A 57,671-nucleotide genomic window follows, 5' to 3' on the forward strand; every position below is an offset into this window, starting at 1 on the left:
TCGCATTAATTTGTGGGGAACCCTCTCCCACCGGGAGAGGGGATAAGGACAACATCACATCTCGATCTCTATATCGCCTTTTGCCCGGCAGCAGCAGGGCAAAATTTCCCCTTCACTGATAAAGGCCAGCGGTTCGGTCAGCCAGTCTACCTGGCCTGCGACCAGACGGCAGCGGCAGGAGCCGCAGTAGCCTTCACGACACTGGTACTCGACTTCTACCTGATGCGCTTCAAGCGCCACCAGCAGAGAAGGGTGCTCTTCCTGGCACAACACCTCTGTACCCGAAAGGCTCAGCGTTACGCGGCTCATCAGAGCTGGAAATCGCTCAGGTCGTCGGTGTTGACTTCAGAATCAATCTGACCGACCAGGTAAGAACTCACTTCCACTTCCTGCGGCGCGACCTGCACGTTATCGGACACCAGCCAGGTGTTGATCCACGGGATTGGGTTAGAGCGCGTCTGGAACGGCAGGTCGAGACCGACGGCCTGCATGCGGATGTTGGTGATGTACTCAACGTACTGGCACAGAATGTCTTTGTTCAGGCCAATCATGGAGCCGTCGCGGAACAGGTAGTCTGCCCACTCTTTCTCCTGCTGGGCCGCCAGCACGAACAGGTCGTAGCATTCCTGTTTGCACTCTTCCGCAATTTCCGCCATCTCCGGATCGTCTGCACCGCTGCGCAGCAGGTTCAGCATATGCTGAGTCCCGGTCAGGTGCAGGGCTTCGTCACGGGCAATCAGACGGATAATTTTGGCGTTGCCTTCCATCAGTTTGCGCTCGGCAAACGCGAAGGAGCAGGCGAAGCTCACGTAGAAGCGGATCGCTTCCAGGGCGTTGACGCTCATCAGGCACAGATAGAGCTGTTTTTTCAGGGTCCGCAGGTTTACGGTGACGGTTTTACCGTTCACGTTGTGCGTACCTTCGCCCAGCAGATGCCAGTAGCTGGTCATCTCGATCAGTTCGTCATAGTAGTGCGCAATGCCTTCGGCGCGCTTCTGGATCTGTTCGTTAGTGACGATATCATCAAACACCACCGCCGGATCGTTCACGATGTTGCGGATGATGTGGGTGTAAGAGCGGGAGTGGATCGTCTCGGAGAACGCCCAGGTCTCAACCCAGGTTTCCAGCTCAGGAATCGAGATCAGCGGCAGCAGCGCCACGTTCGGACTACGACCCTGAATGGAGTCCAGCAGCGTCTGGTATTTCAGGTTGCTGAGGAAGATGTGCTTTTCGTGTTCCGGCAGCGCCTGGAAATCGATACGGTCGCGGGAAACGTCAACTTCTTCCGGACGCCAGAAGAAGGAGAGTTGCTTTTCAATCAGCTTTTCGAAGATGTCATATTTTTGCTGATCGTAGCGTGCCACGTTGACCGGCTGGCCGAAGAACATCGGCTCTTTGAGCTGGTCGTTTTTCGTCTGTGAAAAGGTGGTATATGCCATTGCGGTGAGTCCTGTGGTGTTATTTCCCCTCACCCCGGCCCTCTCCCACAGGGAGAGGGGGAAAGAGTTCCCTCTCCCTGTGGGAGAGGGTTAGGGTGAGGGAATTTATTAGATCTTACATGCGCCGCTTTCGCAGCCATCGTCCTGAATTGACGGCGCCAGGTCGTCCTGGGCGTCTTCCGCACCATCACGGGTGTTGTGATAGTACAGCGTTTTCACGCCAAATTTGTAAGCGGTGAGCAGGTCTTTCAGCAGTTGCTGCATCGGAACCTTGCCTGACGGGAAGCGCGTCGGGTCGTAGTTGGTATTGGCAGAGATCGACTGGTCGATAAACTTCTGCATGATACCCACCAGTTGCAGGTAGCCATCGTTGTTTGGCATTTCCCACAGCAGCTCGTAGTTGTTGCCCAGCGTTTCGTAATCCGGTACCACCTGACGCAGCACGCCGTCTTTCGACGCTTTGATGCTGACGTGGCCGCGCGGTGGCTCAATACCGTTGGTGGCGTTGGAGATCTGCGAAGAGGTCTCGGACGGCATCAGGGCAGAGAGCGTGGAGTTACGCAGGCCGTGAGTTTTAATGGACTCGCGCAGGCCTTCCCAGTCGAGGTGCAGCGGCTCGCTGACGATCGCATCCAGGTCTTTTTTGTAGGTGTCGATCGGCAGAATGCCTTTCGCGTAGGTGGTTTCATTGAACCACGGGCACGCGCCTTGTTCTTTCGCCAGCTCGTTGGAGGCTTTCATCAGGTAGTACTGAATGGCTTCGAACGTCTGGTGCGTCAGATTGTTGGCGCTGCCGTCGGAGTAACGCTTGCCGTTTTTCGCCAGCCAGTAGGCGAAGTTGATCACGCCGATACCTAAAGTGCGACGGCCCATTGCGCCGCGTTTTGCCGCCGGGATTGGGTAATCCTGGTAGTCCAGCAGGGCGTCGAGCGCACGAACCGCCAGCACGGCCAGCTCTTCCAGCTCGTCCAGGCTCTTAATCGCACCCAGGTTGAACGCAGAGAGCGTACACAGGGCGATTTCACCGTTTTCATCGTTCACATCGTCCAGCGGTTTGGTCGGCAGGGCGATCTCCAGGCACAGGTTGGACTGGCGCACTGGCGCAACCACCGGATCGAACGGGCTGTGGGTGTTGCAGTGGTCAACGTTCTGGATGTAGATACGGCCGGTAGAGGCACGTTCCTGCATCATCAGGGAGAACAGATCGACCGCCTTCACGCGCTGCTTGCGGATGCTGTCGTCTTTTTCGTATTTGGTGTACAGACGCTCGAATTCGTCCTGATCGGCGAAGAACGCGTCGTACAGACCCGGGACGTCGGATGGGCTGAACAGGGTGATATCTTCACCTTTCAGCAGGCGGGTGTACATCAGCTTGTTGATCTGCACGCCGTAGTCCATGTGACGCACGCGGTTGCCTTCCACGCCGCGGTTGTTCTTCAGAACCAGCAGGCTTTCCACTTCCAGGTGCCACATTGGGTAGAACAGGGTGGCAGCGCCACCGCGCACGCCGCCCTGAGAGCAGGATTTTACTGCCGTCTGGAAGTGCTTGTAGAACGGGATACAGCCGGTGTGGAACGCTTCACCGCCGCGGATCGGGCTGCCCAGCGCACGGATACGACCAGCGTTGATGCCGATACCAGCACGCTGGGAGACGTATTTTACGATGGCGCTGGAGGTCGCGTTGATGGAATCCAGGCTGTCACCACACTCGATCAGTACGCAGGAGCTGAACTGACGGGTAGGGGTACGCACGCCAGACATGATTGGCGTAGGCAGAGAAATCTTGAACGTAGAGACCGCATCGTAGAAACGCTTCACGTAGTCCAGACGGGTTTCACGTGGATAATTAGAGAACAGGCAGGCGGCCACCAGAATATAGAGGAACTGGGCGCTCTCGTAGATTTCGCCCGTCACACGGTTCTGAACCAGGTATTTGCCTTCGAGCTGCTTCACCGCCGCGTAGGAGAAGTTCATGTCGCGCCAGTGATCGATAAACCCGTTCATCTGCTCGAACTCTTCTTCCGTATAGTCTTCCAGCAGATGCGTGTCGTATTTGCCCAGCTCAACCATTTTCACTACGTGATCGTAAAGCTTCGGCGGCTCGAACTGGCCGTAGGCTTTCTTACGCAGGTGGAAAATCGCCAGACGCGCAGCGAGGTACTGATAATCCGGTGCGTCGCGGGAGATCAGATCTGCCGCTGCTTTGATAATGGTTTCGTGGATATCAGACGTTTTGATGCCGTCGTAGAACTGAATGTGAGAACGCAGTTCGACCTGGGATATAGATACGTTGTTCAGTCCTTCTGCTGCCCAGTCGAGAACTCGATGGATTTTGTCCAGATTGATACGCTCGGTAGTACCGTCGCGCTTTGTCACCAGCAGACTCTGATTCATGTGGGTTTTTACCTGTCCGTGAAATAAAAAAATATCCCCCGCTTATCCACAGAACCGCCTTGTGACTAACTCTGTGGATAAATACTACATATAGGGGTTTTGCGATAAGAAGAACGCTATATGGTGAGTATTCTAGTATCGAATCTTTTCAGCACAAGGGTTGATTTTGACGTTAAATTGAGGTTGTGAAAGGGTAAAAAAGGCTAAGTCCTCGTACCGTAAGGCCTGGAAGAGATGTCAATATTCCAGAAAAAAAATTCAAAATTTGATCGAGTGCTGATTTCTTCAACGGGAGGTCAGAATTGCGCAACATGATGTCGCGCAATCTTTATAAGAATAACGAATGACGTTAGTCGTTTTTGGCGGTTGTGTGCAACATATAGTTAACATCCACGCCCGGGGCAAGTTTGAATTTATCCGTCAGAGGATTGTAGTGCAGACCCGTCATGTGCTGTTCCTTAAGCCATGTCTGGTCAACCCAGCCCAGCAGTTCGGCAGGCTTGATGAACTTCTTAACGTCGTGTGTCCCTTTCGGCACCATGCGCAGCACATATTCCGCGCCTACCACGGCCATCAGCCAGGCTTTGCCGTTGCGGTTGATGGTCGAGAAGAAGACCTGTCCACCCGGTTTCACCAGTTTTGCACAGGCGCTGACGACCGACTGCGGATCGGGAACGTGCTCCAGCATCTCCATACAGGTCACCACGTCATACTGGTGCGCATGTTTAGCCGCGTGCTCTTCCACGGTTTCCTGGACATATTCTACCTGTACGCCGGACTCCAGCGCATGAAGACGCGCAACCTGTAGAGGTTCGAAGCCCATGTCCAGACCGGTGACGGTGGCCCCTTCGCGCGCCATGCTTTCCGCCAGGATGCCGCCGCCACAGCCGACGTCGAGCACTTTCTTACCGAACAGACCGCCGGAACGCTCCGCGATATAGCCCAGACGTAGCGGGTTAATACGATGCAGAGGTTTGAACTCACCTTCGAGATCCCACCAGCGGGACGCCACCGCTTCAAATTTGGCAATCTCTTCGTGGTCAACGTTGTGAGCCACCGGGGATTTTTCGGCATTCATGGGCGCTTTTACTCCTTATTTAGCAAGACAAATGAGTATATCAGGCAATCCCTGTGAATAAAGCGTATAGGTTTACCTGTATCACCGCGGCTGTGTTATAATTTGCGACCTTTGAATCCGGGATACAGTAGAGGGATAGCGGTTAGATGAGCGACCTTGCGAGAGAAATTACACCGGTTAACATCGAGGAAGAGCTGAAAAGCTCCTATCTGGACTATGCGATGTCGGTCATTGTTGGCCGTGCGCTGCCGGACGTCCGCGATGGCCTTAAGCCGGTACACCGTCGCGTACTATACGCCATGAACGTATTGGGCAATGACTGGAATAAAGCCTACAAAAAATCTGCCCGTGTCGTTGGTGACGTAATCGGTAAATACCATCCCCATGGTGATTCCGCGGTGTACGACACCATTGTCCGTATGGCGCAGCCTTTCTCGCTGCGTTACATGCTGGTAGATGGTCAGGGTAACTTTGGTTCTATCGACGGCGACTCCGCCGCGGCAATGCGTTATACGGAAATCCGTCTGGCGAAGATTGCCCATGAGCTGATGGCTGACCTGGAAAAAGAGACGGTTGATTTCGTTGATAACTACGACGGCACGGAAAAAATTCCTGACGTTATGCCAACGAAGATCCCAAACCTGCTGGTGAACGGTTCGTCCGGTATCGCAGTGGGTATGGCGACCAATATTCCGCCGCACAACATCACGGAAGTGATTAACGGCTGCCTGGCCTACATCGACGATGAAGACATCAGCATTGAAGGGCTGATGGAACACATCCCGGGCCCGGACTTCCCGACGGCGGCAATCATCAACGGCCGTCGCGGTATTGAAGAAGCGTACCGTACCGGTCGCGGCAAGATTTACATCCGTGCTCGCGCCGAAGTGGAAGCGGACGCCAAAACCGGCCGTGAAACCATTATTGTTCACGAGATCCCGTATCAGGTGAACAAAGCGCGTCTGATTGAAAAAATCGCCGAGCTGGTAAAAGAAAAACGCGTTGAAGGCATCAGCGCGCTGCGCGACGAGTCTGACAAAGACGGTATGCGCATCGTGATTGAAATCAAGCGCGACGCGGTGGGTGAAGTTGTGCTGAACAACCTTTACTCTCAGACTCAGCTTCAGGTCTCCTTCGGTATCAACATGGTTGCGCTGCACCATGGCCAGCCGAAGATCATGAACCTGAAAGAGATCCTGAGCGCGTTTGTGCGTCACCGCCGTGAAGTGGTGACTCGCCGTACCATCTTTGAACTGCGCAAAGCGCGCGATCGTGCCCATATCCTTGAAGCACTGGCCGTTGCGCTGGCGAACATCGACCCGATCATCGAGCTGATTCGCCGTGCGCCGACGCCGGCAGAAGCGAAGGCGTCGCTGGTTGCGCGTCCATGGGATCTGGGCAACGTGGCGGCGATGCTGGAACGTGCCGGCGATGATGCTGCGCGTCCTGAGTGGCTGGAGCCGGAATTCGGCGTGCGTGACGGTCAGTACTATCTGACTGAACAGCAGGCCCAGGCGATTCTGGATCTGCGTTTGCAGAAACTGACCGGCCTTGAGCATGAAAAACTGCTCGACGAGTACAAAGAGCTGCTGGAGCAGATTGCCGAGCTGCTGCATATCCTGGGTAGCGCAGAGCGCCTGATGGAAGTGATCCGTGAAGAGCTGGAGCTGGTTCGCGATCAGTTCGGCGACGAGCGTCGCACCGAAATCACGGCCAACAGCTCTGATATCAACATTGAAGATCTGATCAACCGCGAAGACGTGGTCGTGACGCTGTCTCACCAGGGTTACGTGAAGTATCAGCCGTTGACCGACTACGAAGCACAGCGTCGTGGTGGTAAAGGCAAATCTGCGGCGCGTATTAAAGAAGAAGACTTCATTGACCGTCTGCTGGTGGCCAATACCCACGACACGATCCTCTGCTTCTCCAGCCGGGGCCGTCTGTACTGGATGAAAGTCTATCAGCTGCCGGAAGCGAGCCGTGGCGCGCGGGGTCGACCTATCGTTAACCTGCTGCCGCTGGAAGCGAACGAACGTATCACCGCCATTCTGCCGGTACGCGAGTACGAAGAGGGCGTGAACGTCTTTATGGCAACCGCGAGCGGTACCGTGAAGAAAACCGCGCTGACCGAATTCAGCCGTCCACGTTCCGCCGGGATCATCGCGGTGAACCTGAACGAAGGCGACGAGCTGATCGGCGTGGATCTGACCTCCGGTTCTGATGAAGTGATGCTGTTCTCTGCGGCCGGTAAAGTGGTGCGCTTTAAAGAGAACGCCGTGCGCGCAATGGGTCGTACGGCGACCGGCGTGCGTGGTATCAAGCTGGCGGGTGAAGACAGCGTGGTTTCCCTGATCGTTCCGCGTGGCGAAGGCGCAATCCTGACCGTCACCCAGAACGGCTACGGTAAACGTACGGCGGAAAGCGAATACCCGACCAAGTCTCGCGGCACGCAGGGCGTTATATCCATCAAAGTGACCGAGCGCAATGGTTCCGTTGTTGGCGCGGTACAGGTGGACGACGCGGACCAGATCATGATGATCACCGATGCCGGTACGCTGGTGCGTACCCGCGTGTCAGAGATCAGCGTGGTGGGTCGTAACACCCAGGGCGTTATCCTCATCCGTACTGCGGAAGATGAAAACGTCGTCGGTCTGCAACGCGTTGCTGAGCCGGTGGATGACGAAGAGCTCGACTCTATCGACGGCAGCGTCGCGGAAGGGGATGATGAAATCGTCCCGGAAGCGGACACCGATGATGAAGCAGCGGATGACGCTGACGAGTAACGTCTCCTGACGCATAAAGGGCCGGTTTCCGGCCCTTTTGTTTTGCGCAAGCAGACAAGTGAACGTTGCGACAAGCCGCGTTTACCGCTACCTTAACCACATTCTTTTTTCCCCGATGGCGGAGCCTCGCCCCTTTGAAATACCTCGTCTCCTTTCGTACCACGTTAAAAGTCTCTCGCTATCTGTTTCGGGCGCTTGCGCTACTGCTATGGTTGCTGGTGGCACTGCTCTCGGTGTTTTACATCGTTAACGCGTTACACCAGAAAGAAGCGGAGATCCGCCAGGAGTTTAACTTAAGCTCGGATCAGGCCCAGCGCTATATCCAGCGCACGTCTGACGTGATGAAAGAGCTTAAGTATATCGCTGAGAATCGACTGACGGCGGAGAACGGCATTCTTGCCCTCCGCGGTCGGGATGAAAAAACCGAAGTACCTGATTTCGAACCGCTCTTCCCGGACTCCGATTGTTCCGCGATGGGTAAAGCCTGGCGTGGCTCACTGGAGTCCCTGTCATGGTTTATGCGCTACTGGCGCGATAATTTTTCGGCCGCTTACGATCTAAACCGCGTCTACCTGATTGGCAACGAAAATCTTTGCATGGCGGACTTCGGTCTGCGGGATATGCCCGTCGAACGCGAAGACGCGTTGAAAAGCCTGCATGAGCGGATAGTGAAATACCGCAATGCGCCTCAGGAAGAGCGCGGGAACAACATCTTCTGGATAAGCCAGGGGCCGCGCATGGGCGTCGGCTATTTCTATGCCCTGACTCCGGTTTACCTCGGAAACCGCCTGCAAGCGCTGCTGGGGATTGAACAAACCATCCGCATGGAAAACTTCTTCACGCCGGGCAGTCTGCCGATGGGCGTGACCATTCTGGATGAGAACGGCCACCCACTCATCTCCCTTACCGGGCCTGAAAACCGCCTGAAAGTGGAGCCCAGCTGGATGCAGGAGCGGTCATGGTTTGGCTATACCTCCGGGTTCCGTGAGCTGGTGCTGAAGAAAAGTTTGCCGCCATCATCGCTGAGCATTGTCTATTCGCTGCCGGTGGACAAGGTGCTGGAGCGCATTCGCATCCTGATCCTTAACGCCATTTTGTTGAACATCGCGGTAGGCGTCGCGCTGTTTATGCTGGCGAGAATGTATGAGCGGCGGATCTTTATTCCGGCGGAAGCGGATGCTCAGCGTCTGGAGGAGCACGAGCAGTTTAACCGTAAGATTGTCGCCTCGGCGCCGGTAGGGATCTGTATCCTGCGTACTCAGGACGGGACAAATATCCTCAGTAACGAGCTTGCCCATAACTACCTGAACATGCTCACGCATGAAGACCGCCAGCGGTTAACGCAGATCATCTGTGGTCAACAGGTTAACTTTGTGGATGTGCTGACCAGCACGCACACCAATCTGCAAATCAGCTTCGTCCATTCGCGCTACCGCAATGAAAACGTGGCGATTTGCGTGCTGGTGGACGTCTCCGCGCGCGTTAAGATGGAAGAGTCATTGCAGGATATGGCGCAGGCTGCGGAGCAGGCCAGCCAGTCGAAATCGATGTTCCTCGCGACCGTCAGCCATGAGCTGCGTACGCCGCTGTACGGCATTATCGGTAACCTCGATCTTCTCCAGACCAAAGAGCTGCCGAAAGGGGTCGACCGCCTGGTGACGGCCATGAACAACTCGTCCAGCCTGCTGCTGAAAATTATCAGCGATATTCTCGACTTCTCTAAAATTGAATCCGAGCAGTTGAAAATAGAACCGCGTGAGTTCTCCCCGCGCGAGGTGATGAACCATATCAGCGCCAACTATCTGCCGCTGGTGGTGCGCAAACAGCTGGGGCTGTACTGCTTTATCGAGCCGGATGTGCCGCTGACGCTGCATGGCGATCCGATGCGTCTGCAACAGGTCATCTCGAACCTGCTAAGCAACGCCATCAAATTCACCGATATCGGCTGTATTGTGCTGCATGTCTGCCGGGCAGGGGAGTACCTGACTATTCGCGTACGCGACACGGGTGTTGGCATTCCGGCGAAAGAGGTCGTTCGCCTGTTCGATCCGTTCTTCCAGGTGGGGACGGGCGTCCAGCGTAATTTCCAGGGGACCGGGCTGGGTCTGGCGATTTGCGAGAAGCTTATCAGCATGATGGACGGGGATATCTCCGTCGATACCGAGCCGGGTATGGGCAGCCAGTTCACCATCCGTATCCCGCTCTACTCGGCACACTATCCAGTGAAAACCACGGTCGACGGGCTGAGCGATAAGCACTGTTGGCTGGCGGTGCACAACGCCTCCTTACATGATTTCCTGACCTCGATGCTGACCAGCAGCGGCGTGCGGGTCTCACGCTATGAAGGCCAGACGCCGGACGCAGATGACATGCTGATTACTGACGTTGAGCCAGACAAGGCGTGGGCGGGGCGGGGCGTGGTGATGTTCTGCCGCCGTCATATCGGTATTCCGATTGAGCGTTCGCCCGGGGTATGGGTGCACAGTGTGGCGACACCGCACGAAATGTTGGGCTTGCTGGCGCGTATTTACAGCGTACAGCTTGAGGACAGCGATGGCGCTACCGTGCTGGCTTCCCCTGATGAGCTGGCATCGGTGAATGACGATATGATGATTCTGGTCGTCGACGATCATCCGATTAACCGTCGTCTGCTCGCAGACCAGCTTGGCTCTCTGGGCTATCAGTGTAAAACGGCCAATGATGGCGTGGATGCCCTGAATGTCTTAAGTAAGAATCATATTGATATTGTGCTCAGCGATGTGAACATGCCTAACATGGACGGCTATCGTCTGACGCAGCGTATCCGACAGCTGGGGCTGACGCTGCCGGTGGTGGGGGTGACAGCCAACGCACTGGCGGAGGAGAAGCAGCGCTGTCTGGAGTCGGGAATGGACAGCTGCCTGTCGAAGCCGGTCACGCTGGATGTACTGAAGCAGACGCTATCCGTGTATGCGGAGCGGGTGCGAAAAGCGAGACAATAAAAAAGGCCCGAAAGGGCCTTTTTTATGTGTCCGACGGCACTGCGCTTGCGCGGGCCTACGGGGTCTTTAGACCGGGTAACCGCGAGGGTCACCCGGCGTAGACAGCGACGATCAATCTTTGTCCGTTGCGCTCAGCGTCACGGAAGAGAGATAGTTCAGCAGGGCGATATCGTTATCCACACCCAGCTTCATCATCGCGGATTTTTTCTGGCTACTGATGGTTTTGATACTGCGGTTCAGTTTCTTGGCGATTTCAGTAACCAGGAAACCTTCAGCGAACAGACGCAGAACTTCACTCTCTTTAGGCGAGAGACGCTTGTCGCCATAGCCACCTGCGCTGATTTTTTCAAGCAGGCGTGAGACGCTCTCAGGCGTGAATTTCTTCCCTTTCTGTAGCGCCGCCAGCGCTTTAGGCAGATCGGTAGGTGCGCCTTGTTTCAGCACAATCCCCTCAATATCAAGATCCAGAACGGCGCTCAGGATCGCCGGGTTATTGTTCATGGTCAGAACAATGATCGAAATGTCCGGGAAGTGGCGTTTAATGTATTTGATGAGCGTAATCCCATCACCGTATTTATCCCCAGGCATGGAGAGATCGGTAATGAGCACGTGCGCATCAAGTTTAGGCAGGTTGTTAATAAGGGCTGTGGAATCTTCAAATTCACCGACTACATTCACCCACTCGATCTGTTCAAGTGATTTGCGAATACCGAACAGTACAATCGGATGGTCATCGGCAATAATTACGTTCATATTGTTCATGTATAAGGCTACCTTGCTACAGCAAGCTCTTGACGTAAGCGTCAATGTCGCTGATGTATTTTTCAATGCCAGAGGCATCTTTCTCACGAATTAGATGTTCCAGCGTTTCACATAACTGCTTGCCGGGAACCAGATTAAGCATGGCAAACACCCCTTTAAGCCGGTGTGCTGTCTGTGCCAGCGCTGCAAAATCCTGCGCAGCGGACTCAGTATACAACCGCTTAACATCATCTGGTACTGTATCAACGAAGAGCGAATAATATCCGCTGGCATGGAGTTCGGCATTTTCATCGCCGCCTAACGGTGACTCCAGGATCTCTTCCTGCGCCAGATTTTCTTCAATCAGTTGTAATACAGCTTCCTGCATTGCATTGCTCATATTAAAGTTGACGCGCAGCTGCCCAGGGCCGATTTTCCGCACGCCTGGCTCATCATCGCTTAAAAGCAAGCCGGAGGCAGTAAGATTAGACGGATTATCAGTTAAAAATAGATCAAATTCTTGACTCGCGAGCCTTTCGTCCGGGGTAATGCAGGACGCGCCCCAGTTTTCCAGCTGACGAACGACGATATTACGGATCTCACTGGAGGTCACGTCCACCATCACCACCACATCATCCAGCAGACGCTCTTCATCCTCTTCCTGAGGATTCGCCGCCATTTTAACATGCAAGGAGTAGCGGGTGCCGAGGGATTCGCGCGCCTTAATGTTCAGATGACCGCCCAGCTTACGCGCCAGCTGATCGCAGAGCCAGAAGGTGAGGGCATTCGCCTTACCGTAGTGGTCGCGCTGGGTATCGTTCAGGAACGGGAAGTGCAGGTTATCGATTTCGCTCACGGTGACGCCTTCGCCCGTATCCAGAATACGGAACGTCAGACGATCGTCGGTGGACTCATCGGTGCTGACTTCAAGGGTGATCTTGCCGATCTGTGTCGTGGTGACGGCATACTGAATCAACATCATCAGGATGCGACGCAGGGCATCGCGATCGCCGTGACGCTCGTCGTTGGCCGGTAAATGGTTGTTGATCAGCAGCTGGAGCCCTTTGCGCTTGATCACCGGCAGGACTTCCGGAACCACCTCATCAATCAGATCCTGAATGGAGAAGAGCGTAGGGGTGCCCTTCCAGATGTCATTCTCCAGCATGTTCGCAAGCTGGATTTCGTCCACCAGACGAACCAGCGAGTCGGCCTGGCTGCTAAGCTGTCGGCTTTCCGGCGTGCTTAAATCAGCAATCTGCGTGGCGAGTGACTTCAGCGGCTGTTTAAAGGCATCGCCAATGTTTTGCATAAACGCCGCGCGGCCATGCTGGTTTTTCTCATACAGCCTTTGCGCCTGCTTGAGCTTTTTATTCACCAGCACTTCGCGATCCTGATCGCGGATGATGAAGATTTGCGTGCGCGAGGCGACCTGACTGCGGAACTGACGGATCTCATACAGTTCATTATTAATGGTGGCCTGAATGACGCCCTGATGCTGGTCCGCCATGGCCGTAATATTTTGCAGATTAAGATGCGGCAGAAGGTGATCGGCAATTTTGTTGCTCATCACCGTCCGGTTTGCCTCCTGATCGTGAACAAGCACCCCAAGCGGCAGCACGGAAATAATCTCTTCATTCAGGGCACGAAGAACACGCAACTCGTTGCTGGTCCCGGCTGATACCGATGTCGAGTCGCTCTGGCGGCCCGACTGGAAACGGAAGGTGCTGTAGCCAAACAGCGCCAGCGCCAGCAGGCCGATATTCAACAGCAGCGGCAGCATAATGTTTTGCAGGGTATCAAGCATCAGGGTGCCAAAAGGCACCTGCCACACCAGCCGCATACCGGTTGAGTTGAGCGATGAGGCAATCTCAATCTTCGAGCCATTAAAGGAGATCGCTACGCTGTCCGGGCCTTCTTTATCCGACGGCGTGCGCATATTTTGGGTGCTGTTGTCTGGCTCCAGTCGGAAACTGTCCAGCGGCATATCCGGCGGGATAAGATCGTTAATTGGCAGATCGAAGGCAACCACGGTCGCCAGATGGCCCGGCTGGTTAAAGGTGGTTCGCAGCGTAAAGTAGTGGCCATTCTGCCAGGCAAGACGGCGTAATGACGAGAAACTTTCGCGCTCGTCCAGCGCGTTGGCCTGTTGCAGCATTTCTGCCCGACGGGAATCGACAATGCTGCCAACGGTGGTCTCTTTAAAGCCCGACGAGAGATCCTTAAGCGGCAGGGTCGAGATCAGGATCATGCTGTTGTCCTGACCGTTCAGGTAATACATGGACCACGGTACGGTCTCGGCGCCCCACAGGGTGTCCAGATAGGAGGAGATCCGCTGCGTCATCTCAAGCGTTGCGCTGTCGTGCGAGCCGAAAATCAGGGCTTCCGTCTTGCGCTGCGGTTTTTCAAGGTAATACACATCCTGCTTAAGGCGCGTTTCCTGCAACCCTTCGCCTGATGAGGTGGCAGGTGCGGCGGCGATATTGTCGTAGATTTGCCAGGTCGCGTAGCGCCACGTATCAATGCGCTTATGCACCGCATGGGTGATATCGACAATTTGATAGCTTTTATCTTTAAGCCAGGTATTCACGGCGCTCTGAACCATCACTCCCATTGTGACTAACAGCACAACGATCAACAGAAGAAAGAAACGGGTGATGCTGCCCGGTAGAAGGGAGAATTTGCTCGGGGCGGTAGTTTCAGTCTGACTCATCGATGTGTTTAACCCGTAATGGCCGCGCGGTAATGGGATAGGGCAGTATAAAGGGTAATAACTGAATTTCCAGCGTCGTTATCGGTATGACCTTGACTTTTTATCTGTCGCAACCCGCTTCAACGTCATCCGTGTGAAAGATGTACAAAACCCAGTGAAATGTACAAATATGCTGTTACAACGGCAGTAAAATAGCACGAATTAACAAGAAATTAATTTTGAAAGTGAAAAGGAAAATCTGTAATCGCCGGGCGATGGATTTAGTTAATAGTCGTTATCATTACAGACGGGTAGCACATAAAATGTCTGTTGACGTAAAGAAAGGTAAAAAAAAACCGAATGCGGAGCATCCGGTTCAATTAGGGATAAACAGACATTCAGAACTGAATGACGGTAATAAATAAAGTTAATGATGATAGCGAGGGTTATTTTAGTGGTGTTGACGGGAATTTTTTTGTCATTCAGTGCTGTACTCTTTTTTAAGTTAGTCTTTTGAATTTTATAGGATATATTTTTGTTTTGATTATCCGTGCTATATTTTTAAACTTTTGATGCTTTGTGAAAGTTCCTTGAAATTTACATATTGAAACATCTTGATGGTAAAGTGAAACATCTTCAAAGTTTTCGTATCATATTCCTGTTGGATTATTCTGCATTTTTGAGGAGAATGAACTTGCCGACTGGTTAAGAGGGTTGACCAGTAAGCAGTGGTAAATAATAAGGCATATAACAGAGGGTTAATAAAATGAAAGTTAAAGTACTGTCCCTCCTGGTACCAGCTCTGCTGGTGGCAGGCGCAGCAAATGCGGCTGAAATTTATAACAAAGACGGCAACAAATTAGATCTGTACGGTAAAGTGGATGGCCTGCACTATTTCTCTGATGACGACAGTGCAGACGGCGACCAGACCTACATGCGTCTGGGCTTCAAAGGCGAAACTCAGGTTAACGACCAGCTGACCGGTTACGGCCAGTGGGAATACCAGATCCAGGGTAACTCTGGTGAGAACGAAAACAACTCATGGACGCGTGTGGCGTTCGCAGGTCTGAAATTCGCTGATGCGGGTTCATTCGACTACGGTCGTAACTACGGCGTTGTTTACGATGTGACTTCCTGGACCGACGTTCTGCCGGAGTTCGGCGGCGATACCTACGGTTCTGACAACTTCATGCAGCAGCGTGGTAACGGCTTCGCGACCTACCGTAACCAGGACTTCTTCGGTCTGGTTGATGGTCTGAACTTCGCGTTGCAGTACCAGGGTAAAAACGGCAGCCCAAGCGGCGAAGGCCAGACCAACAACGGTCGTGACGCGCTGCGTCAGAACGGTGACGGCTACGGCGGCTCTCTGACTTACGATCTGGGCGAAGGCTTCGCACTCGGTACGGCAGTCACCAGTTCTAAACGTACTGCTGACCAGAACGCTGCGGGCTACTACGGTGAAGGCGATCGCGCAGAGACCTACACCGGTGGTCTGAAATACGACGCGAACAACATCTACCTGGCTGCACAGTATACTCAGACTTACAACGCGACCCGCGTTGGCGATCAGGGCTGGGCTAACAAAGCGCAGAACTTCGAAGTGGTTGCTCAGTATCAGTTCGACTTCGGCCTGCGTCCATCCGTGGCTTACCTGCAGTCTAAAGGTAAAGACATCGAAAACTATGGCGATCAGGATATCCTGAAGTATGTTGACGTGGGTGCGACTTACTACTTCAACAAAAACATGTCCACCTATGTTGATTACAAAATCAACCTGCTGGATGAAAATGACTTCACCCGTCAGACAGGTATCGGTACTGACGATATCGTCGCGCTGGGTCTGGTTTACCAGTTCTAATTGCTCATACTGCAACAAAGGGGCCATCAGGCCCCTTTTTTCATGCTTTTTTAGGGTCTTCAAATACGCTGTTTTAGTGTACTCTTGCCGCCCTGGCATGAGGATAATAACCAATGGATATGACTTTTTTACGCGCCAGCGTTCTGGCGACTTTTTTACTCCTGACCGCGTGTGACTCTTCTACACAGCCCGCAAAAATCGACGTACCCGCCGCGACGGTGCTGGAAGGGAAAACCATGGGGACCTTCTGGCGCGTCAGCGTGATGAATATCGATAAGTCCCGCGCTGAAGAACTACGCGGTAAAATTCAGGCGCAGCTGGATGCCGACGATCAGCTACTCTCTACCTATAAAAATGACTCAGCGCTGATGCGTTTCAATCGCTCCAGCAGCACCTCGCTGTGGCCGGTGAGCGAAGCGATGGCCGACATCGTTACGGAAGCCATGCGCGTGGGCTACAAAACCAACGGCGCAATGGACGTGACCGTGGGGCCGCTGGTGAACCTGTGGGGATTTGGCCCCAACAAGCAGCCGGTGACCACACCCGATCAAGCCGCCATCGACGACGCCCGCGCGCGTACAGGGTTACAGCATCTGGCGGTGATCTCCCAGTACGGTCAGCAATACCTGCAAAAAGACATTCCCGACCTGTTTGTGGATCTCTCCACGGTAGGCGAGGGGTATGCTGCGGATCATCTCGCGGCCCTGATGGCGCAGGAAGGTATTCCCCGTTATCTGGTTTCCGTCGGGGGCGCGCTCGTCAGCCGGGGCATGAACGCCAGCGGCAGGCCGTGGCGAGTGGCCATCCAAAAACCAACCGATCAGCAGAACGCGGTGCAGGCGATTGTCGACATCAACGGGCACGGTATCAGCACCTCCGGAAGCTACCGCAACTATTACGAGCTGGATGGCAAACGTATCTCGCATGTGATTGATCCGCAAACCGGACGCCCGATTACCCACAACCTGGTGTCCGTGACTGTGATAGCGCCAACTGCGCTGGAAGCCGACGCCTGGGATACCGGATTGATGGTGCTCGGCACGGAGAAGGCCAAAGAGGTGGTGCGTCAGGAAGGGCTGGCCGTTTATATGATCACCAAAGAGGCTGACGGGTTTAAAACCTGGAGTTCACCGCAGTTCAACAGCTTCCTGGTGAGCGAAAAAAATTAAAAAGCAAGGTTGCGGGTTTTTGTTCGGTGGCGTTCAGGCAAGCTGAGCGTATGCTTGTAAGAGGAGCCGATGATGAAAAACACAACCTATCTTACCGATGAGGATCGCTGGCAGGCTGTTCTGGCCCGCGATCCGCGTGCGGATAACCAGTTTGTCTTTGCCGTGCAGACGACCGGCATTTATTGTCGTCCGTCCTGCCGTGCCCGCCACGCGCTGCGTAAAAATGTCTGCTTTTATCCTGATGCTCACCAGGCCGCGCAGGCGGGTTTCCGCCCCTGTAAGCGCTGTAGGCCGGACCAGGTCGACCCTATGGCGCAGAAAAAGGCCAACGTTGCGCTGGCCTGCCGACTGCTTGAGCAGGATGCCGCGCTGAACCTGGAGGCCCTGGCGCAGCAGGTTGGCATGAGTCCGTTCCATTTCCACCGCTTGTTTAAATCCGTTACCGGCATGACGCCGAAAGCATGGCAGCAGGCTGCGCGTGAACAACGCCTGCGTAGCCTGCTTGCACAGGGCGGTAAAATCACCGACGCCGTACTGGCCGCTGGCTTCCCGGACGGCAGCAGCTACTACCGTAAAGCCAACGGCGCGCTGGGCATGACGGCGAAACAGTACCGTAACGGAGAGGCTGCGGTCCGCTATGCCATCAGCGACTGCTCGCTGGGCCACTGTCTGGTGGCGGAAAGCGAGCGCGGGATCTGCGCAATACTGCTGGGTGATGACGACGCCGGGCTGACGGCTGAGCTGCTGTCACTGTTTCCGCTTGCCGTCCGTGAACCGATGGAAGGCGCATTTGCCGGGCGTGTTCGTCAGGTGATTGCCTCTGTCGACAGCCGCGCGACGCCGTTGACGTTACCGCTGGATATCCGGGGTACCGCCTTCCAGCAGCAGGTCTGGCAGGCGCTGCGGGCTATCCCCTGCGGTGAAACGGCGAGCTATCAGCAGGTGGCGAAGGCCATTGGTAAACCCAATGCCGTACGTGCCGTGGCGGGGGCCTGCGGAGCCAACAAACTGGCGATAGTTATCCCCTGTCACCGCGTGGTGCGTAACGACGGTGCGCTGTCGGGTTATCGCTGGGGCGCAGCGCGTAAGGTGCTATTGTTGAAACGTGAGGCGAACAACCCGGAGGGATAATGCTCGATCTTTTTGCTGATGCTGAACCCTGGCAGGAGCCGCTCGCGCCGGGGGCGACGATCCTGAGACGTTTTGCGCTTTCCCGCGCGGCGGCGCTGTTCGACGGTATTGATAACGTCACCGCCCGTTCGCCGTTTCGCCATATGGTCACGCCGGGCGGGTATACCATGTCTGTGGCGATGACCAACTGCGGCGAACTGGGATGGGCGACGAATAAGCGGGGCTATGTATATGCCGCGAACGACCCGCTGACGGATCGGCCGTGGCCGCCGATGCCGGAGGCGTTTCAGGCGCTGTGTCACGATGCCGCCGTCGCGGCCGGCTATCCTGATTTTCGTCCCGATGCCTGTCTGATCAACCGCTATGCCGTCGGGGCAAAGCTCTCCCTGCATCAGGATAAGGACGAGCCTGACCTGCGCGCGCCGATTGTCTCGGTATCCCTTGGGCTGCCCGCTGTCTTTCAGTTTGGCGGCCTGCGGCGCAACGACCCGCTCAAACGGCTGATGCTGGAGCATGGCGATGTGGTGGTCTGGGGCGGTGAATCACGGCTTTTTTATCACGGTATTCAGCCACTTAAACCAGGCGATCACCCGGTGGCGGGGGCGTTTCGCTACAACCTCACGTTCCGCCAGGCAGCGTACAGAGAATAAAAATAAGAATTATTCTTGATGTGTGTGAAAGGCAGTTTACACTGCTGGCTGATTTTTCTTGTCCGGATTGCTCTGCATGCAACTACTTCTTCTTGTCTGGCGGCAGTATCGCTGGCCTTTTATCGCGGTGATGGCGCTAAGCCTTGCCAGCGCGGCGCTGGGGATCGGCCTGATTGCCTTCATTAACGTGCGTTTGATCGAAATGGTCGACACGTCACTCTCCGTCCTGCCGGAATTTCTGGGTTTACTGCTGCTGCTGATGGCAGTCACGCTCGGGTCGCAGCTGGCGCTGACCGCGCTCGGCCACCACTTCGTTTTCCGTCTGCGCAGTGAGTTCATCAAACGGATCCTTGATACTCAAGTGGAACGCATCGAACAGCTGGGAAGTGCTTCTCTGCTGGCGGGGCTGACCAGCGATGTGCGCGCCATTACCATCGCCTTTGTACGCCTGCCGGAGCTGGTGCAGGGGATCATCCTGACCTTTGGCTCGGCAGCCTATCTCGCCTGGCTCTCCAGCAAAATGCTGGCTGTAACGGCGCTGTGGATTGTTATTACCATCTGGGGCGGGTTCCTGCTGGTATCACGCGTCTATAAGCACATGGCGGTGCTGCGCGAAACGGAAGACAAGCTCTATAACGATTATCAGACAGTGCTGGAAGGGCGCAAAGAGCTGACGCTGAACCGCGAGCGCGCCGAACATATCTTCAACCATCTCTATATCCCGGATGCGCACGAATATCGTCATCACATTATTCGCGCCGATACGTTCCACCTGAGCGCCGTGAACTGGTCCAACATCATGATGCTGGGTGCCATTGGCCTGGTGTTCTGGATGGCGAACAGCCTGGGGTGGGCGGATACCAACGTGGCGGCAACGTACTCCCTGACGCTGCTGTTTTTACGCACGCCGCTGCTGTCGGCCGTTGGCGCACTGCCGACGCTGCTGAGCGCACAGGTGGCCTTCAACAAGCTGAAGAAGTTCGACCTTGCGCCGTTTAAGTCTGAGTTCCCGCGCCCGCAGGCCTTTCCGAACTGGCAAACGCTTGAGCTGCGTAACGTGACCTTCCGCTATCAGGATAACGCCTTCTCCGTGGGGCCGATAAATCTGACCATTCACCGCGGCGAACTGCTGTTCCTGATCGGCGGCAACGGCAGCGGCAAATCCACGCTGGCGATGCTGCTGACGGGCCTCTACCAGCCGCAGTCAGGCGAAATTTTGCTGGATGGTAAAGCGCTGAGCGCGGAGAAACCGGAGGACTACCGCAAGCTCTTTTCGGCGGTATTTACCGACGTCTGGCTGTTCGACCGGCTGCTGGGCCCGGAAGGACAGCAGGCGGATCCGGCGCTGGTGGAGAAGTGGCTTGCGCATCTGCAAATGTCACACAAGCTGGAGCTACAGGATGGCAAAATCCTGAATCTCAAGCTGTCGAAAGGGCAGAAGAAGCGCGTGGCGCTGCTGCTGGCGCTGGCCGAAGAGCGCGACATCATCCTGCTGGATGAATGGGCCGCCGATCAGGACCCGCACTTCCGTCGCGAGTTTTATCAGGTCCTGCTGCCGCTGATGCAGGCGATGGGGAAAACCATTTTTGCCATCAGCCATGACGATCACTACTTCATTCACGCCGACCGTCTTTTGGAGATGCGCGACGGCAAACTGAGCGAGCTGACCGGCGATGAGCGCGATGCGGCGTCACGGGACGCGGTGGCGCGCACGGCCTGATTGCAATTGTGCCGGGTGGCCCCCGGCACACTCATTTTTCATATATGCCGTTTTTTTCTCCATCCCGACCCGCCGTTTATTCTTATTTACATATCCCCGCGCTATGCTTAACGCCAACTCATTTAATGGATTTATGATTGATGTCGGTATTAAAGAAAAACAGCGCCAGGCAGCGTGACCAGGAGCGTGCGCGGCTCATCTGGCTCCTGACGACCGATAAAGCGGTCACGTCAACGTTATTGGGTAAGCTAACCCTGGCTGAGCAATATGATGTCGGCACGCTGGCCGACGATATTGCTGAGGTAGGTGCGCTGGTTGCACATTTACCACCTCCGGATCTGGCGGACACCCTGGAGGCATTGCCTTCCGAGGAGCGCCACGCCCTGTGGCGGCTGGTGCAGGATCATGAGCGCGGTCAGGTGCTGCTTGAAGCCTCGGAAAACGTCTGGGATGACCTTATCGATGAGATGAGCGACCGGGACATCCTCGACGCCCTGCAAACGCTGGATATCGATGAGCAGATTTACCTCGTTCAGCATCTTCCGCGCAACCTGACCGGACGCCTGCTGGCTTCCCTGCCTGCCGAGGAGCGGGCGCGCGTGCGTCAGGTGATGCACTACGAGAAAAACAGCGTCGGCGCGATCATGGAGTTTGGCGTCATCACCGTGCGTCCGGACGTCACCCTGGGTACGGTGCAGCGCTATCTTCGTCGCTTGGGCAGTATGCCGGACAACACCGATAAACTGTTCGTCACCTCGCGGGATAAGACCCTGCTCGGGGAGCTGGAGCTTAAAACGATCCTGCTGAACAGCACCCAGCAGCGGGTAAGTGAGGTCATGGAAACCGAGCCGATGGTCTTCTCGCCGGAAGACGATGCCGAAAAAGCCGCGCGTACCTTCGAACGTGATGACCTGGTGAGCGCGGCGGTGGTGGATTCGGTGGGCAAGCTGATGGGGCGTCTGACCATTGATGAGATCGTTGACGTGGTCTATGAAGAGACCGATAACGACCTGCGTGCCCTTGGCGGTATCAGTGCCGAAGACGATGTTCATGCCTCCGTCGGCAAGGCCGTCAAAACCCGCTGGGCGTGGCTCGCCATCAATTTATGCACCGCGTTCGTGGCGTCCCGCGTTATTGACGGCTTCGAACATACCATTTCCCAGCTGGTGGCCCTGGCGTCGTTGATGCCGATTGTGGCGGGGATCGGCGGGAACACCGGCAACCAGACTATCACCATGATCGTTCGCGCCCTGGCGCTGGAAAACATTCAGCCGGGTAATTTTTCGTGGCTGATTTTCAGGGAGATGGGCGTCGCGCTGATTAACGGCCTGGTCTGGGGCGGCATCATGGGCGGCATTACCTGGTGGCTGTACGATGATATGGCGCTGGGCGGGGTCATGATGCTGGCGATGGTGCTGAACCTGCTGGTGGCGGCGATGATGGGCGTGATTATCCCATTGACGATGACCCGGCTGGGGCGCGACCCCGCGGTGGGGTCGAGCGTGATGATCACCGCCATTACCGATACCGGCGGTTTCTTTATTTTTCTTGGACTGGCGACGATTTTTCTTCTGTAGCCAGTGCTTTTTGCTTAAGTCGGGCAGGGAGGATGAACATCATCACAATCCCGCCCAGCACGCCAATCGCCAGGTTGCCGGTGGAAACCGTTGCCACAACCGTCACCAGCATCACGACGGTTTCAGCCACCGGCGCGTTTTTCAGCGTTCCGGGCTGAACGCTATGCCAGCTAAAGGTCTTGACGGCCACAATGGCCATAATACCCGCCAGTACCGCCATCGGGATTTTGGCCATCACCTCGCTGAGCGCCGTAACCAGCACAAGCAGTACGATACCCGCCGCAAGGGTGGAGATACGGCTTCTGCCTTTCCCCATCTCCACGTTAACGATGGTCTGCCCAATCATCGCGCAGCCCGCAATGCCGCCGTAGAACCCGGCCATAATATTCCCCACGCCCAGACCGATGCTCTCGCGGCGCTTGCTTGAAGGGGTAACGGTCAGTTCATCCACCAGCTTAGCCGTCAGTAGCGATTCCAGCAGGCCAACAAAAGCGATACTTAGCGCGCACGGCCAGATAATGCTCAGGGTTTCCAGATTGAGCGGCACCAGCAGTTGCGTAAAGCCCGGCAAACCGCCGCTCATGGAGCCTTCATCCCCTACCGTTGGCAGGATTTGCCCGCTGGTGACGGTGAACAAAGTCAGCAGCACAATGGCAATCAGCGGGGAGGGCACGCTTTTGATATAGCGTGGCACCCACAGCACAATCAGCAGCGTCAGCACGAACAGGCCCACTATCAGCGGGCTTCGGCTCCAGAAATGGGGCACCTGGGCAAAGAAAATCAAAATGCCAAGGGCGTTAACAAACCCGGTCATCACCGACTGGGGAATAAAGCGCATCAGCCGCGCCATTCCCAGCGCGCCGAACAGGATCTGAATCACGCCAGCCATCACCACCGCGGGCAGAATGTACTGTACGCCGTGTTGATGGACCATCGGGCCAATCACCAGCGCGACGGAACCGGCCGCCGCCGTCACCATGGCCGGACGCCCGCCGAGCAGGGAAAGGGCGAAACAGAGCACCACGGAGGCGATAAGGCTCACTTTCGGATCCACGCCCGCGACCACGGAAAACGAAATCACTTCCGGGATCAGCGCCAGCGCGGTAATCACGCCGGCCAGGGTTTCGCGCATCAGACGTTGAGGCGAACGTAAAACGGTGGCGACATGGCCTTCTTGGGGTACAGACGAGTGAGGTAATGACATAACAATTCGCTGGTAGGGGCAGGCTTCCGTGCGCGCGATCACAAAGTGCAGCATCATAGCCAGGAAAATCGTCGGGTGCCAGCCTGTATGCCAAAACCCTACAAACAATCCATCATTAAATTTCACAATTACAATAATTTCGTAACCTTTAAACAATATTTAAAAGTTGCTACCGTGCCACCGCAGCGTGTTTCACCTGTAATTTCTACGCATCAAGCACTATTCAACTAAGGCATAAATGATGAAAAAAATGACTGCCGTGCTCTTTTCTCTGGCCGTGGGGCTGAACGCCGTCTCGCTGGCGGCGAAGGCTGACGCACCAAAAGAGCAGGAAACGGATGTCCTTTTAATTGGTGGCGGCATCATGAGCGCCACGCTGGGCACATATCTTCAGGAATTAGAGCCGAACTGGTCCATGACCATGGTCGAGCGCCTTGATGGCGTGGCGCAGGAAAGCTCTAACGGCTGGAATAACGCCGGGACGGGGCACTCGGCACTTATGGAACTGAACTATACGCCGCAGAAAAAGGACGGTTCCATTAGTATCGAGAAGGCGGTAGAGATCAACGAAGCGTTCCAGATCTCACGTCAGTTCTGGTCTCACCAGGTGAACAGCGGTGTGTTGCACAATCCGCACTCCTTCATCAACACCGTTCCGCACATGAGCTTTGTGTGGGGCGATCAAAACGTCAACTTCCTGCGTGCGCGCTACGCTGCCCTGCAACAGAGCACGCTTTTCCGCGGGATGAAATACTCTGAAGATCACGCTCAAATCAAAGAGTGGGCGCCGCTGGTTATGGAAGGCCGCGATCCGAACCAGAAAGTGGCGGCGACCCGCACTGAAATTGGTACTGACGTTAACTACGGTGAAATCACCCGTCAGCTGGTGGCCTCTCTGAAGAAAAAAGAGAACTTTAACCTGCAACTCAGCTCCGAAGTGCGTGGTTTCAAGCGCAACGCGGATAACAGCTGGAGCGTGACCGTTGCCGATCTGAAAAACAACGAAGCCGAGCATGTGATTAAGGCGAAGTTCGTGTTTATCGGTGCTGGCGGCGCGGCGCTGAAACTGTTGCAGGAGTCCGGTATTCCGGAAGCGGACGACTACGCCGGCTTCCCGGTTGGCGGCCAGTTCCTGGTGTCGGAAAACCCTGAAGTGGTTAACCGTCATCTGGCTAAAGTGTACGGTCAGGCTTCTGTTGGTGCGCCACCGATGTCCGTTCCCCATATCGACACCCGTATGCTGGACGGTAAGCGCGTGGTGCTGTTTGGGCCGTTCGCTACATTCTCTACCAAGTTCCTGAAAAACGGTTCCCTTTGGGATCTGCTGAGCGCGACCACGACGTCGAACGTCAAGCCAATGATGGACGTGGGACTGGATAACTTCGATCTGGTGAAATACCTTATTAGCCAGGTGATGCTCTCTGATGAAGAACGCTTCGAGGCGCTGAAAGAGTACTATCCGCAGGCGAAGAAAGAAGACTGGCGTCTGTGGCAGGCGGGTCAGCGCGTGCAGATCATCAAACGCGATCCGAAAGAGGGCGGCGTGCTGCGTCTGGGTACCGAAGTAGTAAGCGATAAGGATGGCACTATTGCCGCGCTGCTGGGAGCATCCCCGGGGGCGTCTACCGCTGCGCCAATCATGCTACACCTGATGGAAAAAGTGTTTAAGGACAAAGTATCCAGCCCGGAATGGCAGGCGAAGCTGAAAACCATTATTCCATCCTACGGTACGAAGCTGAACGGTAACGTTGACGCCACGGAACAAGAGCTGGAATACACCAGCCGCGTTCTGCAACTGCAATACGTCAAACCGCAGGCTGCGGATGCTGCGCCGAAGGCAGAGCTGAAGCCGCAGGCGGAAAGCAAGCCGGTGGCGGATATCGCGCTGTAAGCTAAACGCAAAACGGTAACATCCGTTACCGTTTTTCGTGTTTTCTCCCTCTCCCACCGGGAGAGGGTTGGGGTGAGGGCACCAGAACGCACCCTTTCCAGGTCGGGTAAGCGTGAGCGCCACCCGACTTATTTTTAACGAACTACTGCTTGTCCTACCGTCTCATCCGCCTTCCATACGCGATATTTCACATCCACGTTTTCCGGCGTATAAACGACAATCGGCAGCTTGCTGTTATAGCGCAGCAGACTGTTATCACCCAGATAGGCGGTGATAAATTTCTTCTCTTTCTTGCCGTCCGGGCACGCCATCATGGTGGAGACTGGCGAGGTTACTTTGTCGAAGACATAGTAGTCATAACCCCAGCCTTCCAGTGTTTTGCTTTCCAGTTGGCCGCCCAGACGATGCTGGTTGCAGTCCACTTCCAGCGTCTGGCCGATTAACAGCTCGACTTTGAAATTCCCTTCATTCTGCTGAGCCGGGAGCTGAATAACCTGGCGCTTCATTCCTTTGTCCGCTTGCGGATACGGGGCAACTTTTTCCAGCGGCTGCTCTTTTGGGGTTTCGCTGGCGAAAGCGCTGGTGCTGGCGCACGCAGCGGCGATAAGGGCGATGGCAAATTTAGGTGCGTTTTTCACTGTCATTCCTTTTTGTTAAAACGATCCCGGAAAGACTAACATAATGTATGTGAATGGTTGGCGTAATTTACTCACATTTTCATTTTAAACGGAGTAAAGCACTGCTTTTATGCTCTTTTATTGGTGTTTAATGCTGAGGTGGAGTCGGTGCAGAGATCGTGTTATTTTACGCGTTAATTATTGTTATTCATCTGTAAAGGGAGAAGAGATGGTACGGGAAAAACTGAAGACACCTGAAGGCCGCAAGTTCCTGCTGGCGTTACTGGTTGTGTTTATGATTGCTGCTGCATGCGTGGGGCGAGCAACCATTGTCGGCGTGATCGAGCAGTACAACATCCCGCTCTCTGCGTGGACAACCAGCATGTTTGTCCTGCAATCAGCGATGATCTTTGTTTACAGTCTGGTGTTCACCGTTCTGCTGGCGATTCCGCTGGGGATTTTCTTTCTCGGTGGGCGTGAGAAGCACTAAGCATTGTGCATGCGAAGACAGGCAATAAAAAACCAGCCATAAGCGGCTGGTTTTTTTGTGTAGTTTTGGTCGGCACGAGAGGATTTGAACCTCCGACCCCCGACACCCCATGACGGTGCGCTACCAGGCTGCGCTACGTGCCGACGCATAAAAGGAATACTACTCGATTCCTTTTTGATTGCAAGGGGGAAGCAACGCTAACTGATTCATAAATAATCAGTTAGCGATAAAGCGCTTCTCGTCTGTCAGCACCTGCAACAGCAAGCTGAGCTGCGGTTTCTGGTCTTTCAGCTTCTCACCTTCGAGGCTGTACGTCTGGTAATTGCCGTTGCTGTTCAGCACAAGGGACAGCGTCGGCGTGGTCACCACCAGCGTGTTTTCGCCAGCAGCCGTGACCCAGTTATGACGCCGCGTGGCGCTAAAGAGGTCTTGTCCCTGCGAGTATTCAATTGCCGGCGTGCTAACGTGCAGCAGCCGCTGCATTAACGTGGTCATGACGTCTTTATGGTCGGTCAGCATGTTGATGCGTTGCGCGGGAGTGCCCGGCCAGTGGATCACCAGCGGGACATGCAGGTTCGGACGCGACCAGTCCATGCCCTTCGCTTCGTCGCCGAGCGGCACGCCATGCCCCGCCGTGATAATGACGACCGTATTGTCCAGCTTGCCCGCGTCGCGCAGGGCGGTCAGCACGCGAGCGATCTGCGCATCGACATCACCCGCCGCACGGCTATAGCGGCGCGCGAAGCCTTTCTGATTGCTGTCATCAAGATTTGTGCCGTTAAACGCAACCCAGGAGAACCAGCGGTTATCTTCCTGTGCATAGCGCTTCAGCCAGTCTATCCACTGGTCAGCAGTCCGATCGTCAGACTGGCTCTGCGCGGCTGGCAGTGAGAAATCAGACAGCAGCGCCTGGCGGTACAGCGAGCTGTTGAAACCATCAGAGGCGAACAGCCCCAGCTGGTAGCCCTGCTGATTAAGCCCGGTAATCAATGCAGCCGGAATACGGGCCGACAGTACGCCGTCCATATAGCTCGGTGAAATGCCGTAGAACAGACCGAAAATACCCGCGTCGGTCGAATTACCGGAACTCATATGCTGAGTGAATACGATGTTGTTCTCAGCGAATTCAGCCAGGGCAGGCATCTGCTTCTCATAGCGAGAATAGTTCAGGCCATCGACGGTAATCAGCAGCACGTTCTGACCGCGCCCCATGTCGCGATATTTCAGATCGCTCAGGGGATACTGCACGCTGACCGCTTCCGGATTACCCTGTTCGACCAGACGACGCTGATATTCCTGCGCGTCCAGCAGACCGTGTTTTTCAAGGAAACGACGCGCCGTCATCGGATAGGAGAGCGGCAGATTCGCGCGCTGCATGGTAATAGGGCGGTAGAAGTTCGCATCTGCCCAGATATACATCAGGTGCGAACCGATAAATGAGGCGAAAAAGAGCGCCGCGACGGGCTTCGCATAATGTCGGCGTCGGGTCAGGCTGCGGAGCTTTTGCCAGCTCCACGTCGCGAACAACATTTCGATCAGCAGGATAATCGGCACGCTGATAAACATCAGCTGCCAGTCGCGGGCGGTCTCGTTCTGATCCGGGTTAATCACCAGCTCCCAGACGACAGGATTCAGGTGCAGGTGGAACCGGGTAAAAACTTCGCTGTCGATAAGCAACAGCGTCATGCCCGCCGTCGCAAGAATGGCGGACAGGAAGCGCATCAGCCGCTGCGACATGACGATAAACGTCAGTGGGAACAGGATCAGCAGATAGGTGGCGAAGACCAGAAAGCTAAAGTGACCAACAAGGCTCATCCACGAGTAGATACGCCCGGTTAACGTGGTTGGCCAGTCCGCCACAAACAGATAACGGCAGCCGAGCACCATCGCCAACAGAATGTTGAACAGGGCAAACCAGTGCCCCCAGCTGACCATCTGGGAGACTTTTTCACGGTAGCGCTGACGATTCGTCACCATAAACTGTTGTTCGTTTCCCTTAGTGTGCCTGGTCGTCGCTAACGGATGACTGCAAAGCCTGGGCGAAAGATTTGGCGATCGCCTGACGCTGAGCCGGAGCAACGCTGGTATTGATCAGGTTGGTAACCATATTTCCCAAAACCATCAGGGAGAGATCGGTTGGCGTTTTATGTTTTTCCAGTACGTTGACCAGCTCACTGAGCAGTTGTTCAACGTGTTCGTCACTGTAGCGGGAATGTTGTGGCATAAATCAAAATCAGTTTGTTGAGAGAAGGGCGACATATTACCGTAGCAACAGCTTTTTTTCCCCTTTTTTATCTTCTGTTGCACACATGCGTTGGTGGTGGTTGAATACCGCCCGGTCTAAAAGGAGAGTTTATCATGAGTCTGGAAATCAACCAGATTGCCTTGCACCAGCTTATCAAGCGTGATGAGCAAACCCTTGAAGTGGTGCTACGCGATTCGTTACTGGAACCAACGCCTACCGTTGTCGAGATGATGGCGGAGTTGCATCGCGTCTACAGCGCGAAAAATAAAGCCTATGGCTTGTTCAGCGAAGAGAGCGAGCTGGCGGATAGCCTGCGCCTGCAACGTCAGGGCGAAGAGGATTTCCTGGCATTCAGCCGCGCTGCAACCGGCCGTCTTCGTGACGAACTGGCGAAATATCCCTTCGCCGATGGCGGTATCGTCCTGTTCTGCCACTACCGCTATCTGGCGGTAGAGTATCTGCTGGTCACCGTGCTGAATAATTTAAGCAGCATGCGTGTGAACGAGCAGTTGGATATCAGCTCAACGCACTATCTGGATATCAACCATGCGGATATTGTGGCGCGTATTGATTTAACCGAATGGGAAACCAATCCGGAATCGACGCGCTACCTGACCTTCCTTAAAGGCCGCGTGGGCCGCAAAGTGGCCGATTTCTTTATGGACTTCCTCGGTGCCAGTGAAGGGCTGAACGCCAAAGCGCAGAACAAAGGTCTGCTCCAGGCGGTGGATGACTTTACCGCTGAGGCGCAGCTGGATAAATCTGAGCGTCAGACCGTGCGTCAGCAGGTTTACAGCTACTGTAACGAGCAGTTACAGGCCGGGGAAGAGATTGAGCTGGAGTCGCTGTCCAAAGAGCTGGCGGGCGTCAGCGAAGTCAGCTTCCAGGAATTTACCGCGGAAAAAGGCTATGAGCTGGAAGAGAGCTTCCCGGCGGATCGCAGTACGCTGCGTCAGCTGACGAAATTTGCCGGGAGCGGCGGTGGGTTAACCATTAACTTTGATGCCATGCTGCTCGGGGAACGTATCTTCTGGGATCCGGCGACCGACACGCTGACCATTAAAGGCACGCCGCCGAATCTGCGCGATCAGCTCCAGCGTCGCACCTCAGGCGGTAAGTAGCGGCCATAAAAAAACCCCGCAGAAGCGGGGTTTTTCTCGACAGGTTTGCGATTACGCGCGAACGAAGTCGATGTGAGACAGTTTTGGCTTGAACGGGTGACGCTGAACAGCCTGAACTTTCACTTTTTCTTCTTTACCGCCAACAACGATGGTCAGAACTTCGCTGTAGAATTCAGCTTTGTTCTGCATGTTCCACACTTTGTCGTGATCCAGTTCGATTGCAACTGGAGCAGCTTCGCCACCGTAAACGATAGCCGGGAACTTGTTAGCGTTACGCAGGCGGCGGCTCGCACCCTTACCCTGCACGTTACGTACTTCTGCTTCGATAGTGAACATTGATTTCTCTCTGTATTTAAAACCCTGCTACAGGCGACCCAGCAGCAGGTGAGTGTTCTGCCTCACGGATGTGAAGCGGGCGGCATTTTATACTCAAATGGCTCGCGCATCAACGAAAAGTCCCGTTAACCGCGCAATTCGTTTGCCCGGCGAAAGCGTCCTTCATAGTCAAAGACCTTCTCACGCACCTGCCAGAACTGCCCTTTTTTACGGGCGACAACAAAATCAGGATGGCGCAGCAGCGCCTGCTGGCGCACGATATCGGCAACGGTTATCCAGCGCAGCGGCACGCCGGGCGTGCGGGTATGCGGGCGGATAAAGAGCTGTTCGAACGCGGTGCGCTGGGCGGGCGTCTGGACCCTGAACCGCTCGCTGACGTCTGCGCCGTCCTCGTCGTAATAGGTAATCTTTAGCCACTCGCCTTTTTCATCCGCACCGGGCTGTAAGACCATGCCGGAACAGCGCAGCACCAGCGCATCTTTCAGTTTCAGCGCCGCTTTCAGCATGTCATCCGGGTCGACCAACACCGTGTCACACTCCCGACAGCGGCGGGCAGCGATATCGTTCTCGGCGTTGCACTGCGGGCAGTTTTTGAAGCGGAAGCGGAAATCACACTGTTCGCGATGGCCTTCATCGTCTTCAAACCAGCCCTGACAGCGGCGGCCAAAATGTTCGATCAGCGTGCCGTCGGCGGTAGTTTTGCCCCAGAAAGTGTTGGCAAACCCGCAGGCCGGACAAAACACCTGTACCGGCACGTTGTCGCTCTTGCCTTTTGGCGTGCCCACTTCCGGGGAGTAGAGATCGTGCGGATTACCGGCATAATCGAGGATCAGACAGTCGGTTTTGCCCGGTGCCAGGCGCAGGCCACGGCCGACAATCTGCTGGTACAGGCTGACGGATTCGGTCGGGCGAAGAATCGCAATCAGGTCAACGTGCGGTGCGTCAAACCCGGTGGTTAATACGGAGACATTCACCAGGTAGCGGAACTGCTGGGCTTTGAAAGCCTCAATCAGGCTGTCGCGCTCCGGCCCGGGGGTTTCACCGGTAATTAACGCCGCGTCGTTGGTGGGCAGAAGCCCCGTGATTTCACGCGCGTGTTCGACGGTAGCAGCAAAAATCATCACCCCTTTGCGCGTTTGCGCAAACTCTTCAATCTGGCTGATGATATGCGGCGTGATCCGCTTCTGTTTTTTCAGCTCATGGTTAAGATCCGCCTCGCTGAACAGCCCGTTGCTCTGCGCCTGTAAGCGGCTGAAATCGTACTGCACGACCGGCATATCCAGCCGCTCCGGTGGCGTCAGATAGCCATGCTTGATCATGTAGCGCAGCGGAAGCTCATAGATACAGTCGCGGAACAGGGCCTTTTCATCGCCACGCACCATGCCGTGATAATGAAACTGATAAATCCAGCCCTTGCCCAGACGAAATGGCGTGGCGGTCAGGCCAAGCAGGCGTAAGTGAGGGTTCACCTCTCTCAGATGAGTGAGGATTTGCTGATACTGGCTGTCGTCGTCATCGCTGATGCGGTGACACTCATCGACAATCAGCAGGGAAAACTCGCTGCAAAACAGGTCCAGGTTGCGCGCAACGGACTGTACGCTGCCAAACACCACTTTCCCGTGGCTCTCTTTGCGCTTCAGCCCGGCGGCAAAAATATCGGCCTCCAGGCCGAGCGCGCAATATTTGGCGTGGTTTTGCGCCACCAGCTCTTTTACGTGCGCCAGCACCAGCACGCGCCCGCGAGCCAGGCGCGCCAGTTCGGCAATCACCAGGCTTTTACCGGCTCCGGTCGGGAGCACGATGGCGGCGGGTTCCCGGTGCTTGCGAAACCAGGCGAGGGTGGCATCAACGGCTTCTTGCTGATAGGGGCGTAGTGTGAACGTCATGGCTTCTCTATTCAGTTAACTCGCATATAGTATGCCACGAAACTTTTTCCCTTGAGTGGCGCAACCAGACCATTATACTGAACTGTTTCTGACTGCTTCTTTTTCGGACGCGTAGTCCGACTTCCAGCACCATTAAGGCTAAAAAGATTTCATGCGACTTGATAAGTTTATCGCTCAGCAACTCGGCGTAAGCCGCGCTATTGCCGGGCGTGAAATTCGCGCCAGCCGCGTAACCGTGGACGGCGACATTGTGAAAGACAGCGCTTTTAAACTCCAGCCTGACCACCAGGTGGAGTATGACGGCAACCCGCTGACCCAGCAGAATGGCCCGCGCTACTTCATGCTCAACAAACCGGAAGGTTACGTCTGTTCAACGGACGATCCGGATCACCCGACGGTGCTCTACTTCCTCGACGAACCTGTGGCGCACAAGCTGCATGCGGCAGGGCGACTGGATATTGATACCACCGGCCTGGTGCTGATGACCGATGACGGTCAGTGGTCGCACCGCATCACCTCCCCGCGCCATCACTGTGAGAAAACCTATCGGGTGACACTTGAGTCGCCGGTCTCGGATGACACGGCAGAGCAATTCGCGAAAGGCGTTCAGCTACATAATGAAAAAGATCTGACCAAACCGGCGGTGCTGGAAGTCATTACCCCAACGGACGTCCGTCTGACCATCAGTGAAGGCCGTTACCACCAGGTGAAACGGATGTTTGCCGCCGTGGGCAACCACGTTGTGGGGCTGCATCGTGAACGTATCGGCGCGATTGAACTCGATCCAGACCTGGCGCCAGGGGAATATCGCCCGCTGACGGAAGAAGAGATTGCCAGCGTCGGGCTGCTTTCACGCTAAATTCAGGAGAACCCTGTGACCACCAGGCCACACTCGTCGTTTAAAATCGTATTTATCCTTGGCCTGTTGGCCATGCTGATGCCGCTGTCTATCGATATGTATCTGCCCGCGCTGCCGGTGATTTCCGCGCAGTTTGGCGTACCGGCAGGCAGCGCACAGATGACGCTCAGTACCTACATTCTTGGTTTTGCGCTCGGCCAGCTCTTTTATGGCCCAATGGCAGACAGCCTGGGGCGCAAACCCGTTATTCTGGGCGGGACGTTGATATTTGCCGCGGCGGCGGTGGCCTGCGCGCTGGCGCAGAGTATCGATCAGCTGATCGTGATGCGTTTCTTCCATGGCCTGGCTGCGGCTGCGGCAAGCGTGGTGATTAACGCGCTGATGCGCGACATCTACCCGAAGGAAGAGTTCTCACGCATGATGTCGTTCGTCATGCTGGTCACAACCATTGCGCCGCTGGTCGCCCCCATGGTGGGCGGGGCGGTGCTGGTGTGGTTCAGCTGGCATGCGATTTTCTGGATCCTGGCGATTGCCGCGCTGCTGGCCTCGGTGATGATCTTCGTCTTTATCGATGAAACGCTGCCGGTCGAGCGCCGTCAGAAGTTTCACGTCCGCACCACGCTTGGCAACTTTGCCTCGCTGTTTCGCCATAAGCGCGTGCTGAGCTATATGCTTGCCAGCGGCTTTAGCTTTGCCGGGATGTTTTCGTTCCTGAGCGCGGGGCCGTTTGTGTACATCGAACTGAACCATGTGTCACCCCAGCACTTTGGTTACTACTTCGCGCTGAATATCGTGTTCCTGTTTGTGATGACCATTATCAACAGCCGCTTTGTCCGGCGGGTCGGGGCGCTGAATATGTTCCGCGCCGGGCTGTGGATCCAGTTCGTGATGGCTATCTGGCTGGTATTGAGCGCATTGTTGGGCGTAGGTTTTTGGGCGCTGGTGGTGGGCGTGGCGGCGTTTGTTGGCTGCGTCTCGATGGTCTCATCCAACGCGATGGCGGTGATCCTCGACGAATTCCCGCATATGGCGGGCACCGCCTCGTCGCTGGCAGGGACGTTCCGTTTCGGGATTGGCGCGATTGTCGGGGCGCTGCTCTCAATGGCGACGTTTAATACTGCCTGGCCGATGCTGTGGGCGATTGCCCTCTGCGCGACTTGCTCCATCCTCTTCTGTCTTTACGCCAGCCGGCCCCGTAAGACGGCGCATAAATGAGCACTTAAGGCCCGAAACGGGCCTTTTTGTTGACCCATATCAACCAACCCTCGGTTCGTTTACCCGGTGTTTGTTTCTTTTATGTAAAATCTATTTATGTAAAAAGTCACATCATTGTATTTAAAAAGGTTGAGTTAGATCGCAGAAACGGGTACATATAGCGCCGACGCGAGCCTGCAACGCCTATAAAATCCGCTAAACAGTGCAGGTTGGCGATGATGTGTTACTATAAATGTAAATAAATTGTGAAGTAAATTTGCTTCCGGGGATCTGAACGTGAATACATTACAACTCTCCATTGTCCATCGCTTGCCCCAGAGCTATCGCTGGTCGACGGGTTTTGCAGGTTCGAAAGTTGAACCGATTCCGCAAAGCGTTGCCGGGGAGGATAATTGTCTGGTGGCGCTCAAGCTGCTTAGCCCGAGCGATGAAAATGCGTGGCCGGTTATGGAACGTCTCAGCCAGGCGCTGACGGACATCGAAGTAGACAGCTCCGTGCTGGAATGCGAAGGTGAGCCGTGCCTGTTTGTTAACAGCCAGGATGAATTTGCTGCGACCTGCCGTCTGAAAAACTTCGGCGTGGCGATTGCCGAACCGTTCTCCGGTCAATATCCTTTCTGAGTGCTAGTCAGCGGACAATAGCTGGCGCGTGTAATCCTGCGCAGGCGCAGTGAATACGCGCTGGCACTCTCCCTGCTCAACGACTTCTCCCTGCCGCAATACCACCACCTGATGGCAAAGCGCACGCACCACCTGTAAATCGTGGCTGATAAAAATATAGGCCAGCCGATGCTTTTCCTGTAGCCCCTTCAGCAGCGCCAGAATTTGCGCCTGCACGGTGCGGTCCAGTGAAGAGGTAGGCTCGTCCAGCACGATCAGCTCCGGTTTCAGGATCAACGCGCGGGCAATCGCTATACGCTGGCGCTGTCCGCCGGAAAACTCAGCCGGATACCGGTGCCGGGTCTCGGGATCTAAACCCACTTCCGCCATCACCCGCTTCACGTCGATTTCACGCTGTTGTGCCGTCAGCGCGGGCTGATGAACGCGCAGGCCCTCTTCAATAATCTGCAATACGCTCAGCCGCGGGTTCAGCGAAGAGTTCGGATCCTGAAAGACCACCTGCATCCGCGGGCGGACGGGCAGCATTTGGCGGCGGCTCAGGTTTTGCAGCGGCATGCCGTCAAAGAGAATGCTTCCCTGCGAGGCGATCAGGCGCAGCAGCGCCAGGCCGGTGGTGCTTTTGCCCGAACCGGATTCGCCCACAAGCCCGAGCGACTCGCCCGGACGCAGAGAGAAGCTCATGTTTTTCAGAACATGATTGTGATCGACCACGCGACGCAAAATGCCTTTGCGGATCGGGAATGACACCGACAGGTCCTCAACCTTCAGCAACGGTGCGCTGTCAGCGTTAAGCGGAACCGGGTCGCCAGAGGGTTCGCTATCGAGCAGGCGCTGTGTATACGGGTGCTGAGGCGCGCTCAGCAGGGCAGTTGCCCTGTTCTGTTCGACGCAGCGGCCATTTTGCATCACGGCCACCGCGTCAGCGAGCTTTTTCACGATGCCCAGGTTATGCGTAATAAACAGCAGGCTCATGTTCAGCTCGTCGCGCAGTTCGCGCAGCAGTTGCAGAATTTGCGCCTGCACCGTGACGTCCAGCGCGGTGGTGGGTTCATCCGCAATCAACAGTTCGGGGCGCGTCAGCAGCGCCATCGCGATCATCACGCGCTGGCGCTCGCCGCCGGAAAGCTGATGCGGGAAATCGTTCAGCCGTTTCGCCGCATTACGAATGCCGGTGCGTTCAAGGCAGTCCAGAATTTCCCCCCGCGCTGCCTCTTTACGCATTCCCCGATGAAGTGACAGCACTTCATAGAGCTGTTTTTCCAGCGTATGCAATGGATTGAGCGACACCATCGGCTCCTGAAAAATCATGGCAATCTTATTGCCACGAATGCCGCGCAGGGTTTGCTCATCAGCGTTCAGCAGGGATTGTCCATGGAACAGAATATCCCCGTGCGGATAGCTGACCGGCGGGGAAGGGAGCAGGCGCAGCACCGACAGAGCCGAAACGCTCTTACCGGAGCCGGATTCCCCGACCAGCGCCAGCGTCTCTCCGCGCTGGATCTGCAACGATAAATCCGTCACCACCGGGCGAGATTCGCCCTGCTTTGAAAACGCAATCGACAGATTTTCTATGCTCAGAAGAGGCCGGGTCATGTCATACCGCCTTGTTGGGATCGAAGGCATCGCGCACGGCTTCGCCAATAAAAATCAGCAGGGAAAGCAGCACCGCCACGGAGAGGAATGCGGCGATGCCCAGCCAGGGGGCCTGTAGGTTGTTTTTGCCCTGCAACAGCAGTTCGCCAAGAGACGGTGAGCCCAGCGGCAAACCGAAACCAAGAAAATCAAGCGACGTCAGGGTGGTAATGGAGCTACACAAAATAAACGGCAGGAAGGTGAGGGTCGCCACCACCGCATTGGGAAGCATGTGACGGAAGATAATTGCGCGATCGCTCACGCCTAATGCCTGCGCGGCGCGAATATAATCGTAATTTCGCGTGCGCAGAAACTCCGCGCGCACCACGCCGACCAGTGCCATCCAGCCGAACAGGACGGTGATGCCTAACAGCCACCAGAAGCCAGGCTGTACTACGCTGGACAGCAGGATAATCAGAAACAGCGTCGGCATACCGGACCAGACTTCAATTACGCGCTGCCCCCACAAATCGATTTTTCCACCGTAATAGCCCTGCATGGCGCCCGCCACGACGCCCATCACGCTGCTAAAGAGCGTCAGAAGCAGCCCAAACAGGAGCGAGATGCGGGTGCCATAGAGGATGCGCGCCAGCACATCGCCGCCGTTGGCGTCCGTTCCCAGCCAGTTCTGCGAGGAAGGCGGGGAAGGGAAGGGGGTGGACGTGGCGTAGTTAATACTGTTCGCGCCAAAGCGAATCGGTGCCCAAAGCGCCCAGCCGTGCTGCGCGATCTGTTCACGTAACCAGGGATCCTGATACTCGGCTGGCGTCGCAAACGGACCGCCAAAATCGCTTTCGCTATAGGTAGTAAGCACCGGCACGTACCAGCGATCTTTGAAATGCACCAGCAGGGGTTTATCGTTGGCAATCAGTTCGGAACACAGACTTAAGGCAAACAGGACGGCGAAGATCCACAGCGACCAGTAGCCGCGACGGTTGTGGCGAAAGCGCGCCCAGCGGGCCTGATTGACGGGGCTTAAACGCGACATTAGCGGCCCTCAAAATCGATACGGGGATCGACCAGCGTATAGCTGATATCGCTGATGATATTCAGCAGCAGGCCGATCAGGGTGAAAATGTACAGTGTGCCAAACATCACCGGGTAATCACGGGAGACGGTGGCCTCATAGCCGAGCAGCCCTAAACCGTTGAGAGAGAACATCACTTCTATCAGCAGAGAGCCGGTAAAAAACATACTGATGAACGTGGCGGGAAAACCGGCAATCACCAGCAGCATGGCGTTACGAAAAACGTGCTTCCACATAATCTGCTTTTCACCGACGCCTTTGGCGCGCGCGGTGACGACGTACTGTTTGCGGATCTCATCAAGAAAGGCATTTTTGGTCAGCATCGTAAGCGCCGCAAAACCGCCGATAACCGTCGCCAGCACCGGAAGCGTGATGTGCCAGAAGTAATCGGTGATTTTCTGATACCACGGCAACGTGCTGAAATCCGCAGAGACCAGCCCGCGCAGCGGGAAGAGGTCGAAATAACTGCCGCCAGCGAAAAAGACAATCAGCAGCACGGCAAACAGAAACGCCGGGATAGCGTAGCCGATGATAATGAACGTGCTGCTCCAGATATCAAAACGGCTACCGTTGTAGACCGCTTTGCGGATCCCCAGCGGAATGGAGACCAGATAAATAATCAGCGTCCCCCACAGTCCGAGCGTGATGGAAACCGGAAGGCTTTGCTTGATCAGGGTTAGCACCGAGGCGCTGCGAAACAGGCTGTCGCCAAAATCGAAACGGACATAATCCCAGAGCATCCTGAAATATCGCTCGTGCAGCGGCTTGTCAAAACCATAGCGATGGGTGATCTCGGCGATCACCTCCGGATCCAGTCCCCGACCGCCCCGGTAGTGGCTTTCGCTGATATTGCCCACGCCCGTCCGGGCATGGCTGGCCCCCATTCCTTCACCGCCGCCGCCCGGCATGCCGCCAGCGTGACCAAATTCTATGGCCGCAATCGCCTGGTCCACCGGGCCGCCGGGGGCAATCTGCACGATAAAAAAGTTAATGGTAATGATGGCCCATAGCGTCGGGATAACCAGCAGCAGCCTGCGGATAAGATAAGCGCCCATCGTCACTCCTCAACGCCGCGCTGCGGGCAGTTTTGCGGCTTTATTCACGTCATACCACCACGTATCAAAACCAAGCGTATAAACCGGGCGAACGGCGGGCAGGGAGAATTTGTCCCAGCGGGCCACGCGATCTTCACCCATGTACCACATCGGCAGCATGTAATAGTTCCAGGTTAACACCCGGTCAAGCGCGCGCCCGAGCGGCAGAAGTTTCTCTTTATCGCCCTGAGCGGCAACGATTTTCGCGATCAGCGCATCAATCACCGGACTCTTTACCCCCGGAGCGTTGTAGGAGGAGTCGATATACCCCGATGCCCAGGAGATTTGCAGGTCTGAACTCGGCCACGGCTGGGCAGCCCACAGGGTTTGCATCATGTCGTAATCGCGACTGCGCTTGCGGTTGGTCAGCTGGGCAATATCGACCTGGCGGATATTCATGGTCACCCCAAGACGGGCAAGGTTCTTCTTAAACGGCAGCACCCACTGATCGTTTGCGCCGGAGGCAATCAGCAGTTCGAAGCTGAGCGGCTTACCAGTTTTAACATTTACTCGTAGCCGATTTTTCAACACCCAGCCAGCGTCATCCAGCAGTTTGCTGGCTTTCAGCAGGTTGTCCCGGTCGAACCCGTTTCCGTCGGATTTTGGCGGTTCAAATAGGCGGGTGAACACTTCCGGCGGGAGCTCCGCTTTCATTGGCGCCAGCAAAACCAGCTCGTCCGCGTGGGGATAATCACGGGCGGCATATTCAGTATTCTGGAAATAGCTGTTCGCCCGGCTGTAGGCTCCGTAAAACAGCGCTTTGTTCATCCATTCGAAATCAAACGCCAGGGTAATAGCTTCACGCACCCGACGATCGGAAAAAACCGGGCGCTGAATATTAAACGCCAGCCAGCGCGTGTCCTGCGCGGATTCGTTTTTATGTTCGTCTTTAACGATATAGCCTTTCGCGAAATTTTTTCCGATATACCGGGTCGCCCAGTTTTTGGCGCTGTTCTCGACACGTAAATCAAATGCGCCTGCCTTAAACGCCTCGAAGGCCACGTTATCATCCAGGTAGTAGTCGTAGCGGATTGTATCGAAGTTCCAGCGGCCCCGGTTTACCGGCAGCGTGGCTGCCCAGTAATCTTTCACGCGGGAATAGATCACGTACTGGCCCATTCGCCAGTCGGTAATGCGATACGGTCCTCCGGCCAGCGGCGGGGAAGAGAGGGGATCGCTCAGCTTATGGTTTTTCCAGAATGATTCGGGCATGACGGGCAGGGAGAACAGGCTCAGCATATTCTCTTTGTTTGGCTCAGGGAGTTCGATTCGCACGGTCAGCGGGGCGATGGCTTTCACCGTGGTGCCCTTGTACACCAGACGAAACTGCGGCACGCCTTCGGTCATAAATTTATGAAAGGTGAACGCCACATCGCGGGCGCTAACCGGCGTACCGTCGTGAAAACGCGCCCGCGGATTAATCGCGATTTCTGCCCAGCTAAAATCATCGGCGTAACGCACGTTCTCAGCGACCAGGGGATAATAGCTGCCGGGCTCGTCGTCGGAGGTGACGAACAGCGTGTCATAGAGGGATTCGGTACGTGCTGCCGCCACGCCGCGCAGGGCGAAGCGGTTAAAGTTGTCAAACGTTCCGGTCGCGGAAAGCGTCACGTTCCCGCCTTTCGGGGCGGCGGGGTTCACATAATCGTAGTGAGTAAAGTTGACCGCATACTTCGGCTCGCCAATGACGGCAAAGGCCGTGCTCTCTTTGATGGTCTGCGCCTGGCTCGACAGGCTCACCAGCGCCAACAGCATCAATACAACGCGCATAATCATAGTGCGGCGGATCCCTTTGTTCACAGGCAGGCTCGGTTGAGGAGAATAATAAGGGACAGCGTCGTGATTGTGAAATTATTCCCCGAGCGTGATGTCGGGTTGCCACGTCCTAAACTGCTCCAGCGGCATTGGTCGGCCGATCCAGTAGCCCTGAAGATAGTTCACGCCATGCTCGCGCAGCCACGCCGCCTGCTCGGGCGTTTCAACACCCTCGGCGACGGTTAACATATTCAGGCGTTCTGCCAGCGTCAGCACCGCGTCAAGCACTGGCGAGGTAACGGTTTCAGTCCCGATGGCATTCACGAAGCCACGGTCAATTTTCAGGTAATCCATCGTGAAGCGTTCCAGATAGATCAGCGCGCTGTGGCCGGTGCCAAAATCATCGATGGCGATTTCAAAACCTTCATTGTGCAGCCATTCAAACAGCTGATTTGCCTCGCGGTGGTTGATCATGTCGCGCTCGGTTATTTCCAGCACAATCTGGAAGTGATCGGGCGGAAGGGCAGCGGCAAACGCGCGCATATCCTCCTTAAAGTTTTCCGCATGCAGATGACCGGGCGCGATGTTGATCCCAAACTTGGCCCCAGGCGGGAGCACCGTTTGCAGGACAGGGGCATCGCGGATAATCAGGTCAAAAAGATGCAGCGTCAGCGGGACAATCAGCTTCTGCGCTTCAGCGAAGTTAATAAAGGCATCCGGTGGAATTTCGCCCATCACCGGGTGCTTCCAGCGCATCAGGACTTCCAGCCCGGTCATTCTGAGCGACTGCGCATCCACGACGGGCTGATAGACCACGTAGAACTGGTCGTGCTTGATGGCCGTAAGGATCTCTTTCCCGGGATTCAGACGGATAGTGAGAATATAGAAATTCAGCAGACCTGCCGCAATACCGCAGACCAGGCCGAAGAACACGGCGTAGAGCAGTTCATCGGTCTTCCAGGCTTGCGCATAGACGTTAACGGTCAGAGGAATATTTTTCAGCGTGGCGGTGCGGGCAGGGACCTCAGGCAAATCCCGCGCCTGAACCAGCATTCCGGACTGGGTGGATAACGCGGAGTCGCCAATGACGATCGATATTCCGGAAAATTCATCCTGACGTGACGTATAAAGAAGGTAAGGCGTCAGGTTGATGTTCACGGAGGTAAATACGCCGCCGTCTTTTACCAGCGGATTGCGATACCAGATAGCGATCGCGGGTTTATCCGGCAGCATGGGCGTACCCGGCAGGAGCGCGATATCAACAGGTTTGCTGATGTGTAGCTGAGGGATAAGCGTTTCCATTGGGGTATTCATCGGACCTGTTGCCGAAGAGCAGAAGGCCTGTTTATCCCGGACCAGCAAAAAGGCGCGCACGTTAATACTGAAGGCCGCGCGTGAGGTGAGCGCCGCACTGACCTCTTCACAGCTGTTCAGCGTGAGCGGCTGGAGCGTATTAATAGAGGTTTTAAGCTCGTCGAAAAAGCTCTCCATGTAGACGCTTAAATCCGTAATGAGGGTATCGTACCTGACTTCTCGCTTGTGATAACTCCAGTAAAACTGTAACGCACTCAGAAGCAGGGCGGTAAACAACCCCGTCAGAATACTGAGAAACAGTATCTTGCGGTTGCTGGAGAAGTAGCGGGTAAACATAGATGTCGTGATTCCTGAAATGACGCTGGATGTCTATCAGTGTAACGGGCAAAAAAAAACACTGCCGGAGCAGTGTTTTTTTAATCGTATCGCCAGCCAAGGGATAACCAACGATACGACAGCAATATTAACTACGGCTCAGAACGCGGCGAGCTTCGTTGTAGCGCTTCTTCCAGTAAGGTTCGTTCATGCTGGAAATCGTCACACCACTGCTGGTGGAAGCATGGACAAACTGATCGTTACCGATATAGATGCCAACGTGTCGACCGGTTGAACCTGCTCTGAACAGGACTAAATCGCCCGTACGCAGTTTAGTGCGCGAAATGGACTTGCCCATTTCCTGCTGTTCATAAGTAGAACGCGGAAGGTCTAACCCAAACTGCTCACGGAAAGTACGCTGTACGAATGCGGAGCAATCGATGCCTTTCTTGGTGCTGCCGCCCAGGCGGTAACGCACGCCTTTCCAGTCAGCATACTGATCCATAATACGCGACTTAACGTCGAGATTACGTACCATATTTTCAAATTCATCCTGAGAGGCTTGCAGTGAAGAGGAATCTTCCATTCCCACAACACGCGTCTCAGGATGCATATTCTTCGCGGTGTTCGTCGTACTACATGCCGAAAGCAGAACTGCCACTGCAATCGCCGGGATCCCCCGCAAGATATATCTCAAAATTGGTTGAGATTTGACCATTTTGTTTGTTTTCCCTTGAAGTCCTTAACGAAAATATCGTTATAAAAATGCCAACCGTGACGAGACTAATTATCTGTTCACAATGAGACAATTCTTTATGGTGAAATCTGTGGCACAACGCACAAAATTATTCACCACGATAATAATTATCTCAATGGGGCAAAACGAGTTCGAGGTTAACCGATTGCAAAGGGCATTGCGAGCAAAAAAGACCGTTTTTTTATAAGAAAATGTGATACACAACGTTACAGCGCGGAATTGCTCAAAATGCCGCCATTCATACCGGTAATCCCTGCAATTGCTTCATTTTTATCACGAATTGTATGACGGAATGATGACAGCGCTGAATGATGCCGGAAAGAAGTGACTCAGGGATCGAAAACGATCCCTGATGAATGGTGTTAATTAGCGTTATTTATTTGTTTCAGACTTGTTTAAATTTGCCGGGAAGATAGCGATCAAAAATACTTATTACGCGATCGCTCAGGGGAGTCATCAGCACCCAGGGTAAACCAATTAACACCGCCGTGAGGGAGCCTACGGCGATATCTGTCAGCCAGTGAGCGCCAATCATCACCCGCGGGAATGCAAATACCACCACAATAACCAGGGCGATGGCGAAGGCTTTTTTACCGAAATAGCGCAGCATGAAGCCAGCAAAAATCAGCAGCATCATACCGTGGTCGCCCGGGAAGCTGTCCTTCGAGGCGTCTTTGGTTGGAATATGAAGCAGCTCGCTGACGCGGTTAATATTCGGGAAAGAGAGCGACGGACTGGCGCGTTTAACCGGCATCAGATGCTGCGCCAGCTGGTTGATAATCACGGCTGCCAGCAGCATGACCAGGCCGATAATCAGAATACGGCGACGACCCGTTTTGTCTTCCTTCAGCCAGAAGGAGAGCATCAGACAGCCCATTGCCAGCAGCGAACAGCCGTCAAACGCGCGGTTGTTGGTGATCGCCACCAGCCACAGGAAGGCTTCACTCTTCGCCAGCGCCTGGTTAAAGAAGTGGAACAGCCCGGAATCCAGCGGGAACCAGAAACCGTGATCCGCCGGGATATACCAGGAGAAAAAGATCGCCAGACCGGCAGCGTTGAGCAATAAAATAGCAGGAAGTCGAGTCGTCATAGTCTTCAGCAATGTGTGAAATCAGGGGCAACGTTAGCCGCCCAAACTTAAACGAAGCTTCAACAGGCTTGACTGGAGGGCATTCCAGTCGGTATTAACCGCACTAATTAACTCTATCCGGCTGTCGGGTGGCGCGACGTTCTGGGTTTCTATAAAGAAATCCTCGCCCTGACGATTAATGCGCACCAGACCATCCGGGGTGCGCATGATCCCTTTTACCCGCTCAACCGGCGCCAGTCTCGCCCATTCCAGTATACCAATGGTGTCGAAAACCGTATCGGCATCGAAGATCCAGCCGCAGGCCTGGTGTCCCTGGCCGCTGTTCAGATTTCGACGCCAGCGCTGATGTTCCGGCAGGCTCAGCGCTGCCAGACCTTGCTTCGCGCCGTGGCTATGTGAATGCTCTGCGCTGGCAGGCAGTTGCGTCTGGTTGAGGCGGGGAAGATCGAGCAGGGCGCCATCAATGTTGCCCTGGGTGGTCTGCACGTACTGACGTCCACCGCCAGCCTGCTGCCACCAGGCATTGAACGCGGCCTGACTCTCAGCCGTCGCGCGATCGGATTTATTCGCCACGATGATGTCTGCCGAGGCGAGCTGGTCGCGGAAATTGTCGTTATTGATCGCTTTTTCATCCAGCAGCTGGCGGGGGTCGAGCAGGCAAAGCGTCGCACGCAGCTCAAGCCACGGCTCGTAGACCGGGGCGGTCAGTAAATCAAGAATTTGCTTCGGATGACCCAGCCCAGTGGGTTCAATCAGCAGACGGTCAGGCTTGCCCTGACGCAGCAGCGTATTCAGCCCGACCTGCATCGGCAGACCATTCACGCAGCACATACACCCGCCCGGGATCTCTTTCACCATCGCGCCGCTGTCGGCGAGCAACGCGCCGTCGATCCCCACTTCGCCAAATTCGTTGACCAGCACGGCCCACTTTTCCGCCGGATCTTTATTGGCCAGCAAATGCAGAATGGACGTAGTTTTACCGCTGCCGAGAAAACCGGTGATCAGGTTGGTTTTGGTCACGTGCGCTCCGATAAATAATTGTGATGTAGTAACAACTATCTATCATCCTGACGAAAAAATCGGGCATTGAGAAGAGGGAGGGCGAACGGAGCGTAAAACCGTTCGCCTTAAACGCAATAATCGCTAAATTTTTAACGTTTCGATAACGGCCTGACGCGCGCCGAGCCGGACGAGGCGCTGGTACGCGCCGGTGATTGCCTCGACAAAGACAGGGTTTTGCGGCAGGTCGTCGCCAAAGATTTCTTTTAGCGTCAGCAGGGCGCTAACGCGTTCTGTGTCACTGCTGGTAGCGACAATGGCCTGAAACTTGTCGCTCAGCGGATCGCGCACGTCAATGGCGTTGCCCTGGTCGTCCGTCCCGCTGACGTAGCGCATCCAGCCTGCGACGCCCAGCGCCAGTAATGGCCAGGCGGTGTTACGCTCAAGATGCATGCGGATCCCATCCAGCATGCGCTGAGGCAGCTTCTGACTGCCGTCCATAGCGATTTGCCAGGTGCGGTGCTGTAGCGCCGGGTTGGCGAAGCGGTCAAGCAGGCTGTCAGCATAGGCTGTCAGATCGACGTTGGTGATGCGCAGCGTAGGGGCCTGCTCATTCAGCATCAGCCTGCGGGCAGCCTCGCGGAAGCTGTCGTCCTGCATACATTCATTTATGTGCGCGTAGCCGGCAAGGTAGCCCAGATACGCCAGGAAGGAGTGGCTGCCGTTCAGCATCCGCAGCTTCATCTGCTCCCAGGGCAGGACATCCTCAACCATCTGTACGCCTGCAACCTCCCATTCCGGACGCCCGGCGACAAAGTTATCTTCCACTACCCACTGAATGAACGGTTCACAGCTGATGGCGCAGGGATCTTCAACGCCAAGTTCCTGGGTGATTTCCGCGAGTGAGGCGTCAGTGGCGGCGGGCACGATTCGGTCGACCATGGTGCCAGGGAAGCTCACGTGCGCCTCGATCCATCCGGCCAGCTCTGCGGAACGCTTTCCGGCCATGCCGAGAACGGCATTTTTCACCACGTGGCCGTTATCGGGAATGTTGTCGCAGGAGAGCACGGTAAACGCCGGCAGGCCGCGCTCGCGGCGGCGATGAAGCGCTTCGACCAGAATACCCGGCGCGGAATGCGGCTCAGACGGATGCTCAAGATCGTGCAGAATGCGGCTGTTGTGCATATCCAGTTTCCCCGTCGCCGGATCGATGCAGTAGCCTTTTTCGGTAATGGTGAGGGAGACAATGGCCACCTGCGGTTCGCAGAACTTCTCAATAATGGCTGCTAGCGAGTCGAGTTTTGCGTTCAGGCACTCTTTTACCGCACCGATAATAATGGGCTGATTGCCTTCGGCACCTTTCTCCAGCACGGTAAACAGATGATCCTGCGCGCGGAGCTGGCGCATGAGAACATCGCCGCTAAAGAGGCTAATCTCACAAATACCCCAGTCGCCTCCTTTGGCGTTCAGCACCCGGTTTGTTAACAACGCCTGATGCGCCCGGTGGAACGCGCCAAAGCCGAAATGGACGATGCGGGAGCGTAACTGCTCGCGATCGTAGCGGGGCTGCTGGACATGAGCAGGAAGCGCGGTGGAGGCAATAGTCTTCATGTAGTACACACCTGATTAACCATTAATTAACAATGCCAGTTTAAAGTTATATGACAGCAAATTAAATTGGTAAGCCGTAAATATCCCGGTTATGTGAGTTTGATCAATCAATGTCGCGCGCTGTGTTGACCACTTCGATTAAACATGTATGGTAGTCGTCATTGAGGTAATCCATATTGGTATAACAACTTGAGAGGGTGGGGCAATGGAACAAACCTGGCGTTGGTACGGGCCGAACGATCCGGTTTCTCTTGATGATGTGCGTCAGGCTGGCGCAACGGGTGTGGTCACGGCGCTGCATCATATTCCGAACGGTCAGGTGTGGCCGGTGGAGGAAATCCAAAAGCGTCAGGCACAGCTGGCAGAGAAGGGTCTAACCTGGTCTGTCGTGGAAAGTATTCCGGTTCACGAAGATATCAAAACCCACTCCGGTGAGTGTGAAACCTGGATTGCGAATTATCAGCAGAGCATTCGTAACCTGGCGGCCTGCGGTATTGATACCGTCTGCTATAACTTTATGCCAATTCTGGACTGGACGCGTACCGACCTGGAATATGAAATGGCCGATGGTTCGAAGGCGCTGCGTTTCGATCAAATCGCTTTTGCGGCTTTCGAGCTGCACATTCTGAAGCGTCCGGGGGCGGAAGCAGACTACACCGCCGAAGAGCAGCAGCAGGCGCTGGCGTGGTTCAATGCCGCCAGTGAAGCGGACATTGAGAAGCTGGTTCGCAATATTATCGCGGGCCTGCCGGGGGCGGAAGAGGGCTATACCCTCGATCAGTTCCGCGCGCGCCTGGCGGAATATGGCGATATCGATAAAAACCAGCTGCGTGAAAACATGGCGCACTTCCTGCGCGCTATCGTGCCGGTGGCAGAAGAAGCGGGCGTGCGGCTGGCGGTTCATCCGGACGATCCTCCGCGTCCAATCCTTGGCCTGCCGCGTATCGTGTCGACCATTGAGGATATGCAGTGGCTAAAAGAGACGGTGGACAGCATCTACAACGGCTTTACCATGTGTACGGGCTCTTACGGCGTGCGTGCGGATAACGATCTGGTGCGGATGATCGAAACCTTCGGGGATCGCATTCATTTCACTCACCTGCGTGCAACCTGCCGTGAAGAGAATCCAAAAACCTTCCATGAAGCAGCCCACCTTGGCGGCGACGTGAACATGGTTGCGGTGGTGGATGCCATTCTCTCTGAAGAAGTACGTCGTAAGCAGGCGGGGGATGTACGTCCTATCCCGTTCCGTCCGGATCACGGGCATCAGATGCTGGACGATCTGCGCAAGAAAACGAATCCAGGGTATTCGGCGATTGGCCGTCTGAAAGGGATGGCGGAAGTGCGCGGTATCGAGCTGGCGCTGAAAATGACGAAGTATCCAGAGCTTCTGTAAGCCTGATTGCCCGGTGGCGCTACGCTTACCGGGCCTACGAAAAACCGGCTCTGAGGCCGGTTTTTGTGTTTTTGTAGGCCGGGTAAGGCGCAGCCGCCACCCGGCAAACGCCACAATCAGTCAGCGCGACCCATATAGCGTTTTTCTTCGATATGGATACGGATTTTCTCGCCCGCTGACAGGTATTCTGGCACCTGTACGACCAGACCGGTAGTCAGGGTAGCCGGTTTGTTACGCGCGCTTGCAGACGCGCCTTTGATGCCCGGTGCCGTTTCAACGATTTCCAGATCAACGGTCTGCGGCAGCTCCAGCGCCAGCAGCACGCCATCCCAGGTCAGCACCTGCATGTCCGGCATTCCACCTTCAGGAATAAACAGCAGCTCTTCTTCGATCTGATCTTTGGTGAAGATATACGGGGTGTAATCTTCTTTATCCATGAACACGTATTCGTTGCCGTCGATGTAGGAGAAATCAACGTAGCGACGGGTCAGGGTCACGGTATCCACGATATCGTCGCCTTTAAAACGTTCCTCCACTTTCAGGCCGGTACGGACATCGGAGAAACGCATTTTATACAGCGTTGCTGCGCCACGGGCGCTGGGTGCCTGAATGTCGATATCTTTCACAATCAGCAGTTTGCCGTTGTAATTCAGTACCATACCTTTCTTGATTTCGTTCGCTCTTGGCATTGCAGTAATCCTGTTTACGGGAGGTAAAAAATATCGCGCCAAATTACTCGCGCGCGGCCTTTCAGGCAAGCGGAATTCGTGGGTTTTGCTATCAATACATAAAAGGTGTTACTGTGCGCGCAATGCCCGACTGCGCGGGCATCTGCCACCAACAGAGAGCATGTATGGATTGTCGTTCCGACTGTGGCGCGTGCTGTACCGCACCGTCCATCTCAAGCCCCATTCCAGGCATGCCACAAGGCAAGCCTGCCAATACCCGCTGCGTTCAGCTCTCTGACTCCAACCTGTGCATGATCTTTGGCTCGCCTTTACGCCCGAAGGTGTGCTCCGGGCTCCAGCCTGGCGCCGAAATGTGCGGCAGTACGCGCCAGCAAGCCATCACTTACCTGCTTGAGCTGGAAGCGCTCACCGCGCCTTAAACGTCTTTGATCCGCGTCAGGCAGCTCAGCGTCAGGACGCACATCACCAGCGCAATCCAGAACACCGTATGATAGTTCCAGATTTCAGCCACAACGCCCGCCAGTGAGCCTGCAATAATCCAGCCCACGCGGGTGGTATTAGTATAAAGGGTGGTGGCAGCGCCTGCCTGACCCGGCATCAGATCCTGGAAGTAGAGCATGCCGATACCGGCCAGAATGCCGATGTAAATGGCGTTCAGCAGCTGTAAAGCAAGAAGCAGGGCTGGCGTATGAACCGTCAGCATACCGACATAAAACAGCAGTCCGGCAACGGCGGCGATGCGCATCAAAAAGCGCTTGCCGAAGCGCTTCGCGTAATAGCCCGCAATCAGCATGGTGGGGATCTCAAGCCCCGCGGCGGTTCCCATCATGATCCCGGCCAGCTTCTCCGGCAGATGCAGCTCATCAATAATAAACAACGGCATATTAATGATATAGAGGCTGTTCGTTCCCCACATCAGCGTACAGATAATGAATAACAGTAGTGCGTCGCGCCGGTTACGCCGCGGTGCTTCCAGCGTACCGGTCGCCACTTTCGGCTCTTTACGCATGGAAGGCAGGAAGAACCATACCATTGCGCCACACACCACGAAGGCTACCGCCGCGCTGAGGTACATTACCGTAAAGCCAAAACCCATTGCCAGCGCGTAGGCGAGCGGGGGGCCAATCACCCACGCAAGCGACACCTGCGCGCGCAGTATCGAGCTGAACATCACCGCTTCCCGTCCTGTACGGTCGGCGTGCTCGCGGGCAAGGGCGAACATCTGCGGGTTGGCGGTCGAGCCGAAGCTGCTCAGGAACACCCCAACAAACAGCAGAATGAAATAGTTGCGGTTCCAGGCAAACAACACGCAGGCGAAAACGCCCAGCAGACAGCAAAAAACAATCAGGCTTTTGCGATCGCCTTTTCTGTCGGAACGCCCGGCCAGAAACTGGCTGACCAGGATGCCAATGATGGCGCTCCCGGTGAAGAAGAAGCCAACCATCGCCGGACGCGCGTGGACTTCGTTGGTCAGAAACAGGCTCAGCGTAGGTGTTTGTAACGCACCGGCAATACCGGTGAGGAAAGCAACAATCAAAAACGCCGTTGACGTCAAATCAAAGGGCTTTGGTGAGGCGGCAGCGGGGGTGTTATGCATGTTCAGTCTTTGCGAGTAACAGAGAGAGGCGGAGTTTACGCCGCCTGTCATTAAATAAACAGAGGGCAAAATCAAGATTGCCACAATAAATCAAAATAGCATTTCAGTTTAACGCTGTTTCGCTGAAGCGTGCTGAACCTGTTTGCTGAACATCAGCAAAAACCTCCCTATTGAAGAAGAAATGTGCTGCACTTCTAAATTCTGCAACAAGAAATGTAACTTTTCTTGCAACCTTTTGTAGAAAAGACAAGACTTCTTGAAACGTTTCAGCGCTATCTTGCATTCCTGTAGAAGCAGGTTAGCGCATATTTTCTCAGTTAAGCTGAAACGATTCAATTTCAGCAGGAGAGGAGAATCATGTTCCAGTTATCTGTTCAGGATATCCACCCGGGCGAACAGGCCGGGAATAAAGAAGAGGCTATTCGCCAGGTCGCCGCTGCGCTCGTGCAGGCTGGCAACGTGGCGGACGGCTACGTCAACGGCATGCTGGCGCGTGAACAGCAGACCTCCACCTTCCTCGGTAACGGTATTGCAATTCCGCACGGCACCACGGACACCCGCGATCAGGTGCTGAAAACCGGCGTGCAGGTCTTCCAGTTCCCGCAGGGCGTGCTCTGGGGCGAGGGGCAGGTGGCTTACGTGGCGATCGGTATCGCGGCCAGCGGTGACGAACATCTGGGCCTGCTGCGTCAGCTGACGCACGTGCTGAGCGATGATGCCGTCGCGGAACAGCTTAAATCCGCCACCACTGCTGAAGAGCTGCGTGCCCTGCTGATGGGCGAAAAACAGAGCGAAGCGCTGAAGGTGGATAATGAAACCCTGATGCTGGACGTCGTTGCGTCCGATCTGGTGACGCTCCAGGCGCTGAACGCGGCTCGCCTGAAAGAGGTGGGGGCGGCTGATACCGCCTTTGTGACCCGCACCATCAATGATAAGCCTTTAAACCTGGGTCAGGGCATCTGGCTGAACGACAGTGCTGAAGGCAACCTGCGCAGTGCTATCGCGGTCAGCCGTGCTGCGGTTGCCTTTGAGACAGACGGGGAACGCGCCGCGATGCTGGTAACCGTTGCCATGGCTGACGATCAGCCGGTATCCGTCCTGAAGCGCCTTGGCGATCTGCTGCTGAACAATAAAGCTGAAAAATTGCTGAACGCAGACGCGGCGACGGTGCTGGCCCTGCTGACCAGCGACGATGCGCTGACGGACAACCTGCTGAGCGCGGAGTACGTGGTGCGTAACGAACACGGCCTGCATGCCCGTCCGGGCACCATGCTGGTGAATACCATTAAACAATTTGAAAGTGAGATCACCGTGACCAATCTGGACGGTTCGGGTAAACCAGCCAACGGGCGCAGCCTGATGAAAGTTGTCGCGCTGGGTGTGAAGAAAGGCCATCGTCTGCGTTTTACCGCGCAGGGTGCTGATGCTGAACAGGCGCTAAAAGCGATTGGCGACGCCATCGCGGCCGGTCTGGGGGAGGGCGCATAATGAGCAGACGTGTTGCGACCATTACGCTGAACCCGGCTTACGATCTGGTGGGCTTCTGCCCGGAAATTGAGCGTGGCGAAGTTAACCTGGTGCGAACCACCGGCCTGCATGCCGCAGGGAAAGGGATTAACGTGGCGAAGGTGCTGAAAGATCTCGGCATCGACGTCACCGTTGGCGGCTTCCTTGGCAAAGACAACCAGGACGGTTTTCAGCAGTTGTTCAGTGAACTGGGCATCGCCAACCGTTTTCAGGTTGTGCAGGGCCGTACCCGTATTAACGTTAAGCTGACCGAGAAAGACGGTGAAGTAACCGATCTGAACTTCTCTGGCTTCGAAGTGACCCCGGCTGACTGGGAGCGCTTCGTTGCCGATTCCCTGAGCTGGCTGGGCCAGTTTGACATGGTGTGCGTCAGCGGCAGCCTGCCGTCCGGCGTCAGCCCGGAAGCGTTCACCGACTGGATGACGCGCCTGCGCAGCCAGTGCCCGTGCATTATTTTTGACAGCAGCCGCGACGCGCTGGTCGCCGGTCTGAAAGCCTCGCCATGGCTGGTTAAGCCTAACCGCCGTGAACTGGAAATCTGGGCGGGCCGTAAGCTGCCAGAATTAAAGGATGTGATTGACGCTGCCCATGCGCTGCGCGAGCAGGGTATCGCTCATGTGGTGATTTCGCTGGGTGCAGAAGGTGCCCTGTGGGTTAACGCCTCCGGGGAATGGATTGCCAAACCGCCTTCTATGGAAGTGGTCAGCACCGTGGGTGCCGGGGATTCGATGGTTGGCGGCCTGATCTACGGTCTGCTGATGCGCGAATCCAGTGAACATACCCTACGCCTTGCTACCGCCGTTGCGGCCCTGGCCGTGAGCCAGAGCAATGTCGGTATTACCGATCGTACCCAGTTAGCCGCGATGATGGCGCGCGTTGACTTAAAACCTTTTAACTAACAGCAGGAGAGGAATAATGAAAACGCTGCTGATCATTGACTCCGGTCTCGGACAGGCTCGTGCCTATATGGCGAAGACCCTGCTGGGCGCGGCGGCACAAAAAGCGCACCTGGATATCATTGATAACCCGGGTGATGCTGAAATGGCGATTGTTCTGGGCGACAAAATCCCCGCGGACAGCGCCCTGAACGGCAAAAAAGTGTGGCTGGGCGATATTAACCGCGCGGTGGCACACCCTGAACTGTTTCTGAGCGAAGCAAAAGGTCATGCGACGGTTTACAGTGCACCCGTTGAGGCCGCGCCGGTCGCAACCGCTGGGCCGAAACGCATTGTTGCGGTAACGGCTTGCCCGACAGGTGTGGCTCACACCTTTATGGCGGCTGAAGCCATTGAAACCGAAGCGAAAAAACGCGGCTGGTGGGTGAAGGTTGAAACTCGCGGCTCTGTTGGCGCGGGTAATGCCATCACACCGGAAGAGGTGGCCGAAGCCGATCTGGTGATCGTGGCGGCCGATATCGAAGTGGATCTGGCGAAGTTTGCTGGTAAGCCGATGTACCGCACCTCAACCGGCCTGGCGCTGAAGAAAACTGCGCAGGAGTTTGATAAAGCGCTGGCGGAAGCCAAACCTTATCAGGCGACCGGTGCGGCTAAAACGCCTGGCGAAGGTAAGAAAGAGTCTGCGGGTGCCTATCGTCACCTGTTAACCGGGGTTTCCTACATGCTGCCGATGGTGGTGGCGGGCGGCCTGTGTATTGCGCTCTCCTTTGCCTTTGGTATCGAAGCCTTTAAAGAGCAGGGCACGCTGGCGGCAGCCTTGATGCAGATTGGTGGCGGCTCCGCGTTTGCGCTGATGGTGCCGGTGCTGGCGGGCTTTATCGCCTTCTCCATCGCTGACCGTCCGGGTCTGACGCCGGGTCTTATCGGCGGTATGCTGGCCGTGAGCACTGGTTCTGGCTTTATCGGCGGTATTATTGCCGGTTTCCTTGCCGGTTACGTGGCGAAGCTCATCAGCTCGAAGCTGAAGCTGCCGCAGAGTATGGAGGCGCTGAAACCTATCCTGATCATCCCGCTGATTTCCAGCCTGGTGGTCGGTCTGGCGATGATTTACCTGATTGGTAAGCCGGTCGCGGGCATTCTGGAAGGTCTGACCCACTGGCTGCAAACCATGGGGACGGCGAACGCGGTGCTGTTGGGCGCAATCCTCGGCGGTATGATGTGTACAGACATGGGCGGTCCGGTAAACAAAGCGGCATACGCGTTCGGCGTTGGCCTGCTGAGTACCCAGACCTATGCGCCTATGGCGGCGATCATGGCGGCAGGTATGGTGCCTCCGCTGGCACTTGGCCTGGCGACAATCATTGCCCGTCGTAAGTTCGATAAAGCGCAGCAGGAAGGCGGCAAAGCGGCGCTGGTGCTGGGTCTGTGCTTCATTACCGAAGGCGCAATCCCGTTTGCGGCGCGCGATCCAATGCGTGTTCTGCCATGCTGTATCGTCGGCGGTGCGGTAACGGGAGCTATCTCCATGGCGGTAGGTGCGAAACTGATGGCACCGCACGGCGGTCTGTTCGTCCTGCTGATCCCTGGCGCCATCACGCCGGTGCTGGGCTACCTGCTGGCGATTGTTGCCGGTACGCTGGTGGCGGGTCTGTCTTACGCGGTGCTGAAGCGCCCGGAAGCGGAAGTGGTCGCAAAAGCAGCCTAAAAGAGGTGTCGGGTGGCGGCTTCGCCTTACCCGACCTACAAAAAAGCCGGGTCGCGTTAAGCGCCCGGCTTTTTTTATGCCGCCTGTTCAGCGGTCTGCTGTGCCTTCAGCCAGGCAATCTCTTCTGCCCAGATATCCGGATTGATGGTTTCCAGCACCATTGGAATGCCGTCGAAGCGGGCATCCTGCATGATAAAGCGGAACGCATCGTGGCCGATATTACCTTCGCCCAGGCTGTGGTGACGGTCTACGCGGCTGCCGAACGCGCTTTTCGCATCGTTTAAGTGCATACCGCGAAGATATTTAAAACCAACAATACGCTCGAACTCTTCGAAGGTATTTTTCGTGGCCTCGGTTGTGCGCAGGTCATACCCGGCGGCAAACGCGTGGCAGGTATCAATGCACACGCCCACGCGGGATTTGTCTTCCACGCCGTCGATGATCGCCGCCAGATGCTCAAACTTAAAGCCGAGGTTGCTGCCCTGACCGGCGGTATTCTCAATCACCGCCGTCACGCCCTGGGTTTTATCCAGCGTCATGTTGATGGACTCGGCGATGCGCGCCAGACAGGCGTCTTCGTCGATTTGCATCAGATGGCTACCGGGATGGAAGTTCAGCAGCGTCAGCCCCAGCTGTTCACAGCGCTGAACCTCATCCAGGAATGCTTCGCGGGATTTTTCCAGTGCCTCAGCAACCGGGTGGCCGAGGTTAATCAGGTAGCTGTCGTGCGGGAGGATCTGCCCAGGCCTATAGCGGTATTTCTCGCAGGCGGCTTTGAAGTCATCAATCACTTCCGCGGTGAGGGGAGCTGCGCGCCACTGGCGCTGGTTTTTGGTGAACAGGGCGAAAGCGGTCGCCTCGATTTCGGCGGCGCGAATGGCGGCATTCGCAAGGCCACCGGCAGCGCTGACGTGCGCTCCAACATATTTCATAAAAAGACTCCTGTTAACCCGAAATGCCTATGATAGCGGGTTAACAGGAGAAGGACGAGATGGTTTATGCCAACAGGCTGTGTACCGCAAGGTTAATCGCACCGCCGCCAACAATCAGCCAGATGAACAGCACCAGCGCCATCAGCAGCGGTTTCGCCCCGGCTTTTTTCAGCGCGCTGACGTGCGTGGTGACGCCCAGCGCCGCCATTGCCATCGCCAGCAGGACCGTATCCAGCGTGACCAGCATATCCACCATCGCTTTTGGCAGCAGGTGGAAAGAGTTGAAGATAGCGACCACGATGAACAGGATCGCAAACCACGGAATGGTGATTTTGCTTTTCTCGCTGCCGCCTGCCGGAGCCAGCTGTTTAACCCGCGCCGCAAGGAAAATCAGGAACGGGGCCAGCATCATCACGCGCAGCATTTTGGCGATGACCGCCGCGTTTTCCGCTTCCGGGTTAATGGCGTGACCTGCCGCCACCACCTGCGCCACTTCGTGCATGGTTGAGCCGATATAAATGCCGTAGGTTTCCGGGCTAAACCAGTGCGCCACCAGCGGATACATGGCTGGATACAGGAAGATCGCCAGCGTACCGAAGATAACTACCGTCGCGACGGCAACCGTGACTTTACTGGCTTCGGCTTTGACTACCGGCTCTGTTGCCAGTACAGCCGCTGCGCCGCAGATGCTGCTACCCGCACCGATCAGCCAGCTGGTCTGTTTGTCCAGTCCAAAGATCTTCTGGCCGATAAAGCACGCCAGTAAAAAGGTGCTCGAAAGGGTCAGGACGTCGATGGCAATCCCGCTGACACCCACATCCGCAATCTGCGAAAAGGTGAGACGGAAGCCATAAAGGATGATCCCGAGACGTAATAAATGCTGCTTGGCGAAAATCACGCCGCCGTCGCAGGATTTCCAGATATGCGGGTAAACGGTGTTCCCGACCACCATGCCGAGCAGAATGGCCAGCGTCAGGGCGCTGAACCCTGCACCGGCAACAGCCGGTATACTGCCACCCCATAAGGCCACGCCGGTAACCACGGCGCTGAGCGCGAGACCCGGCACGAAGTGCCACACTGTACGATGATGTTGTAAGGTGATTTCTGACATAACCTTCTCCTTTGTCTGGCTAAAGGTTACGGCGCTCTGGCTTAAAAATAAAATTGATTATATATTTATAATCAATCTTTATAAGTGGTAAGCAACCATGCACATTACATTGCGTCAGCTGGAAGTTTTTGCCGAGGTGCTGAAAAGCGGCTCGACAACCCAGGCGTCACAAATGCTGGCGCTCTCGCAGTCCGCCGTTAGCGCGGCCTTGACCGATCTTGAAGGGCAACTGGGCGTCCAGCTTTTCGACAGGGTAGGAAAGCGACTGGTGGTGAACGAACATGGCCGCCTGCTGTATCCGCGTGCCCTGGCCTTACTTGAGCAGGCAACGGAGATCGAACAGCTGTTCCGCGAGGACAACGGCGCTATTCGCGTCTACGCTAGCAGCACGATCGGTAACTACATCCTGCCGGAAGTGATCGCCCGCTACCGCCGGGATTTTCCGACCCTGCCGCTGGAGATGAGCGTCGGCAACAGCCAGGACGTGATTAACGCGGTGATTGATTTCCGCGTGGACATCGGTCTTATCGAAGGGCCGTGCCACAACGTCGATATCATTGCGGAGCCCTGGCTTGAGGATGAGCTGGTGGTGTTTGCTTCCCCGGCCTCTTCTTTACTCCAGGGCGAGGTTACGCTGGAGCGTCTGGCGCAGGCGCAGTGGATCCTGCGAGAGCAGGGCTCCGGCACGCGTGAGATTGTCGATTATCTGCTGCTGTCCCATCTGCCGCAATTCCAGCTAGGGATGGAGTTAGGTAACTCCGAGGCCATTAAGCATGCCGTACGTCATGGCCTGGGCATTAGCTGTCTTTCCCGACGGGTGATCGCCGAACAGCTGGAAACCGGCTCTTTGGTTGAGATCCCCGTTCCGCTGCCGAAGCTGGTGCGCACGCTGTGGTGCATCCACCATCGTCAGAAACACCTTTCCAGCTCGCTCCAGCGTTTTCTGCGCTACTGCGAGATGTAAAAGCGCCCCTCACCCTGGCCCTCTCCCCAAAGGGGAGAGGGAAAAATTATGCTTTGCTTATAATCCTGGCCGAGTCATGAAGCTCTCTTATAACTGAGCATTTCTGCCGGAAGCAACGCAGATCGTCTGCTACAATCGCGCCTCATTTATTGAATGGACAGCATTTTCACATGGTTTCAGAAACTAAAACCACAGAAGCGCCCGCGCTACGTCGCGCACTTAAGGCGCGTCACCTGACGATGATCGCCATTGGCGGCTCCATCGGTACGGGTCTTTTCGTTGCCTCTGGCGCAACAATTTCGGCAGCCGGCCCGGGTGGGGCATTATTCTCTTATATCCTGATTGGCCTGATGGTCTACTTCCTGATGACCAGCCTGGGCGAATTGGCGGCATACATGCCGGTGTCTGGTTCGTTTTCGACCTACGGACAAAAATACGTTGAGGAAGGCTTCGGCTTCGCGCTGGGCTGGAACTACTGGTACAACTGGGCGGTGACCATCGCCGTTGACCTCGTCGCCGCACAGCTGGTGATGACCTGGTGGTTCCCGGACACGCCCGGCTGGAT

General features: G+C 55.5%; 46 protein-coding genes and 1 tRNA gene (1 of these 47 running past the window's edge). 21 read left to right on the top strand and 26 right to left on the bottom strand.

The annotated features are described in order from the left end of the window. Positions 1–54: 54 nt before the first annotated feature. The 4 genes from yfaE to ubiG form a co-directional block, all read right to left on the bottom strand. Entirely contained in the window at positions 55–309 is a 255-nt protein-coding gene (yfaE, locus tag INF86_RS00915; protein ID WP_003859419.1) for a class I ribonucleotide reductase maintenance protein YfaE, read from the bottom strand. Next, positions 309–1,439, bottom strand: coding sequence for a class Ia ribonucleoside-diphosphate reductase subunit beta (gene nrdB, locus INF86_RS00920; RefSeq protein ID WP_022648802.1), 1,131 nt, complete (start codon positions 1,437–1,439; stop codon positions 309–311). The genes yfaE and nrdB overlap by 1 nt, the downstream gene beginning before the upstream one ends. Before the next feature lie 108 nt (positions 1,440–1,547). Then, entirely contained in the window at positions 1,548–3,833 is a 2,286-nt protein-coding gene (gene nrdA / locus INF86_RS00925) for a class 1a ribonucleoside-diphosphate reductase subunit alpha (protein WP_023300610.1), read from the bottom strand. Between the two features lie 349 nt (positions 3,834–4,182). Continuing rightward, the gene (ubiG, locus tag INF86_RS00930) at positions 4,183–4,911 is read right to left on the bottom strand and encodes a bifunctional 2-polyprenyl-6-hydroxyphenol methylase/3-demethylubiquinol 3-O-methyltransferase UbiG (RefSeq protein WP_006811346.1); all 729 of its coding nucleotides are present in this window, start codon (positions 4,909–4,911) and stop codon (positions 4,183–4,185) included. A gap of 146 nt (positions 4,912–5,057) precedes the next feature. On the opposite strand from ubiG, the gene gyrA reads away from it, so the two are divergent. Further along, a complete protein-coding gene (gyrA, locus tag INF86_RS00935) occupies positions 5,058–7,694 on the top strand; it encodes a DNA topoisomerase (ATP-hydrolyzing) subunit A (protein WP_023300608.1) in 2,637 nt (878 codons plus the stop codon). A gap of 134 nt (positions 7,695–7,828) precedes the next feature. Beyond that, on the top strand, positions 7,829–10,675 hold the full coding sequence (rcsC, locus tag INF86_RS00940) for a two-component system sensor histidine kinase RcsC (protein WP_038416435.1): 2,847 nt from the start codon (positions 7,829–7,831) through the stop codon (positions 10,673–10,675). A 111-nt stretch (positions 10,676–10,786) separates the two neighbouring features. Here the strand turns inward: rcsC and rcsB are convergent, their stop codons facing one another. Both rcsB and rcsD read right to left on the bottom strand, forming a co-directional pair. Beyond that, complete coding sequence (gene rcsB, locus INF86_RS00945; RefSeq protein ID WP_003859405.1) at positions 10,787–11,437, bottom strand: response regulator transcription factor RcsB; 651 nt, start codon at positions 11,435–11,437, stop codon at positions 10,787–10,789. Positions 11,438–11,453: 16 nt separating this feature from the next. Next, positions 11,454–14,126, bottom strand: a complete 2,673-nt coding sequence (gene rcsD / locus INF86_RS00950) for a phosphotransferase RcsD (protein WP_023300606.1) — start codon at positions 14,124–14,126, stop codon at positions 11,454–11,456. 745 nt (positions 14,127–14,871) lie between these two features. Between rcsD and INF86_RS00955 the strand changes: the two genes are divergently transcribed. The 6 genes from INF86_RS00955 (at position 14,872) to mgtE (ending at position 22,210) form a co-directional block, all read left to right on the top strand. Continuing rightward, positions 14,872–15,963, top strand: coding sequence for a porin OmpC (locus INF86_RS00955; RefSeq protein ID WP_023306624.1), 1,092 nt, complete (start codon positions 14,872–14,874; stop codon positions 15,961–15,963). A 113-nt stretch (positions 15,964–16,076) separates the two neighbouring features. Further along, complete coding sequence (gene apbE, locus INF86_RS00960) at positions 16,077–17,132, top strand: FAD:protein FMN transferase ApbE (RefSeq protein WP_154051454.1); 1,056 nt, start codon at positions 16,077–16,079, stop codon at positions 17,130–17,132. Between the two features lie 72 nt (positions 17,133–17,204). Further along, positions 17,205–18,263 (top strand): bifunctional DNA-binding transcriptional regulator/O6-methylguanine-DNA methyltransferase Ada, encoded by a 1,059-nt coding sequence (gene ada / locus INF86_RS00965; protein WP_023300604.1) that lies wholly within the window; start codon positions 17,205–17,207, stop codon positions 18,261–18,263. Next, positions 18,263–18,913, top strand: coding sequence for a DNA oxidative demethylase AlkB (gene alkB, locus INF86_RS00970; protein WP_154051453.1), 651 nt, complete (start codon positions 18,263–18,265; stop codon positions 18,911–18,913). The genes ada and alkB overlap by 1 nt, the downstream gene beginning before the upstream one ends. 76 nt (positions 18,914–18,989) lie before the next feature. After that, a complete protein-coding gene (locus tag INF86_RS00975) occupies positions 18,990–20,633 on the top strand; it encodes a multidrug ABC transporter permease/ATP-binding protein (protein WP_046619099.1) in 1,644 nt (547 codons plus the stop codon). A 140-nt stretch (positions 20,634–20,773) separates the two neighbouring features. After that, the gene (gene mgtE, locus INF86_RS00980; RefSeq protein WP_006811337.1) at positions 20,774–22,210 is read left to right on the top strand and encodes a magnesium transporter; all 1,437 of its coding nucleotides are present in this window, start codon (positions 20,774–20,776) and stop codon (positions 22,208–22,210) included. Here the strand turns inward: mgtE and INF86_RS00985 are convergent. Further along, a complete protein-coding gene (locus tag INF86_RS00985; protein WP_045308675.1) occupies positions 22,173–23,468 on the bottom strand; it encodes a SulP family inorganic anion transporter in 1,296 nt (431 codons plus the stop codon). The genes mgtE and INF86_RS00985 overlap by 38 nt on opposite strands. 187 nt (positions 23,469–23,655) lie before the next feature. Between INF86_RS00985 and mqo the strand changes: the two genes are divergently transcribed. After that, positions 23,656–25,305, top strand: coding sequence for a malate dehydrogenase (quinone) (gene mqo, locus INF86_RS00990; protein ID WP_032623890.1), 1,650 nt, complete (start codon positions 23,656–23,658; stop codon positions 25,303–25,305). A gap of 134 nt (positions 25,306–25,439) precedes the next feature. Here mqo and eco read toward each other — a convergent pair whose 3' ends face one another. Continuing rightward, on the bottom strand, positions 25,440–25,949 hold the full coding sequence (eco, locus tag INF86_RS00995) for a serine protease inhibitor ecotin (RefSeq protein WP_032622478.1): 510 nt from the start codon (positions 25,947–25,949) through the stop codon (positions 25,440–25,442). Positions 25,950–26,151: 202 nt separating this feature from the next. Between eco and INF86_RS01000 the strand changes: the two genes are divergently transcribed. Beyond that, positions 26,152–26,412: a DUF2534 family protein gene (locus INF86_RS01000; RefSeq protein WP_006811332.1), complete on the top strand. Its 261-nt coding sequence runs from the start codon at positions 26,152–26,154 to the stop codon at positions 26,410–26,412. A gap of 66 nt (positions 26,413–26,478) precedes the next feature. Here INF86_RS01000 and INF86_RS01005 read toward each other — a convergent pair. From INF86_RS01005 to INF86_RS01015, 3 genes are all read right to left on the bottom strand, one after another. Beyond that, a tRNA-Pro gene (locus INF86_RS01005) sits at positions 26,479–26,555 on the bottom strand. 73 nt (positions 26,556–26,628) lie between these two features. Next, positions 26,629–28,389, bottom strand: coding sequence for an LPS biosynthesis-modulating metalloenzyme YejM (gene yejM, locus INF86_RS01010; protein WP_022648735.1), 1,761 nt, complete (start codon positions 28,387–28,389; stop codon positions 26,629–26,631). Between the two features lie 19 nt (positions 28,390–28,408). Then, on the bottom strand, positions 28,409–28,636 hold the full coding sequence (locus tag INF86_RS01015; protein WP_001135586.1) for a YejL family protein: 228 nt from the start codon (positions 28,634–28,636) through the stop codon (positions 28,409–28,411). A 134-nt stretch (positions 28,637–28,770) separates the two neighbouring features. Between INF86_RS01015 and yejK the strand changes: the two genes are divergently transcribed. Next, a complete protein-coding gene (yejK, locus tag INF86_RS01020) occupies positions 28,771–29,778 on the top strand; it encodes a nucleoid-associated protein YejK (RefSeq protein WP_017693031.1) in 1,008 nt (335 codons plus the stop codon). A gap of 51 nt (positions 29,779–29,829) precedes the next feature. On the opposite strand, the gene rplY is transcribed toward yejK, so the two are convergent. Beyond that, positions 29,830–30,114: a 50S ribosomal protein L25 gene (gene rplY / locus INF86_RS01025; protein WP_022648733.1), complete on the bottom strand. Its 285-nt coding sequence runs from the start codon at positions 30,112–30,114 to the stop codon at positions 29,830–29,832. Positions 30,115–30,239: 125 nt separating this feature from the next. Beyond that, on the bottom strand, positions 30,240–32,000 hold the full coding sequence (locus INF86_RS01030) for a DEAD/DEAH box helicase (RefSeq protein ID WP_063148495.1): 1,761 nt from the start codon (positions 31,998–32,000) through the stop codon (positions 30,240–30,242). Positions 32,001–32,151: 151 nt separating this feature from the next. Between INF86_RS01030 and rsuA the strand changes: the two genes are divergently transcribed. The 3 genes from rsuA (at position 32,152) to INF86_RS01045 (ending at position 34,695) form a co-directional block, all read left to right on the top strand. After that, the gene (gene rsuA, locus INF86_RS01035; RefSeq protein WP_022648731.1) at positions 32,152–32,859 is read left to right on the top strand and encodes a 16S rRNA pseudouridine(516) synthase RsuA; all 708 of its coding nucleotides are present in this window, start codon (positions 32,152–32,154) and stop codon (positions 32,857–32,859) included. A gap of 15 nt (positions 32,860–32,874) precedes the next feature. Next, positions 32,875–34,074 carry a Bcr/CflA family multidrug efflux MFS transporter gene (locus tag INF86_RS01040; protein WP_193543142.1) on the top strand — a complete coding sequence of 400 codons (1,200 nt, stop codon included), beginning with the start codon at positions 32,875–32,877 and terminating at the stop codon, positions 34,072–34,074. A 276-nt stretch (positions 34,075–34,350) separates the two neighbouring features. After that, entirely contained in the window at positions 34,351–34,695 is a 345-nt protein-coding gene (locus INF86_RS01045) for a YejG family protein (RefSeq protein WP_003859372.1), read from the top strand. Positions 34,696–34,698: 3 nt separating this feature from the next. Here the strand turns inward: INF86_RS01045 and yejF are convergent, their stop codons facing one another. The 9 genes from yejF to INF86_RS01090 all read right to left on the bottom strand — a co-directional run bounded on the left by yejF (position 34,699) and on the right by INF86_RS01090 (position 46,289). After that, positions 34,699–36,288, bottom strand: coding sequence for a microcin C ABC transporter ATP-binding protein YejF (gene yejF, locus INF86_RS01050; protein WP_063147703.1), 1,590 nt, complete (start codon positions 36,286–36,288; stop codon positions 34,699–34,701). Between the two features lies 1 nt (position 36,289). Beyond that, a complete protein-coding gene (locus INF86_RS01055) occupies positions 36,290–37,315 on the bottom strand; it encodes a microcin C ABC transporter permease (protein WP_023330165.1) in 1,026 nt (341 codons plus the stop codon). Continuing rightward, the gene (locus INF86_RS01060) at positions 37,315–38,409 is read right to left on the bottom strand and encodes a microcin C ABC transporter permease YejB (RefSeq protein WP_003859369.1); all 1,095 of its coding nucleotides are present in this window, start codon (positions 38,407–38,409) and stop codon (positions 37,315–37,317) included. Before INF86_RS01060 ends, INF86_RS01055 begins: the two co-directional genes overlap by 1 nt. A 9-nt stretch (positions 38,410–38,418) precedes the next feature. Then, positions 38,419–40,224, bottom strand: a complete 1,806-nt coding sequence (locus INF86_RS01065; RefSeq protein WP_038416428.1) for an extracellular solute-binding protein — start codon at positions 40,222–40,224, stop codon at positions 38,419–38,421. 75 nt (positions 40,225–40,299) lie between these two features. Next, positions 40,300–41,853 (bottom strand): cyclic di-GMP phosphodiesterase, encoded by a 1,554-nt coding sequence (locus tag INF86_RS01070; protein WP_193543143.1) that lies wholly within the window; start codon positions 41,851–41,853, stop codon positions 40,300–40,302. A 127-nt stretch (positions 41,854–41,980) separates the two neighbouring features. Next, the gene (gene mepS / locus INF86_RS01075; protein ID WP_003859364.1) at positions 41,981–42,550 is read right to left on the bottom strand and encodes a bifunctional murein DD-endopeptidase/murein LD-carboxypeptidase; all 570 of its coding nucleotides are present in this window, start codon (positions 42,548–42,550) and stop codon (positions 41,981–41,983) included. A 424-nt stretch (positions 42,551–42,974) separates the two neighbouring features. Then, complete coding sequence (locus INF86_RS01080) at positions 42,975–43,679, bottom strand: phosphatase PAP2 family protein (RefSeq protein WP_022648725.1); 705 nt, start codon at positions 43,677–43,679, stop codon at positions 42,975–42,977. A 33-nt stretch (positions 43,680–43,712) separates the two neighbouring features. Further along, positions 43,713–44,699, bottom strand: coding sequence for a GTP-binding protein (locus INF86_RS01085; RefSeq protein ID WP_045308657.1), 987 nt, complete (start codon positions 44,697–44,699; stop codon positions 43,713–43,715). A gap of 123 nt (positions 44,700–44,822) precedes the next feature. Continuing rightward, a complete protein-coding gene (locus tag INF86_RS01090) occupies positions 44,823–46,289 on the bottom strand; it encodes a mannitol dehydrogenase family protein (RefSeq protein ID WP_126503309.1) in 1,467 nt (488 codons plus the stop codon). A gap of 205 nt (positions 46,290–46,494) precedes the next feature. Between INF86_RS01090 and uxuA the strand changes: the two genes are divergently transcribed. Beyond that, positions 46,495–47,685, top strand: coding sequence for a mannonate dehydratase (gene uxuA / locus INF86_RS01095; RefSeq protein ID WP_022648722.1), 1,191 nt, complete (start codon positions 46,495–46,497; stop codon positions 47,683–47,685). Positions 47,686–47,801: 116 nt separating this feature from the next. On the opposite strand, the gene yeiP is transcribed toward uxuA, so the two are convergent. Beyond that, complete coding sequence (gene yeiP, locus INF86_RS01100; RefSeq protein WP_003859355.1) at positions 47,802–48,374, bottom strand: elongation factor P-like protein YeiP; 573 nt, start codon at positions 48,372–48,374, stop codon at positions 47,802–47,804. Between the two features lie 164 nt (positions 48,375–48,538). On the opposite strand from yeiP, the gene INF86_RS01105 reads away from it, so the two are divergent. Further along, positions 48,539–48,793, top strand: a complete 255-nt coding sequence (locus tag INF86_RS01105) for a YkgJ family cysteine cluster protein (RefSeq protein ID WP_023300591.1) — start codon at positions 48,539–48,541, stop codon at positions 48,791–48,793. Here INF86_RS01105 and setB read toward each other — a convergent pair. After that, a complete protein-coding gene (setB, locus tag INF86_RS01110; RefSeq protein ID WP_032622475.1) occupies positions 48,790–49,971 on the bottom strand; it encodes a sugar efflux transporter SetB in 1,182 nt (393 codons plus the stop codon). The genes INF86_RS01105 and setB overlap by 4 nt on opposite strands. Before the next feature lie 357 nt (positions 49,972–50,328). On the opposite strand from setB, the gene fruB reads away from it, so the two are divergent. From fruB to fruA, 3 genes are read left to right on the top strand one after another with little or no spacing between them, the layout of a single operon-like run. Continuing rightward, positions 50,329–51,459: a fused PTS fructose transporter subunit IIA/HPr protein gene (fruB, locus tag INF86_RS01115; protein ID WP_193543144.1), complete on the top strand. Its 1,131-nt coding sequence runs from the start codon at positions 50,329–50,331 to the stop codon at positions 51,457–51,459. Next, positions 51,459–52,397, top strand: coding sequence for a 1-phosphofructokinase (gene fruK / locus INF86_RS01120; RefSeq protein ID WP_006811313.1), 939 nt, complete (start codon positions 51,459–51,461; stop codon positions 52,395–52,397). Before fruB ends, fruK begins: the two co-directional genes overlap by 1 nt. A 16-nt stretch (positions 52,398–52,413) precedes the next feature. Continuing rightward, complete coding sequence (fruA, locus tag INF86_RS01125; RefSeq protein ID WP_022648704.1) at positions 52,414–54,099, top strand: PTS fructose transporter subunit IIBC; 1,686 nt, start codon at positions 52,414–52,416, stop codon at positions 54,097–54,099. Between the two features lie 74 nt (positions 54,100–54,173). Here the strand turns inward: fruA and nfo are convergent, their stop codons facing one another. Continuing rightward, positions 54,174–55,031 carry a deoxyribonuclease IV gene (gene nfo, locus INF86_RS01130; RefSeq protein WP_157507184.1) on the bottom strand — a complete coding sequence of 286 codons (858 nt, stop codon included), beginning with the start codon at positions 55,029–55,031 and terminating at the stop codon, positions 54,174–54,176. A gap of 64 nt (positions 55,032–55,095) precedes the next feature. Then, positions 55,096–56,142, bottom strand: a complete 1,047-nt coding sequence (locus INF86_RS01135; RefSeq protein ID WP_022648702.1) for a YeiH family protein — start codon at positions 56,140–56,142, stop codon at positions 55,096–55,098. Positions 56,143–56,239: 97 nt separating this feature from the next. On the opposite strand from INF86_RS01135, the gene yieE reads away from it, so the two are divergent. Next, on the top strand, positions 56,240–57,106 hold the full coding sequence (gene yieE, locus INF86_RS01140) for a DNA-binding transcriptional regulator YeiE (RefSeq protein ID WP_003859337.1): 867 nt from the start codon (positions 56,240–56,242) through the stop codon (positions 57,104–57,106). A gap of 170 nt (positions 57,107–57,276) precedes the next feature. Beyond that, positions 57,277–57,671: the start of an amino acid permease gene (locus INF86_RS01145; RefSeq protein ID WP_022648700.1), read on the top strand. Its footprint extends 1,075 nt past the window's final position; 395 of the gene's 1,470 nt are visible here — the first part of the coding sequence; the start codon lies at positions 57,277–57,279; the stop codon falls past the right edge of the window.

The sequence above is a fragment of the Enterobacter cloacae complex sp. I1M genome (assembly GCF_014982425.1).
Classification (GTDB): Bacteria; Pseudomonadota; Gammaproteobacteria; order Enterobacterales; family Enterobacteriaceae; genus Enterobacter; species Enterobacter intestinihominis.

Coding starts and splice junctions, on each gene's coding strand:
- uxuA (WP_022648722.1), top strand. CDS start 46,495: ATGGAACAAACCTGGCGTTGGTACGGGCCGAACGATCCGGTTTCTCTT.
- INF86_RS01030 (WP_063148495.1), bottom strand. CDS start 32,000: ATGACGTTCACACTACGCCCCTATCAGCAAGAAGCCGTTGATGCCACC.
- ubiG (WP_006811346.1), bottom strand. CDS start 4,911: ATGAATGCCGAAAAATCCCCGGTGGCTCACAACGTTGACCACGAAGAG.
- INF86_RS00975 (WP_046619099.1), top strand. CDS start 18,990: ATGCAACTACTTCTTCTTGTCTGGCGGCAGTATCGCTGGCCTTTTATC.
- rplY (WP_022648733.1), bottom strand. CDS start 30,114: ATGTTCACTATCGAAGCAGAAGTACGTAACGTGCAGGGTAAGGGTGCG.
- INF86_RS00955 (WP_023306624.1), top strand. CDS start 14,872: ATGAAAGTTAAAGTACTGTCCCTCCTGGTACCAGCTCTGCTGGTGGCA.
- mepS (WP_003859364.1), bottom strand. CDS start 42,550: ATGGTCAAATCTCAACCAATTTTGAGATATATCTTGCGGGGGATCCCG.
- INF86_RS01105 (WP_023300591.1), top strand. CDS start 48,539: ATGGATTGTCGTTCCGACTGTGGCGCGTGCTGTACCGCACCGTCCATC.
- yfaE (WP_003859419.1), bottom strand. CDS start 309: ATGAGCCGCGTAACGCTGAGCCTTTCGGGTACAGAGGTGTTGTGCCAG.
- INF86_RS00985 (WP_045308675.1), bottom strand. CDS start 23,468: ATGCTGCACTTTGTGATCGCGCGCACGGAAGCCTGCCCCTACCAGCGA.
- yejK (WP_017693031.1), top strand. CDS start 28,771: ATGAGTCTGGAAATCAACCAGATTGCCTTGCACCAGCTTATCAAGCGT.
- setB (WP_032622475.1), bottom strand. CDS start 49,971: ATGCATAACACCCCCGCTGCCGCCTCACCAAAGCCCTTTGATTTGACG.
- INF86_RS01080 (WP_022648725.1), bottom strand. CDS start 43,679: ATGACGACTCGACTTCCTGCTATTTTATTGCTCAACGCTGCCGGTCTG.
- INF86_RS01000 (WP_006811332.1), top strand. CDS start 26,152: ATGGTACGGGAAAAACTGAAGACACCTGAAGGCCGCAAGTTCCTGCTG.
- alkB (WP_154051453.1), top strand. CDS start 18,263: ATGCTCGATCTTTTTGCTGATGCTGAACCCTGGCAGGAGCCGCTCGCG.
- INF86_RS01070 (WP_193543143.1), bottom strand. CDS start 41,853: ATGTTTACCCGCTACTTCTCCAGCAACCGCAAGATACTGTTTCTCAGT.
- INF86_RS01065 (WP_038416428.1), bottom strand. CDS start 40,224: ATGATTATGCGCGTTGTATTGATGCTGTTGGCGCTGGTGAGCCTGTCG.
- rcsD (WP_023300606.1), bottom strand. CDS start 14,126: ATGAGTCAGACTGAAACTACCGCCCCGAGCAAATTCTCCCTTCTACCG.
- fruB (WP_193543144.1), top strand. CDS start 50,329: ATGTTCCAGTTATCTGTTCAGGATATCCACCCGGGCGAACAGGCCGGG.
- fruA (WP_022648704.1), top strand. CDS start 52,414: ATGAAAACGCTGCTGATCATTGACTCCGGTCTCGGACAGGCTCGTGCC.
- INF86_RS01135 (WP_022648702.1), bottom strand. CDS start 56,142: ATGTCAGAAATCACCTTACAACATCATCGTACAGTGTGGCACTTCGTG.
- nrdB (WP_022648802.1), bottom strand. CDS start 1,439: ATGGCATATACCACCTTTTCACAGACGAAAAACGACCAGCTCAAAGAG.
- yeiP (WP_003859355.1), bottom strand. CDS start 48,374: ATGCCAAGAGCGAACGAAATCAAGAAAGGTATGGTACTGAATTACAAC.
- ada (WP_023300604.1), top strand. CDS start 17,205: ATGAAAAACACAACCTATCTTACCGATGAGGATCGCTGGCAGGCTGTT.
- yieE (WP_003859337.1), top strand. CDS start 56,240: ATGCACATTACATTGCGTCAGCTGGAAGTTTTTGCCGAGGTGCTGAAA.
- nfo (WP_157507184.1), bottom strand. CDS start 55,031: ATGAAATATGTTGGAGCGCACGTCAGCGCTGCCGGTGGCCTTGCGAAT.
- INF86_RS01015 (WP_001135586.1), bottom strand. CDS start 28,636: ATGCCACAACATTCCCGCTACAGTGACGAACACGTTGAACAACTGCTC.
- INF86_RS01090 (WP_126503309.1), bottom strand. CDS start 46,289: ATGAAGACTATTGCCTCCACCGCGCTTCCTGCTCATGTCCAGCAGCCC.
- gyrA (WP_023300608.1), top strand. CDS start 5,058: ATGAGCGACCTTGCGAGAGAAATTACACCGGTTAACATCGAGGAAGAG.
- mqo (WP_032623890.1), top strand. CDS start 23,656: ATGAAAAAAATGACTGCCGTGCTCTTTTCTCTGGCCGTGGGGCTGAAC.
- INF86_RS01060 (WP_003859369.1), bottom strand. CDS start 38,409: ATGGGCGCTTATCTTATCCGCAGGCTGCTGCTGGTTATCCCGACGCTA.
- yejM (WP_022648735.1), bottom strand. CDS start 28,389: ATGGTGACGAATCGTCAGCGCTACCGTGAAAAAGTCTCCCAGATGGTC.
- yejF (WP_063147703.1), bottom strand. CDS start 36,288: ATGACCCGGCCTCTTCTGAGCATAGAAAATCTGTCGATTGCGTTTTCA.
- mgtE (WP_006811337.1), top strand. CDS start 20,774: ATGTCGGTATTAAAGAAAAACAGCGCCAGGCAGCGTGACCAGGAGCGT.
- INF86_RS01055 (WP_023330165.1), bottom strand. CDS start 37,315: ATGTCGCGTTTAAGCCCCGTCAATCAGGCCCGCTGGGCGCGCTTTCGC.
- nrdA (WP_023300610.1), bottom strand. CDS start 3,833: ATGAATCAGAGTCTGCTGGTGACAAAGCGCGACGGTACTACCGAGCGT.
- rcsB (WP_003859405.1), bottom strand. CDS start 11,437: ATGAACAATATGAACGTAATTATTGCCGATGACCATCCGATTGTACTG.
- apbE (WP_154051454.1), top strand. CDS start 16,077: ATGGATATGACTTTTTTACGCGCCAGCGTTCTGGCGACTTTTTTACTC.
- rsuA (WP_022648731.1), top strand. CDS start 32,152: ATGCGACTTGATAAGTTTATCGCTCAGCAACTCGGCGTAAGCCGCGCT.
- eco (WP_032622478.1), bottom strand. CDS start 25,949: ATGACAGTGAAAAACGCACCTAAATTTGCCATCGCCCTTATCGCCGCT.
- fruK (WP_006811313.1), top strand. CDS start 51,459: ATGAGCAGACGTGTTGCGACCATTACGCTGAACCCGGCTTACGATCTG.